Annotated in this window: 36 protein-coding genes and 2 pseudogenes; 31 read left to right on the top strand and 7 right to left on the bottom strand. The window is 44.0% G+C overall.

Annotation, left to right across the window (positions count from 1 at the left end):
• Window positions 1–424: pseudogene (locus tag NG833_RS01055) on the top strand (IS701 family transposase); the annotation flags it as partial.
• Between the two features lie 253 nt (window positions 425–677).
• Window positions 678–1,106: a hypothetical protein gene (locus NG833_RS01050; protein WP_254563479.1), complete on the top strand. Its 429-nt coding sequence runs from the start codon at window positions 678–680 to the stop codon at window positions 1,104–1,106.
• On the opposite strand, the gene NG833_RS01045 is transcribed toward NG833_RS01050, so the two are convergent.
• The 4 genes from NG833_RS01045 to NG833_RS01030 form a co-directional block, all read right to left on the bottom strand.
• Window positions 1,103–5,410 (bottom strand): response regulator, encoded by a 4,308-nt coding sequence (locus NG833_RS01045; RefSeq protein ID WP_254563478.1) that lies wholly within the window; start codon window positions 5,408–5,410, stop codon window positions 1,103–1,105. The genes NG833_RS01050 and NG833_RS01045 overlap by 4 nt on opposite strands.
• A 593-nt stretch (window positions 5,411–6,003) precedes the next feature.
• Window positions 6,004–7,515 carry an NAD(P)/FAD-dependent oxidoreductase gene (locus NG833_RS01040; RefSeq protein WP_254563477.1) on the bottom strand — a complete coding sequence of 504 codons (1,512 nt, stop codon included), beginning with the start codon at window positions 7,513–7,515 and terminating at the stop codon, window positions 6,004–6,006.
• A gap of 53 nt (window positions 7,516–7,568) precedes the next feature.
• Window positions 7,569–8,564, bottom strand: coding sequence for a pentapeptide repeat-containing protein (locus NG833_RS01035; RefSeq protein ID WP_254563476.1), 996 nt, complete (start codon window positions 8,562–8,564; stop codon window positions 7,569–7,571).
• Between the two features lie 83 nt (window positions 8,565–8,647).
• Window positions 8,648–10,135 carry a hypothetical protein gene (locus NG833_RS01030; RefSeq protein ID WP_254563475.1) on the bottom strand — a complete coding sequence of 496 codons (1,488 nt, stop codon included), beginning with the start codon at window positions 10,133–10,135 and terminating at the stop codon, window positions 8,648–8,650.
• An 823-nt stretch (window positions 10,136–10,958) separates the two neighbouring features.
• On the opposite strand from NG833_RS01030, the gene NG833_RS01025 reads away from it, so the two are divergent.
• The 3 genes from NG833_RS01025 (at window position 10,959) to NG833_RS01015 (ending at window position 12,280) form a co-directional block, all read left to right on the top strand.
• Entirely contained in the window at window positions 10,959–11,363 is a 405-nt protein-coding gene (locus NG833_RS01025) for a hypothetical protein (protein WP_254563474.1), read from the top strand.
• 52 nt (window positions 11,364–11,415) lie between these two features.
• Entirely contained in the window at window positions 11,416–11,823 is a 408-nt protein-coding gene (locus NG833_RS01020) for a hypothetical protein (protein WP_254563473.1), read from the top strand.
• A 112-nt stretch (window positions 11,824–11,935) separates the two neighbouring features.
• On the top strand, window positions 11,936–12,280 hold the full coding sequence (locus tag NG833_RS01015; protein ID WP_254563472.1) for a hypothetical protein: 345 nt from the start codon (window positions 11,936–11,938) through the stop codon (window positions 12,278–12,280).
• Between the two features lie 423 nt (window positions 12,281–12,703).
• Here the strand turns inward: NG833_RS01015 and NG833_RS01010 are convergent.
• Window positions 12,704–14,156 (bottom strand): annotated as a pseudogene (locus NG833_RS01010) (IS5 family transposase); the annotation flags it as partial.
• A 349-nt stretch (window positions 14,157–14,505) separates the two neighbouring features.
• Between NG833_RS01010 and NG833_RS01005 the strand changes: the two are divergent.
• The 24 genes from NG833_RS01005 to NG833_RS00890 all read left to right on the top strand — a co-directional run bounded on the left by NG833_RS01005 (window position 14,506) and on the right by NG833_RS00890 (window position 42,299).
• Window positions 14,506–15,390 carry a ParB/RepB/Spo0J family partition protein gene (locus NG833_RS01005; protein ID WP_254563471.1) on the top strand — a complete coding sequence of 295 codons (885 nt, stop codon included), beginning with the start codon at window positions 14,506–14,508 and terminating at the stop codon, window positions 15,388–15,390.
• Between the two features lie 568 nt (window positions 15,391–15,958).
• Complete coding sequence (locus tag NG833_RS01000; protein WP_254563470.1) at window positions 15,959–17,599, top strand: hypothetical protein; 1,641 nt, start codon at window positions 15,959–15,961, stop codon at window positions 17,597–17,599.
• Window positions 17,600–17,623: 24 nt separating this feature from the next.
• Window positions 17,624–18,043 carry a hypothetical protein gene (locus tag NG833_RS00995; protein ID WP_254563469.1) on the top strand — a complete coding sequence of 140 codons (420 nt, stop codon included), beginning with the start codon at window positions 17,624–17,626 and terminating at the stop codon, window positions 18,041–18,043.
• 17 nt (window positions 18,044–18,060) lie between these two features.
• Window positions 18,061–18,723 carry a hypothetical protein gene (locus tag NG833_RS00990; RefSeq protein WP_254563468.1) on the top strand — a complete coding sequence of 221 codons (663 nt, stop codon included), beginning with the start codon at window positions 18,061–18,063 and terminating at the stop codon, window positions 18,721–18,723.
• 120 nt (window positions 18,724–18,843) lie between these two features.
• The gene (locus NG833_RS00985) at window positions 18,844–21,111 is read left to right on the top strand and encodes a polysaccharide biosynthesis tyrosine autokinase (RefSeq protein ID WP_254563467.1); all 2,268 of its coding nucleotides are present in this window, start codon (window positions 18,844–18,846) and stop codon (window positions 21,109–21,111) included.
• A gap of 145 nt (window positions 21,112–21,256) precedes the next feature.
• Complete coding sequence (locus NG833_RS00980; protein WP_254563466.1) at window positions 21,257–22,291, top strand: GDP-mannose 4,6-dehydratase; 1,035 nt, start codon at window positions 21,257–21,259, stop codon at window positions 22,289–22,291.
• Window positions 22,292–22,437: 146 nt separating this feature from the next.
• Window positions 22,438–23,718 carry a flippase gene (locus tag NG833_RS00975; protein WP_254563465.1) on the top strand — a complete coding sequence of 427 codons (1,281 nt, stop codon included), beginning with the start codon at window positions 22,438–22,440 and terminating at the stop codon, window positions 23,716–23,718.
• 5 nt (window positions 23,719–23,723) lie between these two features.
• The gene (locus tag NG833_RS00970) at window positions 23,724–24,362 is read left to right on the top strand and encodes a class I SAM-dependent methyltransferase (RefSeq protein WP_254563464.1); all 639 of its coding nucleotides are present in this window, start codon (window positions 23,724–23,726) and stop codon (window positions 24,360–24,362) included.
• A gap of 2 nt (window positions 24,363–24,364) precedes the next feature.
• Window positions 24,365–25,066 carry a class I SAM-dependent methyltransferase gene (locus tag NG833_RS00965; protein WP_254563463.1) on the top strand — a complete coding sequence of 234 codons (702 nt, stop codon included), beginning with the start codon at window positions 24,365–24,367 and terminating at the stop codon, window positions 25,064–25,066.
• A complete protein-coding gene (locus NG833_RS00960; RefSeq protein WP_254563462.1) occupies window positions 25,063–26,295 on the top strand; it encodes a glycosyltransferase in 1,233 nt (410 codons plus the stop codon). Before NG833_RS00965 ends, NG833_RS00960 begins: the two co-directional genes overlap by 4 nt.
• Window positions 26,292–27,071, top strand: a complete 780-nt coding sequence (locus NG833_RS00955) for a class I SAM-dependent methyltransferase (protein ID WP_254563461.1) — start codon at window positions 26,292–26,294, stop codon at window positions 27,069–27,071. The genes NG833_RS00960 and NG833_RS00955 overlap by 4 nt, the downstream gene beginning before the upstream one ends.
• A 30-nt stretch (window positions 27,072–27,101) precedes the next feature.
• Entirely contained in the window at window positions 27,102–28,247 is a 1,146-nt protein-coding gene (locus tag NG833_RS00950; RefSeq protein ID WP_254563460.1) for a glycosyltransferase family 1 protein, read from the top strand.
• Window positions 28,248–28,280: 33 nt separating this feature from the next.
• On the top strand, window positions 28,281–29,699 hold the full coding sequence (locus NG833_RS30795) for a glycosyltransferase (protein ID WP_254563459.1): 1,419 nt from the start codon (window positions 28,281–28,283) through the stop codon (window positions 29,697–29,699).
• 6 nt (window positions 29,700–29,705) lie between these two features.
• Entirely contained in the window at window positions 29,706–30,371 is a 666-nt protein-coding gene (locus tag NG833_RS00940) for a class I SAM-dependent methyltransferase (RefSeq protein ID WP_254563458.1), read from the top strand.
• Window positions 30,372–30,378: 7 nt separating this feature from the next.
• Complete coding sequence (locus tag NG833_RS00935) at window positions 30,379–31,128, top strand: DUF2334 domain-containing protein (RefSeq protein ID WP_254563457.1); 750 nt, start codon at window positions 30,379–30,381, stop codon at window positions 31,126–31,128.
• Window positions 31,129–31,137: 9 nt separating this feature from the next.
• Window positions 31,138–32,466, top strand: coding sequence for a hypothetical protein (locus NG833_RS00930; RefSeq protein WP_254563456.1), 1,329 nt, complete (start codon window positions 31,138–31,140; stop codon window positions 32,464–32,466).
• A gap of 40 nt (window positions 32,467–32,506) precedes the next feature.
• The gene (locus NG833_RS30790) at window positions 32,507–33,640 is read left to right on the top strand and encodes a glycosyltransferase family 4 protein (RefSeq protein WP_254563455.1); all 1,134 of its coding nucleotides are present in this window, start codon (window positions 32,507–32,509) and stop codon (window positions 33,638–33,640) included.
• 87 nt (window positions 33,641–33,727) lie between these two features.
• The gene (locus NG833_RS00920; protein WP_254563454.1) at window positions 33,728–34,951 is read left to right on the top strand and encodes a glycosyltransferase family 4 protein; all 1,224 of its coding nucleotides are present in this window, start codon (window positions 33,728–33,730) and stop codon (window positions 34,949–34,951) included.
• Window positions 34,952–35,274: 323 nt separating this feature from the next.
• Window positions 35,275–36,378, top strand: a complete 1,104-nt coding sequence (locus NG833_RS00915) for an MraY family glycosyltransferase (RefSeq protein ID WP_254563453.1) — start codon at window positions 35,275–35,277, stop codon at window positions 36,376–36,378.
• A gap of 50 nt (window positions 36,379–36,428) precedes the next feature.
• Window positions 36,429–37,712 carry a nucleotide sugar dehydrogenase gene (locus NG833_RS00910; protein ID WP_254563452.1) on the top strand — a complete coding sequence of 428 codons (1,284 nt, stop codon included), beginning with the start codon at window positions 36,429–36,431 and terminating at the stop codon, window positions 37,710–37,712.
• A gap of 6 nt (window positions 37,713–37,718) precedes the next feature.
• The gene (locus NG833_RS00905) at window positions 37,719–38,780 is read left to right on the top strand and encodes an NAD-dependent epimerase (RefSeq protein WP_254563451.1); all 1,062 of its coding nucleotides are present in this window, start codon (window positions 37,719–37,721) and stop codon (window positions 38,778–38,780) included.
• A 376-nt stretch (window positions 38,781–39,156) separates the two neighbouring features.
• The gene (locus NG833_RS00900) at window positions 39,157–39,831 is read left to right on the top strand and encodes a glutathione S-transferase N-terminal domain-containing protein (RefSeq protein ID WP_254563450.1); all 675 of its coding nucleotides are present in this window, start codon (window positions 39,157–39,159) and stop codon (window positions 39,829–39,831) included.
• A 204-nt stretch (window positions 39,832–40,035) separates the two neighbouring features.
• On the top strand, window positions 40,036–40,887 hold the full coding sequence (locus tag NG833_RS00895; protein WP_254563449.1) for a metallophosphoesterase: 852 nt from the start codon (window positions 40,036–40,038) through the stop codon (window positions 40,885–40,887).
• A 98-nt stretch (window positions 40,888–40,985) separates the two neighbouring features.
• Window positions 40,986–42,299, top strand: coding sequence for a serpin family protein (locus NG833_RS00890; RefSeq protein ID WP_254563448.1), 1,314 nt, complete (start codon window positions 40,986–40,988; stop codon window positions 42,297–42,299).
• Window positions 42,300–42,538: 239 nt separating this feature from the next.
• Here the strand turns inward: NG833_RS00890 and NG833_RS00885 are convergent, their stop codons facing one another.
• Both NG833_RS00885 and NG833_RS00880 read right to left on the bottom strand, forming a co-directional pair.
• Window positions 42,539–43,159, bottom strand: coding sequence for a hypothetical protein (locus NG833_RS00885; RefSeq protein ID WP_254563447.1), 621 nt, complete (start codon window positions 43,157–43,159; stop codon window positions 42,539–42,541).
• Window positions 43,160–43,276: 117 nt separating this feature from the next.
• Window positions 43,277–43,990, bottom strand: coding sequence for a response regulator transcription factor (locus NG833_RS00880; protein WP_254563446.1), 714 nt, complete (start codon window positions 43,988–43,990; stop codon window positions 43,277–43,279).
• A 165-nt stretch (window positions 43,991–44,155) separates the two neighbouring features.
• Here NG833_RS00880 and hisG point away from each other — a divergent pair, with 165 nt between their 5' ends.
• Together hisG and NG833_RS00870 are read left to right on the top strand one after the other, a co-directional pair.
• Entirely contained in the window at window positions 44,156–44,800 is a 645-nt protein-coding gene (gene hisG, locus NG833_RS00875) for an ATP phosphoribosyltransferase (RefSeq protein WP_254563445.1), read from the top strand.
• A gap of 82 nt (window positions 44,801–44,882) precedes the next feature.
• Window positions 44,883–46,757, top strand: coding sequence for an ABC transporter ATP-binding protein (locus NG833_RS00870; protein ID WP_254563444.1), 1,875 nt, complete (start codon window positions 44,883–44,885; stop codon window positions 46,755–46,757).
• Window positions 46,758–46,932 lie beyond the last annotated feature (175 nt).

Below are 46,932 nucleotides of genomic sequence, written 5' to 3'. Positions count from 1 at the left end.
TGAATATGGATTTAGGCAATGTAAGTCTGAGTTGGGATGGGCCGATTGGAGGCTGACTCATTACTCGGATATCGAAAAATGGTGGTCACTTGTCTGTAGTGCTTATTTGCTTGTTACTTTGACCACTGCTCCTTTTAAGTATTCAGCAATAAGTTCGCCGACTCCAACCTCAGAAATTTTTAGGTCTTCGGTCACTCAACATCCTCATTGGAATCATCAAACGAATTGGAAGAGCGCGTTAAATAATCTTCAATTACTCCTCCTACCGATGCTCGGTTTTAATTCTATTCTCTATTGGTTACAAGTGTTTCCTATTCCTCAGTTATCTTTGGATTTAAATCGATTAATTTCTTTTATAAATCGGGCCTGCTTCGCTCTCTTCCCTCTTTCGGATGACGTGGATTTCTTATTTTCCTCTGCCTAGAGTGACAGAAGAGGGTTAGAAGGTAAGCACAACAACCTTGGATTAAGTCATCAAAACCCAAGCTGAATGAATCAGCGACAGTGAAATAGATCGGGAATCCGTACAACAGCCGATCCGACCCTGGGAAATCTTGAAAATGGGGATTGTCTGAAGCTGAGTTTCCTGTGGCGATCGGAACGGATGAAAATGCCGAGCGTCTGTAATTAATAGAGATTAGCAAAAAAGCTTTTTAAACCCAAAGGGGAAATAATCTATGCAACTACCCACTCGCCCCCTGATTGCTCCTTTATTCGCGGTCCTTTTAGCCGCGATCGCCCCCCAGCGACTTCATGCAGAAGTGGTCCAACTGCAACCCCAGCTCAGTAACGATCCCATCCAACTCCAAGGGACATCCGGTGGAGTGCAAAAAAGTGACTGTGGCAGCATTTCTGAGCAACCGAGTCAAACCCTGGAAGTTTCACAGCAGTTTCCCTATCTCCGGTTAAGAGTCGAGAGTGCTGGAGAACCCACGTTATTAATTGAAGGTCCCACCGGGCGGTTTTGTGTGCTTGCGGATAGTACCGCAGGAGAACAGCCGGAAATGTCCGGTTTATGGACCGTTGGGACTTATCAGATTTATATTGGAGACCTGGCGGGAGAACAGCATAGCTATACCCTCTCAATCTCCGAAAAACCCAACTAGCTGGATTCCCCCAGTTCGCGGTTGAGTGCGGATTTAACCCGTTCGTACTCCATCATGAGTTGGGAGAAAATATCCGTGACTTCTGGGGGAGGGGGGGTATTCGCGCGGTGATGCGATCGCCCGATGGATTCGAGTTGCTGACTCAGATCCGCCAGACTTAGCGCACCGACTGCCGCACTCGTTGATTTCAGCGAGTGCGCTGCTTCTTGCAGTTCAAAACTATCATCCTGGGCGATCGCCACCGTCAGCAGGTCAATCAGCTTGGGAGACTCCTCTAAATAAATCTCGATTACCTCTTCAAGGGCCTCAATATCCCGTAATGACGCTAACGTTGCCGGATTCAGAACCGGGTCAGCGATCGCCGTTTCCGGGGAATCCGGGGGGTCTTCAGAATCAGACCCCGATAATTCAGACCCGTGAGCCTCCCAATTCCCTGGAGATAAAGTCGGAGTGCGATGGGGAGAATGGTCCGCATCCACCAGACACAGGGCCAAAGCTTCCACCAATTCCGGCATTCGGATCGGCTTACTGATATAGTCATCCATCCCCGCTTCCAGACAGAGTTCGCGATCGCCCTGCATCGCATTCGCCGTCATCGCAATAATTCGCGGGCGGTGGGGGAGTCTGCCGTCAAGCGCATCCTGACAAATTTGGCGAGTCGCAGCCAACCCATCCATTTCCGGCATATGCACATCCATCAAGACCACATCGTAATGTTGGCGGTCCAACGCTTGCAACACTTCAATCCCATTGCCTGCCACATCAGCACGATACCCCAACCGATGCAAAATTTGCAGCGCCACCTTTTGATTGACTAAATGATCCTCCGCCAACAAAATGCGTAACGGTTTGTGTTGAGCCATCTGGGGGTCAATGGCGACGGCGTTCAAATGAACCGGACGAGACAGAATCGGCACCCCCCCAAAAATTCCCGCCAACACATTGTACAGATACGATTGTTTAATCGGCTTATTCAGAAACGCAGCAAAGGGGACCTTATCAGGCAGATCGACTTCCTGTTTACCAATCGAAGTCAGCATCACCAGGGGGAATTCGCGATTTTTGACAATTCCTCGGATGTATGAAGCTAGAGTAATGCCATCCATTTGAGGCATCTGCATATCCAGAATGGCAATGTCAAACGTTTCCGAATTTTGCAGCCAATCCAGGGCTTCCCGGGCGGAACTCGCGGCCTTGGGCTTCATGCCCCAAAACAAAGCTTGACGGGTTAAAATCTGGCGGTTTGTGGCATTATCATCCACAATCAGCACCCGCTTACCCGCCAAAGAAGGTTGAGTGCCATTCAGGTCCACGGGCAATGGATTGACCGCTGGGGTTGCCATCACCGTGAAATAGAACGTAGATCCCGTGGGTGGGGTATCGGCCTGATCCGATTTGGAATCCGTCAAGGTAAAGATACTTTGCTCCGGGTCTGGTATTGGGGAGGAGGGTTCCCGCACAGAGGAGGCGATCGGCCATTGAAATGCCGGGTCTGGGTCGCCTCCGACTCCCTCGCCACTGACCACCCACATCCGACCCCCCATCAATTCGCTCAAACGCTTGCTGATGGCTAAACCCAAGCCCGTGCCACCATATTCGCGAGTCGTGGAGGAATCCACCTGGGAAAAGGACTTAAATAGCCGATTCATCCGTTCCGGGGGAATGCCGATGCCGGTATCGGACACAGTAAATTGGATTTGACAGGGGGGGTTGGCGGTGTTGAGATCTGGGTTGAGCTCCTTGGAGTGATGACCGTTTGCCGTCTCCTGATCCTTGAGGAGTAAACTGTCAGTTCCGATTCCTCCGGCCTGTTGCGGAGGAATGGCCGAGGCACTCACCGAGACCACTACTTCCCCTTTTTCAGTGAATTTCACCGCATTACTGAGCAAATTTACCAAGATTTGACGGACACGGGTGACATCGCCGATAATCATTTCCGGAGTCGAGGGTTCGATCAGATAGGCCAACTCGACGCCTTTTTCCGCTGCTCTGGAGGCGAGTAAATCTAGGGAATCTTCAATACAAGCGCGTAGGTTAAAGGGTTGCTGTTCCAGGTCGAGTTTCCCGGACTCGATTTTGGAGAAGTCGAGGATATCGTTAATAATGGTGAGCAGGGCATCCCCACTGGCGCGGACAGTTTCGACAAAATCACGCTGTTCGGGGTTGAGGTTTGTATCCAGGAGTAATCCGGTCATGCCAATCACGGCATTCATGGGGGTGCGGATTTCGTGGCTCATGGTGGCGAGAAATTCGCTTTTGGCACGAGTGGCAGCGAGGGCCTCATCTCGGGCGCGGGCTAAATCGGCTGCGGCAGCACGACGCTCGATTTCACTGCCAATCCACTGCGCCATCAGTTTGAGCAGTTCTTTATCGACGGCTTTAAACGGGCGTCCTAGGGGGGTGCTACTGGAAAAGCTGAGAGTGCCATAGATTTTGCCCCCAACAATCACCCGAGTTCCGATATAGGCTTCTTGAGGAAAGGGGGTTTGGGTGGGATTGTTGTGCCAGCGCGTGACACTGACCGATTCAAAATAGAGGGGTTCTTTGAGGCGGAGGGTTTCGCGACAGTAGGTTTGACTCAAGGAGAAGCGATCGCCGGGTTTGAGAGTTTTGTCCGGGGATTGAACCGCCATGATTTCATAGCGATCGCCTTTAATCCGGGATAAAATCGCCACAGGCAACCCAAACCGCCGTTTTCCCATGATCAGCAACCGTTGCAACCGTTGCTCAAAGCTGAGTTTACGGGAAGAAGTAATTTTATAAAGCGCTCTAATCGAGGCTTCACTTTCCCGCAGTTCCTCATCGGTTTGATGGCGTTCGGTGATATCCCGGGAAATGGCGACTAATTCTTCGATTTCATCAGTTTGGGGATTGCGAACCGTGCGACTGGTACTTTCAAACCAGAGGTAATGACCATATTTATGGCGGATCCGGTAGCTAACGGTGTAACTGACTTGACCCTTGACCATTGCTAAGTAGGATTTGGTCAGGATTTGGGCATCCTCGGGATGGAAAAATTCATAGAGGTTACAGCCAATCAGTTCATCGGGTTCATATCCCAATAACGAATGACAAGCCGGGGAAACGTAAATAAACTTGCCTTTTGGGGTATGGCGGGAAATCATATCCGTGGAGTTTTCCGCCATCAAGCGATAGCGTTCTTCACTTTCTTGGAGTTTATACTGGGACTCTTGCAGAGCTTTGAGCATCCCGTTGATGGTCATTCCTAAACTGGAGAGTTCATCATGACCCGCAATTTTGACGCGCATGGACAGGTCCCCTTTGTCCCCGATGCGTTCGACTTTTCGGCTGAGGATTGTCAGTCGCGAGAGGACTAATTTTTCAAATAACAGCAGGGTTAGACCACTAAACCCGAGACTCACCCCTAACAGAGACCCGATAAAATAGCGGACGCTGGTTTTACCTTTGGCGTAAATCTCGCGATTGTGGTTGACTTGGAGTAGCAAGGGGGTATTGCTGGCGATCGCCGGGATGGCGGTATAGGCGGCCATTTTCGTCTCGCTGAGGGCCTTGACCACAATGGGCGATCGCCGCCGATGTTGCCCCAGATTCATCGAGGTCAAGGGTTGTGAGGGATTTGGGGATGGGTCAGACCCCTCTAACTCGGTTCTCACCGCGTCCAGTTCCGGTGGCAAAGCGCTCATCGGATACACCAAAAGGGATAATTGGGTCAGGTCCGCGAGGCGATCGATTTCCTGCTGATTCAGAAAGCGTCCCACCCATAAAGTCCCCCGGTACGGACCCTCTCCTTGACTGGTGAGAATGGATTGGGCGGCAATCAGGGCCGGTCCCTGGGGGAGGAGGACAATGCCACTGAGGGGGTAGTTGTGGTGTCCGGTTTCGGTGAATTTTTGCTCAACTTGTTGTTGATAAGCCGAGGCTAAATCTTGAATGATCCCCGGCATGGGGATTTCCGCCTTTTGTTGGAAATCAAAGGCTTTGCTAAAAACAGGTCGTCTTTGTTCGTCCAGAATCAGCAACAAATTCAGCTTTAATTGAACAAAGGTTTCATTGCCAAAATTGGAGTTAACATAGTTGGGATCTCCCGGGGTAATAAAGCTGTAAGTGTCATCCCATTCCGCATGATAGCGAGCGATGGATTCCAGTTCGTTAAGGGTCTGCTGGAGGGACTGCAAGCCTCGGACTGCATCTTGGTGGACGACTTTCTGTTCTAAGTCTTTGAAGTCTCCCAGTAAAATACTCGATGCTGTAGCGTACAGCACGACATTTAGACCTAACAAGGTCGTGCCGACTATAATCAGTATTTTCTTTCGCAATTTCATAGAATGCTCACACCCTCATCTTCGTTACTCAACCGATCCACCAAAACGGGAGTTCCGGCGAAGAAATCGTTTATGTTGGCATAAACTACTTGCACAAAAACAAGAGTGGCGCGATCGCTCCATAATTCTATAGATCGGTGATCTGTTCGCTATATGGCCTACTGTATCGCCTAGGAAAGGAAGTGGCGGCATCCGCTACCCCCTAGGACGTCGGTCTCTGATTTGCTCAACTGGACCAGAAACCAAGTTTCTTGTCCAAATTTGCGGCTAATGAGTAGAGATGTTGTCAAAGAAAACGGTTTCTCTTTCCTCTACTATACTGACGCCCTAGGCCCGGTGTGAGCCCTAAACTACAGCCTCATCCTTCATGGATCGATCGGCGATCGCGTATCTTGCCCAGGGGGTCGCCCCTGGGTTGAGGTCCTGTTGATCCGGGGTACCTTTGTCAGCTCGATCATCCCGTTGCCGGACTGGGGGAGCCTCAGACCTATAATGCCCAATCCATCTCCGGAATCAGCATCATCTGATTATCGCTTATGGGTCCAGGTAAGTAAAGAATCCAAACCCTGTAAAACCCTAGGTAGGTCCCGCAGTCAAGTCCGGTGAGTTTTCAGTAATTGTGCAGTTTGCTCGGGTTCCACGAGGGTGTTGGCACAGAGGATTCCCGATGCTGCTACCGCAGGAACCCCAATGCCGGGAAGGGTGCTATCCCCCACTCGGTATAATCCGGCAATGGGGGTATGAATACTGGGAAATGTTCCTTTTCCAGCGGCGATCGCTGGACCATAGGTGCCTCGATCGCGCCGCAGGAATTTGGCATGGGTGAGGGGAGTGCCAATCAATTCCAAGACGATGCGATCGCGTAGATCGGGAATAATCCGTTCTAAGGCTCGAAATAACGATTGGGCTCGCAGTCGCTTCCGGGCTTTATAACTGGCATCGGACTGCCAAGACTGGTAGGGTTCCATCGTATAAGCATGAATCCCATGATGTCCCGGTGGGGCCAGTTTGGGGTCCCAGACCGAGGGAATGGAAATCATACAGGTATTCCCCGGTTCGGTGAGGTCGCGATCGCCATCATGAACCACCACATGATGTCCCGTCAGTCCGGTTAATCCTTCGGCTTTAATCCCCAGGTGCAAGTGCATAAAGCTATCTAAAACCGGAGTTTCTAGGGCTTGACGGCGATAGGTCTCCGGGAGGTCCTCCGGTGCGAGCAGATGGGTATAGGTATCCCAAATTGTGGCATTAGAAATGACAATCGGGGCCTGGAGGAGGGTGCCATTTCGCAACCGCACCCCGGTGACTCGCCCTGCTTCGACTAAAATACGCTCCACATGAGCATTCAGGCGCAGTTCCCCTCCCCATCGGGTTAATCCCCGCACTAGGGCCTCAATCATGGCGGTACTCCCGCCAATGGGATAGTCGATGGCGCTGCGACTGCGTTCCCCGAACATAAAGGCCACTTCTGGGGCGATCGTGCCGTGCGCTTTGAATCCGGAGAGTAAGAAGCATTCGAGGTCGATTAAACGCCGCACGAAGGGGTCTTTCACATCGCGATCCACGAGTTGACCCACGGACCCTTGAATCTCCCGAAGATGGGGCAGTAATTGGAGCAAGGCGGGCCAGTATGACAGGAGGACGGGGAGTAGCTGGCGATCGCTGCGTAAGATTAAAGTTGGAATGCCTTTGAGGGCGTCATACAAGGACAACATCCGCCGTTCAAACCGCTGGAGTTCTTGGGCTCCCGTGGGGGTAATGGCGGCAATTTCCGCCCGATAGCGATCGCAACTGCCGTAAATGGGCAGGGTAATCTCCCCGAAGTGATAATGTCCCAAGGGGTCATAAGCGATGGTTTGCACCGCTTCTCCCAAGAGTTCCAGGACTTGGCGCAGGGGGTTGAGGCTTTGGGAATCTCCCAATCCACAGTAAAAGGAGGGTCCGGAGTCGAAGTGAAATCCCTGGCGAGAAAACCCATGCGCTGCACCTCCGGCGATCGCATGACTCTCACAAACGAGTACGCGCTTGCCATACCGAGCGAGTAAGGCTGCTGTGACTAATCCGCCAATTCCACTGCCGATGGCGATCGCATCATACTGGGTCATCTGCCTGTTCTCCCTGATTTATTCCCTCGTGGTTTGATTAATGGGCGATCGGTTTAATTCTGCACATCCCCATTCGGCATCGTCGTCTGGCTAAATATCGCCCCAGCCGTATTAGCGCCGCTCATTTCTGCTCGGATTAAGCTCGCTTTAGTCAAATTGGACCGCATTAAATTCGTTCGGGCCAAATATGCCTCACATAGATTCGCCTCGTTCAAGAGCGCATGAGACAGATTCGCTCGACTTAAATCCGTCCGGGACAGATTCGCCCGGGTTAAATTCGCCCCGGATAGGTTGACTTTCCCCAGTTTGGCATCGGTGATGATGGCCATATCCAGTTTAGCTCCCTCCAAATTCGCCTCGCCCAACTGAGATCGTTCCAGCTTGACATTTGTCATACAAGCCCCGCTCAAATCCACATAGGACAGATTGGCATCGCTCAAAAACCCTCCGTTGACAATCGCTGAGGCCATTTTTGCCCGTTCCAAATTCGCCCCGCGCAAGTTCGTTTCGGTCAGATTTGCCCCACTTAAATCCGCCTTCGTCAAGTCCGCACCGCTAAGGTTGACTCCGCGCAAATCGGCTCCGCGTAAATCCGCACCCCGCAAGTTCGCCGCACTGTAGATCCGCCGTTCCTCCCGGAAATTGGCCCCGCGCAAACAGGCTCCGCGTAAACAAACCCCGCTCAAGGTGGTTCCGCGCAAATCTGCATCGCTGAGGTTCGCATCCAGGAGATTGGCTAAATTGAGGTTCGCTTTGCGAAGATCGGCACCTTGGAGGGTCGCCCCATGTAGGTCCGCATCGCTGAGATTTGCACCGGAGAGATTGGCTTGATTGAGGTTGGCACCACTGAGTTTGGTACTGACTAAGTAGGCGGCACTCAAGTTGACTCGGCTCAAGTAGGCAAAAATCAGGTCCGCTCCGTGGAGGTCCGCTCCCCGTAATTTCGCTCCAATCAAATCCGCCCCTCGAAGGTTTGCTCCCCAGAGACTGGCTCCGTTAAAATTAGTTTCTCCGGCTGTATAGCGTCGCAATAATTCTTCGACATTCATCAACATTATCCCTCTTTCCCCGCTTTATTACCCTGACATTAATTATTGGATTTAGGGTTGCCCTTGTTGTTTTCGGTTGGTCTTTAAGACGCCGAGTTATCTTCTCGTTCAATGGGTTGGTTTCTTTCCGCTTCTTCTAAGTTTATCAGAAGTTCTAGGAATTGAGAAGTAGCCTGTTTGACTTGGGTAATTAAATCTCCCATCGTTTCATATTTGACTGAAATTCCGTCTTCAATGTCCAGGGGTTCGAGTTCTTCGCTAATTTCCCGTTCGAGATGATTTAAGCGATTTTCAATAAATTGAACAATTTCTTCCACACTTTGGGTTACTTTAAGATTTAGTTTTTTCTCCAGTTCTTGTTTTTGTTGAACTGGATCGATTTTTTTGAGGGCGCTTAACGAAAATTTGCGCTCGCTGCCGTTCAAATTCCCGGAATTCGACGAGATGGCTGGTAACACTTCGCTCAATATATCGCTACTGTCCAGACTGTCCTCCATAATCTCACTGTAATCGTTATCGTCATCATCATCCGGGATGAAGTCTTGATTGGCACTGCTATCTTCTTCGGTTGCCGATATCCGGGGTGCAGCATTCCAGCGATCGCTCCCCGGAGCGATCGAGTCCGGGAGAGGGGGGAGTTGTCCGAGGTGGGAATATAACGGCGTCATGTACTGCACAATCACGCCAGCAGATTGATAGTTCTCATCCGCTTCTGGGAGGTTTTTGGCGGTTTCATATAAGTGAGATTCGAGAGCGTCAACACTGGGACAGAGTTCATAAATTTGCTGGAGCAGTTCGTCAAGCTGGATTTTTTTTAAGTTGAGCCAGTCTTCATCCCGATTAAATTCAAAGAGGCGATCGAGTGCCGAAAATATCAGGATTTTTGCCCGTAATGGACTCGTGTGCTGAACGACTTTGAGCCGCAAATCAAAGATTTTTTCTCGCGAGATGAAAGTTGGGGGTTCAGGCGGATTCGGAAGGTCAAAGTCAGTCTCGTTGGTAAAATCAGATACAATGACCAGGGTGTTTGCTAGATCCGGTGGGGGTGGAAAATCCGATAGTCCGGACTGGGTTGAACCATCTTCATAAAATTTACCCAAACTGGAAATTAAAAGTTTAGCAACCAAGGCATATTGTTGCGGTTTATTAATATTGCTGACGATTCCATCTAAAGAAAATTTAAGATTGTCTAAAGTCCCGGTTACTTCGCAGACTTCAATAATGAGGTCCCGTAAATTCAAAGCCGCCAGTAAGTCCGCATTATTTTCCCATCTTCCCTGACATAGACAAAGCATTAATTTTTTAATGCGCGTTAGATTGGCTTCCTGCTCTAAGTTGCGAATGGTTTCATCGAGCAACTGTAAATTTTTCATATTGGCCTCCAAATGTGTATTGCCAATTAAGGACTGAGGTTGACTGGGAAAAGAAGCTACAGGCAAAGGGTTACAGTTACTTATTAAACCATGAGATGGAGGGGGACTAAAGATTTTTTCAATTTTCTCAAGGGAACTGTCCCTGTCCTGGGCGATCGCTTCTTCTCCACCCCAGTAGAAGGGGTCTGGGGTGTCCATGAGCATGAGGGGAGAACACCCGGTTTCTCAGGGATAAATTGGGGTAAAAGTCCCCACTATCGCTCCTACAACCGCCTTTTTGAACCGGAATACTTTTGAGGATGCCGATGGGTTAGGTCAATGAGGGGTTTTACCCCTACGGATCCTCAAAAAAGAGGAGGGTTCTCTCTGGCGATTGATCGGTCTTACAATGCGATCGCAATGGCACCGCAGTAGTCAGACAATTCCACTCGCTCCATAGATTCATTAATCGGAGTGGCGGAGATCTAACATCTGAACCCAATCTATCGACGCGCAGCTATTTTGACAGGTATTGGTGTGATTCCAGCAATATTGCCTCTTCCACCGAACCCTAGAACTCTCTTCTCCCTTATCACAAAGTTTTATAAAATATACAGGACCCGAGGACATAAGTTTATGAATAAATGGCTAAAACAGTGAGGGATAACCACGACTGCAACATCTCTAAATTTATCTTGCAATACTTATACAAATACCCCTATTAAAATTTTTATCAACCTTTGTAGGGGTTATCTGTTTTTTAAATTATTAGGTAACCTCTTCCTATCAACCGGATTAAAAATTAAATTTATTGTAAGGTCTGGTTGACTGGACAGTGAAAAGTTCTGTATAACCCCAAGTTGGTCGCTCATTGGGCCTCAGAAAAAATGGACCGGCATAAAGCCAGTCCATAAGTCATACTGGTAAGTATTCAAAGCTTAACCAGTGTTATCATTATGCCCCCCTTTGAGCGAATTTACCTTCCCTCCAAAGTCTACGGCCTGCATTCAGCCGTGAGGCGGCGTTTGAATGGTTAGCGATCGTGGTCTGGGGGATTTTGTTATGCAACCGGACCCCTGCCATCACCAGTTATCTGAATGCAGTGGGACTGAGTGATTACTACTATGGGCACGCTCTGCATTGGTTTCACGCCACAAGTTGGAGTGCCAAAACATTATCGCTCCGATGGCATCAATGGTTGATTTCTCATGAAAATGTCAAACGGTTGAAGGGTCAACCTATTTATGTTGGGGATGGCATTAAAGTGGCGTTCATAAGGCCGAAAATGCCCCTCGTTAAAAAATTACACCAAGAATCAGGTAATGTGAGCAAACCGGAATGGATTCGGGGTCATTATTTTGGAGCTTTTAGTCTTTTATTACAATCTGGGGATTCTTTAGTTGCTGTCCCGGTTACGTTCGTTCCTTCAAGATGGACTTCAACCTGATGTAAATTCACCGACCTTAGTTGATAAAATGTCTGGCTTATGTAGGGCTTACATGAAAGCTGGAAGTTACGCCATCTTAGATGCCTATTTTGCTTCAAAAAAATTAATTAAGCAGTTTCGGGCCGCTTCAATTCATTTAATTACCCGGGTCAAGATTAATACAGTTGCCAAGCATCCGTTACCACCGTCCCCCGTGAAAAAAGGTCCCGGCAGACCTCGCACTTGGGGACAATCACTGGAATTACGCACATTATTTAATGACCCAAATTCTTTAAGCACTGAATCGTTATCGCTTTATGGAAAGAAACAGAAAGTCAGTTATCGTACAATAGATTTACATCTTCGTCTGTCCCGAAAATTTAGCGCGTTTTGTTTTGGTATTGTGGCCAGGAGGAAAACCCAGCATTCTGCTTTCAACAGACCTGGATTTATCGGGAGGAGAAATCATAACGGCTTATAGTTGGCGGTTTAAAATTGAAGTCAATTTTAAGACCTTAATCGAACTTTTATCTGGCTTCAATTATCGGTTTTGGATGAAAAATATGGCTCCATCTTTCCGAGAATCTAAAAATATGAATATCCAAGAATACCCTGATAAAGACCGGGTGAATATCCAAGATAAAATAGAAGCATTTGAAAGGTTTGTTAATCTAAATGCTTTAGTTTTAGGGATTTTACAAATTCTGAGTTTATCCATGCCATCGACGATTTGGCAAGGTTTTTCGGGTTGGTTCAGAACCGTACCTAGCAGTGGTTACCCGAGTGAGCAAATTGTTCGGCTTACTCTACAACAATCTGCCCCTTCTATTTTAGCTGAAAGTCCACCCAGCTTACTTTTGACAAAATTCCTTCAGGCCAAAGAGTTATTCATGCATAACAACATACACAGACGCATTGGACCGTTAAAAGCCCCTTGATAATGATCTCATAGAACTTTTCACTGTCCAGTCTGGTTGATTAAAGTCACAGATTTTAAAACTCAATCTATACCTTTCATGTAAATTTATTTTTTATCCAAAAAATAATAGAAAAAACCTACAAAAAAATTTCTTCCCCAAAATTTATTAAACAGCTTCTCACTTATGGATAAAATCTCTCAATCATTAGTAACCTAGCGAAGCTCCATATGAAGAAGTAGGCCCGCGAAGTCTAAAGCGAAGCGATGCCGCCAGTTTGAGTTGACACATGACACACAGATGAGGGGCGCAACTGGGCTCCAGTGACAAACGGCAAGCAAGACGCGCTATATAGGGTTTGCTGAAAAAGTTATAAAAAGCAGGGGGGGTAAATGAACAAGAGGCCCCTCTGACTCCACCAATAAACATGGCTTTACTTCGATTCTTCAATTCATAGCTAAAATTAATGCTTCGGCATAAAATTACAAGAGTTTGGAAAAATTGACACAAAAAAAGACAGTAAAACTGCCTGAGCAGTTTTACCAGGTTGAGCACTAAAAACGTAAGATTAATAGAGGTTTCCGAAGTCTTAGATAGTTTAGACATGACTAGATTCAGACTGAATCTTCTTTTACCCTGTCCAAATTTCCCTTCAATTTCATTGCGAATGCCCTCGTCTTCTTGTGCTTGCTTTTTATCTTGAAGGCTAACTTGGGTTCGCGGTCTCCCTAATGGCGGACCGCGCTCGTCTAATTCCTCTTTCTTTACACCAAGCTCTATTGACTCGGGTGCGATAAATTTTATCGGCGTGAACCGATTCCGGGTAAAATCCCGTCAATTCTTTATACGCCTCTACTTGACTAATAAAATCTTCACTTTCATTATAGTTTTCCTTTTCTTATTTTTCAAGCAATACATACCCTTCTACACAACTAACTGATAACTTCGCTCCGAATTCCGTAGGACTTCCTGCTTTACCTCGGACGATTGGACGGACATGAGGTTGTGTTAAACTGACAATCCGATTGTCGATTCTTTTTTGATTATTTGACCACATCAAATCCTGTTGACGATAAATTTCTGCGGAGACTAATAAATTCTTGTATTGCCTTCTGCTTAATAGTTCTAGGCTGGCTATTTTTTCAATTAGCTTGTCAATATGTCCCAAATTACGTTTGATATATTGCAGTTGTTTTTTAACGACTTCTTTCCTTTTTTTTTCAGAAGACTTCCTTTTTTTTGCAAAATTCAAATAATCTTTTCTAGCCTTTTTTCTGTAAGTTCTTGGTTTTTTGTCTAAATTATCCTTCAGGGACTTATATAATAGATCTATGATCAGTTCGGTGGTTTTTCTCGCGCTTATTTAACAGATCCACATCCGTGGGGTATTTGATATCGGCAGGGGCAACCGTTGCATCCATTAATAGCCAGCCTCTATTTCCTGGCGGTTTTTCGGCTTCTTCTAACTTTTTTGTGCTGGGGTCCTCCCAATTGAATTCTAGACTTTTTTGGACAATTCGGCGATTAATTTTTTGAAGCAGATCCGAACTAATTCTCTGCCTAAAATGAACCATCATTGACGGGTCAAAGGGTGCTTCATTTTGATAGCTATTTCGTCCAACAAAATACTGCAAATAAGGATTCTTTTGGATTTGTTCAACTGCTGTACTGATACCCAATTTTTCTTTGATAATTAAAGCAACCAGTGCCATCCTAAAAGATTTGGCTGGTGCCCCCAATACTTGCAGAAAAATTCTGGGCATATTCTGACTCAAATTCAGACTCCCGGAATTAGCAACGACCGAACTATCCAACGATTGTCTTCACACAGCTGGCCCTCAAAGGGAAGTTCAAAGGATCCTTCTGGCCCCAGGGCTTTTTGTGATTTTCGATACATTTTCCCTTCACCGATGCACAACAATTTCCAATTTTACCCCTTTTTCCTGTCTTTTGTGTCCGGGCAATACTTGTACAAGCCTTGTAACATCAGCGTTTCGCTTTTTTTCAGCAAGCCCTATATAGTTGTTTTTCTAAAACTGTCCGGACTATGGGAGATCTAGTCTGAAAAGATGTTGTATTTATCTACGTGACCGGGCGACCCTCACCCTAACCCTCACCCAGTGAGAGTGAGGGTCGCCAAGCCACTCTAGCTGACTCTTACAGCGACTGGCAGGATGTACCTTGAATCATCATTCATATAGACTCAACCGTTGTTAAACAATTTCCAATCAATTTGTAACAATCAAATGGAACAACAAAATATTCCATATCTTTCTCCTCAAAATTGCTCTGCTTCTGAAAAACTTAAAATTAGCCAACTTTCCCGTTCGCAGTTCCAACCCCGAAGCTATTTCGATGAAACTGCAATGGCGGAACTGACCAAGAGTGTCAAACAACATGGAGTGCTCCATCCGATTATCGTGCGGCCTATCGGAGAAAGCCGTTATGAATTAGTAGCGGGGGAACGCCGATATAAAGCAGCCAAAGCAGCCGGACTCAGTGAAGTGCCCGTTGTGATCCAAACACTCAGCGACTTAGAAGTTGTCCAGTACGCCTTAATGGAAAACTTGCAACGGGAAGATTTGAACCCGATGGAAGAAACAGAGGGGATTTTGCAACTACTGGAACTTAAGCTAGAAACGGACAGACAATCAGTAATATCTTTACTGAATCAAATGGCTAAAGCGAAAAGAGGACTGGCGGACAGCGCTGTCCGCCAGGAAGATCAGCAAGTGATTGAAGCCGTTTTTCAAAGTATTGGCAGACTCTCTACTGAAGCCTTTAGAACTCATCGGCTTCCTCTGCTTAAACTGTCTCCGGAAATTCTTGAAGCTTTACGACAGGGACGCATTGAATACACAAAAGCCAAGGAAATTGCTAAGTTGGAGTCTGAGGAGGAACGGGTGGCACTCCTAGAAGCAACGATCGCCCAGTCCCTCTCCCTGCGACAAGTGCAAAAAATAGTTAAAAAAAAGAAAACCCCTAAAGAAAAAGACCAGTTACAAACGGAAATCAACAAGATTTCTAAACGCTTCAGCCGCTTTAAGGCTTGGAACAATCCCGATAAACGCGCTGAAATAGAAGAGTTATTCAAAAAACTGACTCTTTTGTTATCTGAGGAATATCAATAATAATCTTGAGGGTATTTTCGTAAATTTTCAGAGAAACGGGACAGGAAATTTAATTTTCTGTCGCGTTTCTATTAGACGGAAGCTGTCTCTTGTTGTAGCATCTTGGCCAAGATAATGTGCGTCTTGCTGGGCTTTAAAATATTTACTTGTTTAGAATAATTATGGAACAATAACCAATATAGGCCATAGATTTATTTTGCAGCCAAAGTATATGTAGTTAATTTTTAGGGGTTTATATTTGACGAGAGAATAAGCCCTGCGGATTTTTCAATGCACAATCAATTTTCTTTCCAGAAGATTTAAATGAATAAAATTTCAAAAAAGTAAAAAAAATAATTATTTTTAATTGACTTGGAACATTTCCGGAGTTAGGGACTCTACCCTGTATGAGTCAATAATTAAACTCGGAACAAAGAGCAGCATTGAAGACGAGTCTGGGTTGTCGTCTTTTATTTATCGGGTATTTCATGCGTCTATATAGTTATCTCCACTTAACAGAACCATTGATATTATGAGACTTGTACTAGCAACGGCTTCATTATTTACAGTTGGGTTTTTGGCAACTTCAATGTCTAATACTGAAAGTGCTGATCGCGCTAATGCGAACCTCGCTCTGAGTTTGAAACCGGATGAAATACCCAGGACACAAGAGGCTGAAGATGCAAATTTTGTAGAAACACCAACCACTGAAATTACCCCTTCCGCTCCAGAAAATTTCTCGGAGATTGACTCATATCCGATCGCATCCACGGCGATCGCAAGAGTTGAACCATCTGAGGGCCAACCCCTGCCTCCAGAAGCGGAAACTGTTCGGGAACTGCGTTTAGAAGGCCCGAAACGGTCTCCCTTGTTCATTCCTGAGTTTAGCGCCGCTTCTCCTTGGGCAAATCTTGCAGATCGCGATGAAATAGCGTCTCAGCCTTTGCGCGAGCAAGGTTCCGTCCCTAGGTATTCACCGCCACCCAGAGCATCAGTGGCAATACAGGAGCGAAGAGTTTCTCCCAGACCTGCACCTGTCACCCCTGTGGTTACAGAAATTAGGGAACAGCCCAGAGTTAAAGTAGAAAATGTGAGTCGCGACCAACCTATAAGTTGGGTGTCAGTCCAAGAACATCCAGACAATTCCTTCTCTGAAATCCTCGCAGTTCCCTCCACCCCGAAATGGATTCAACCCCGGATTGAGATTCCACCGGTTGTTCAATCGGACCGGGATCAGGAGTTAGCACTTCCGCAAATTCCGCCCTCTCCCGTAAACGCTGTGGCGATCGCGACCGAATCGATTCCGATTCAGGTTCCCCAGGTGGTTCAAGAGAGCGATTCTGCAAGACTAGGAAGTGCGAGAGATTTATTACCCATCGACTCAGGGGAAGCGAATAATCCTGCACCGGCGATCGCACTCGTCCAATCCCCAAGTAATTCCCCCCCCGGGCGATCGGCCAACCCAACCCCTTTCTATCGACCCGATCCCCGAGGAATTCAAGTAATCCAAGAGCAGGTACAGCAACTTCAAGAAAGCGCTGAAATTCAACCTAGTATCCAAGCCTCACCCGCTCTGAGTATCTTCAATCCCACCGGATATGGCGCAGATCGCAACACCGGGTATATTTCCGCGACCTATCAATCTCGCACCCGCTTTGTTGACAATAGTGATGGAGCTGTCGCCATTGGCTTTGGGTTTGGCGATGCTCGGGATCTCCTTGGGGTAGAACTCAGCTATACCGTAGCCAGTGTCTTTGGGAACAATCGCGATATCGGTACCGGCGGCTTTAATGTCAAAGTCCATCGTCAATTTGCCAATGATTGGGCGATCGCTGCCGGATGGAATGGGTTTCTATTCCTGGGAGAAGATGATGGATTTGAAAACTCACTTTATGGGACAGTTACAAAAATAATTCATACCCAACAATCCCTCTCTTCGCCGTTAAGTCGGATTGCCATTACCGCTGGGGTGGGAAATGGACAATTCCAAAGCGAAGATGCCCTCGAAGACGATCGCAATGGCATTAATGTATTTGGAAGTATGGCCGTCCGAGTCATAGAACCCGTCAGTGTGATTGCCGAATGGACTGGACAAGATTTAGCTGTCGGTGCTTCCATTGCCCCTTTTAAAAATATTCCCTTTGTGATTACCCCAGCGGTGCGAGATTTAGCTGGGGCTGGGGATGGACCCCGATTTGTTTTAGGGGCAGGTTTAGGCTGGAGATTTTAGGCAGTGAAATAAGGAGCAGTGGTTATGGTTAACATCAAAATCAAAGGGGCGATCGTCGCATCTACCGTAGGAACTGTATTTTGGATTGTCAGCGCTCTGGCAAATCCCCCACAGCAGTCAGATAGCACCGGAACGAATAGTTGGAACAATACCGCCCCTATCTTTGACATTGAAAGCCAACTCGACCCCCAAACTTTAATTCAAGCACAAGAGCTATATCAAGCTTTACAAGAAGCTTATTCTGCTTGTGTGGCTTCAGTAGAAAGAGCAGAAAATCTTCCCCGACGCTTTAGCAGAATATCCCGAGAAAATTCAGGGATTTGTATCAGTGCCGAATGTACTCAATACAACCGATTACTGGAAGAAACGAAAACATTCTTAAGTCTTCTTGACATTCCTGAAGAAGAACGACTTAAGGCACTTCAGAATTTAAGAACTTGGTAGTAAAAAGGAACTGTGCTATGCTAGGTGAAATCGGGTTCAGAACCAGCCTGTTCTTAGGGGCAGTTGCTTCTTTGTCCGCCCTTGTTTTACTCAATCCCATATCAGTCAAAGCAACGGGTGAAAATCTATTTGATAATCGGAGCATCCTGTTTGACGCAGAGACCATTGTCGAGTTTGAATTTATCGAATCCAACGGCGCTTATCAATCAACCTTTGGCGTCGTGAATTTACAAACCGGAGAGAAAACCCCTCTCCTGGTCGAAGTCAAACCTGCCGATAGGGTACAAAGTGTTGAAGCGGAATCTACATACCAGGATAACGCTCGCCAAGGGATCAGCAATGATTTTAGAGGAACTCCAGGCAACACCGTTCCTCAACCCTTAGTAGCCTTTCAATTCCAGGCCAACACCCCTTATATGTTTTACCTAGAATCTACTTTAAATGGTCGTCCTGCGGGAATTCTCTATTCGATGAATAGTCAAAATCCCGGGGAAAATAAGCAGCTCAGATTTGAAGGAGACTTTTCTACTCTGGGAACCGGAGGAGTGGCCTTATACTGGGATGACACAGGTTCGTTATTAGTTGATCCAGAATTAGAGGACCAGGATTTTGATGATTTTATTATTCAAGTGGGCGGGAATTTGGACTGTCCCTTTGATAACGAAGAAAGCTACCAGTAAAATACCACCCATCTCTAACCCAGAGGTTAGGGATTTGGGGGATTTCCAATGATGGATCGCTGATAAAAATCAAAAAATCTTCCGTTGCTCACTCTTTTAGTTATTCCTGACGTTGAAATCATGGATATCGATGGTAACTCTCCACCTTTCTTTCCGCAGTTGAATGGGCCATCTCCTTCCGGTCAAACTCCTTTACCTCCACCGATATTACCGCCGCTCAATGATGATGCTGATGCCCTAAATCTTCGACATCTGATCTCCGTTGCCCGTCGCCGGATTTTTGTGTTTGCCGGAGTCAGCATTGCTGTAGCTTGTGGCGTTTTGGTGAAGGTCTTGACCCAAACTCCGATTTATGAAGGAAATTTTAGATTGTTAGTTGAACCGATTAAAGGGCAGGACAACCTTGAACAACTTAATCAAGCTCTAACTCGAAATAGTGGACAAGGAGAAAGCTTAGATTATGAAACTCAAATTGAAGTGCTTTTAAGTGGTCCAGTTATCCAGCCTGTTTTCAACAATATTCAACAAAATTATCCGGAAGTTGAGTTTAGCGAATTTCTCGCTAATTTAAGCATCCAAAGACGGAAGTTAACAAAAATATTAGATATTCGCTATCAAGACACGGATCCCGAAAAAATTAAACTGATCTTAAAAGAGTTGGCAACGGGCTACATTCATTATTCTGAAATGGAGCAGCAAACAACCTTACGTCAAGGCTTGGAGTTTGTAGAAACCCAGTTGCCTCGGCTGCAACAGAGAGTCGATACCCTTCAAGAATACTTAGAAGAATTTCGCCAGCATTATAACCTAATCGACCCGGAACAAAGCGGACAGATTTTATCTCAGCAGATTGGAAGTTTGGTTCAAGAAAGACAAGAGACTGAATCTCAGCTCGTGCAAGCGCAAGCCCTCTACGGAAAATTAAGAGGGCAGTTAGGGTTGGAATTAGAACAAGCGATGTTAGCCACCTCACTCAGTGATTCACCGCGCTATCAAGATTTGTTGAATCGGTTTCATGAAATCGAAGCAAAACTGGCGCAAGAGTCTACTCGGTTTACGGTGCAAAGTCCCGCCATGCAAGCTTTGATTGATGAACGGAATAGTTTATTACCTTTATTGCAGGAGGAGGCTCTAGTAGTTCTTGGACCCAACGTTTCTCAAATTCGGGGAGATATTCGCGGCTTATCCACTCCTAACTCACTGCGGAGCGATTTGACTGGAAAGCTGATAGAAACGGTCAATTTGATGGAAATGACTCGGGCGAGACAATGGGCGATCGCTCAAGCCGAAACGATTGTGCAACAGCAAATGCAAGAACAAGCGACGTTAATGCGTCAATACACAGACTTACAGCGAGAACTGGAATTAGGAACGGAAAGTTTAAATCGATTTTTAGCAGTCCGAGAAAATCTTCAAATTGAATCGGCCCAAAAAGCCATGCCCTGGCAACTGATTTCTCAACCTGAAGTGGGCACTATTCCCATTTCTCCCAACTTGTCTCGGAGTTTAATCCTGGGTGTAATTGTCGGATTAATGGCAGGAATAGCTGCTGCTTTATTGGCAGAAAAACTGGATACAAAATTTCATTCTGTTGAAGACATCAAAGATTATATAGGCTTCCCCATACTAGGAACCATTCCGTTTGAAAAAGACCTCAAAGAAGACCTCAGTGTATCCGATGGAGAAAACCCAATTCAATCATCCGGAGGCTATCTATTTTCTCGGTTTTTTGAAGCCTTCCGTTCTCTCCATGCCGACCTCTATTTTATGAGTCCGGATCGACCCCTCAAGTCCATCGTTATTAGCTCTGCCTTACCTGCGGAAGGAAAGACTACAATCTCAATGAAACTGGCTGAAGCTGCATCAGCAATGGGAAATCGGGTGTTATTAGTGGATGCAGATTTGCGCCGTCCTCAAATTGATCGCCGTATGGATATACCCAACGTCTGGGGGTTAAGCAATTTGATTTCCACCGATTCACTCAATGCTCAGGACAGCATTCAGCAGTCGGCACTTAATCAGAACTTATATGTTTTAACGGCAGGACAAATTCCACCAGATCCAGCGCGCCTACTTTCGTCTCAACGCATGAAACAATTAATTGAGGAGTTTAAAACGAATTTTGATTTAGTGATTTTTGATACGCCTCCATTAGGGGCAATCTCCGATGCGAAGTTTTTAGCGCCTCATACCGATGGGTTAGTCATGGTTATCGGCATCGGTCAAAGCGATCGGGCTATTTTACGAGACGTTTTTGATGGATTAAAAATGTCTCGCACCCCAGTCCTGGGCCTAGTCGCCAATGGCGTTAAACAATATCTGCCGACTTCCTATAACTACTATGAAAGCTACTATGCACCTGATGAAAACCGAGTCCATTCACAATAAATATTGGGTCTTACATTTCAATGCCCATACTTGGACGGGAAAGAACATTTTTTGAAAATTCCCTGATTCGCATCTTGGTTTGTGTATAATCCACAAAAATACTCCACTTTTCCTTAAAAATAAACACAAAATCGAGTAACTTGAAATGCCAAACCAACATTTTGGACGAGGACAACATCCCACCTATTTGATTACGGGAGGCGCAGGATTTATTGGTTCTCACCTAGCAGAGGCATTATTAGCTAAAGGTTCTCCCGTGCGAGTTATCGATAATTTATCAACGGGAAGTATCGAGAATATTCGCCACCTATTAGATCGCCCAGACTTTCACTTTGCCTACGCTGACATCACCAATGATATGGTGTTGGATCGACTGGCATCAGAAGCGGATATCATCATTCATTTAGCCGCAGCCGTGGGCGTCAAACTGGTGGTAGAAAATCCCGTACAGACCATTCAGACGAATATCATGGGCACCGAGAAAGTCCTAGAAACGGCAAATCGGTATCGGGCCAAAGTCGTCATTGCTTCCACCTCAGAAGTCTATGGGAAAGGACATAGTATTCCATTCCGAGAAGATGATGATGTGGTACTCGGATCAACCAGTCGCAATCGATGGGGGTATGCGGCCTCGAAAATGGTGGATGAATTTTTAGCGTTAGCCTATTATCACGAGAAAGGATTGCCCGTGGCGATCGCTCGTCTGTTCAATACCGTCGGACCTCGACAAACTGGACGCTATGGTATGGTGATTCCCCGCTTGATCCAACAGGCACTACAGGGAGAACCTCTCACTGTATATGGAGACGGCCAGCAATCCCGCTGCTTCCTCCATGTGGAAGATGCAGTCAGAGCCCTGATTGGCCTCGCTGAGTCTTCCGAAGCCGTTGGGGAAGTTTTTAATGTAGGGTCACAACAGGAGATTACGATTTTAGATTTAGCCCAGCGGATTATTGATCGGGTGGGAACTACAGGAAATAACAGACTGTCTGAAATTCAAATGATTCCTTATGGCCAAGCCTACGCACCTGGATTTGAAGATATGCAGCGGCGTTTTCCGGACTTATCCAAGATTGCCGAGTATATAGGCTGGCAACCCACGCGATCGCTGGATGAAATTTTGGAGGATGCGATCGAGAGTTTTACCACTACTAATACTCAGGATGCAATCGTGGCATGAAGCTATTAATAATCAACGGCATTTTCCCCCAGATATGGGGGCCAGCAACCTAGACTTTCTTTGTCTATTTTTGACAGAGAACCAATTTCAATCAATCCCTGGATCATCTTTAGATGCGACATAAGCTACCTCACTTAACTGAAAAATTGACTCCTAATCTCCTAAAGATTCTTAGCAACACGAGTTGGCTGTTTGCAGATCGCCTTCTGAGGTTATTTTTAGGGATGACCGTTGGGGTGTGGGTTGCTCGTTATCTAGGTCCAGAGAAGTTTGGAGTTTACAATTATGCTCTAGCTTTTGTGGCACTATTTAGTCCCTTAGCACAGCTAGGGCTAGATAAAATTGTCGTCCGCGACATTGTGAGAGATCCCTCTTGTGCCGATGAAACTTTAGGCACTGCCTTTATCTTAAAGCTTATGGGCGGTTTTGTGACCCTGTTGCTAACAGTTGGACTCATTTCTTGGCTGCGTCCTGACGATAAATTTACCTGCTTTTTAGTGGCGATCCTTGCAGGGGGGACAATTGTCCAGCCGTTTCAGACCATTGATTTTTGGTTTGAGTCACAAGTTAAATCCAAATATACAGTTTATGCGAAAAGTAGCACTTATATCGTTACAAATTGTCTAAAAATATTGTTGATTTACTTTAAAGCATCTTTAATCGCATTTGCTTTTACTAATTTACTCGATGTAACGCTTAGTGCTTTGGGATCGGGAATTGCTTACTACTCACAAGGTCATAATTTTAAAAATTGGCACATTAGTTTGAAGCGATGCATAAAATTATTCCAGGATAGTTGGCCTCTAGTTATCTCCGGTGTGATGATTATGATTTATATGCGAATCGATCAAATTATGTTGGGACAAATAGCAGGGAATGAAGAGGTGGGAATTTATTCCGTTGCGGTCCGACTCGCAGAACTCTGGTACTTGATACCTACAGCGATTGTATCCTCTACCTTTCCCAGTATTGTTGAAGCAAAGAAGATTAGCGAAGAGGTCTTTTACAAAAGACTACAAAAACTTTATAATCTGATGGCTTTTAGTGCTTATGCGATCGCTATAATCGTCACTTTCTCATCAAGCTGGATTATTACAGCTCTTTTTGGAGAGGTTTACCATCGTTCTATTCCCATATTATTAGTTTTAATTTGGTCGTTGTTATTTACAAACTTAGGGATAGCTAGGAGTTCTTTTTTAACCACGATGGATTTAACAAAACTTCATTTAATGACTGTGTTTTGGGGAATGCTCATCAATGTGACTCTCAACGCATATTTAATTCCCCTGTACGGAGGAATGGGAGCGGCGATCGCCTCTAGTATTGCTTATTGCTTTGCGACTTACGGTGCCTGTTTTTTATGTAAACCTCTCTTGAAAACGGGGTATATGTTATCAAAAGCGATTATTTATCCTCAAATATGGTAAGGACAATGAAAGCAAAATTGAAGTCTACTCTGAAGAAACTAGGAATTTATGCGTCATACGATTTGATGAAAAGTGGCGCTTTAAATGAATTAGGATGGTTTAGGTCTTATCGAGAAGAAAAACCTGTTGACAAAGATGGTAATCCAACTCCTTGGATGACTTATCCTGCTATTGCGTTTTTAGAAAAAAGAATAAAACCAGAAATGACAGTTTTTGAATATGGCAGTGGAAACTCTACGTTGTGGTGGGCTGAAAGAGTTAAATTTGTGATTTCCTGTGAACACAATCGCCAATGGTATGAACAAGTTAAAAAAGATATCCCTGAGAATGTCGAACTACATTATGTTGAACTCAAAAAAGGAGGTGAATATTGTGAAAAAATAATCAAATACTCGGGAAAATTGGATCTGGTTGTTATCGATGGAAGAGACCGAGTTAATTGTGCCAGAAATTCATTAAAAGCTTTAAAAAATGAAGGAGTTATTATCTGGGATAACAGTGATAGAGACCAATACAACGAAGGATACTCTTTGTTATTACGAAATGGCTACAAAAGACTAGATTTTACTGGAATGGGGCCAATAAACGTTCAGTCTTGGTGTACTTCTTTGTTTTACCGCAAATTAAATTGTCTCGGGCTATAATTATGAATATTTTCTATTTATTTATTACCGAAAATAATCAGGAACAAAAGCAGTTAGGGAAGTTTATTGATGAGTTGAATATTTCAAAAAAATGTCAAATATTAGATTTAGGTTGTGGATATGGCAATAATATTCAATATTTGCAAAATAAAAATAATAATAAAATTACAGGAATCGATATAAATGCTTTAATCATAGATCAGAATCGAAAAGAAGGATTAGACTGTTTGACAGTAGAAGAATTTGAAAAACAGAAAGAAAAATATATAGAAAAATATGATGTATTGTTAATGTGCCATGTAATTGAACACTTACCCTCCAATGAACTACTAGATTTTATGAATTATTATTTAGACTGTCTCAAAAAAGGAGGCCATTTAATTATCGCCACACCTTTATATTACTCGGGCTTCTATGATGACTTTGATCATGTAAAGCCTTATCACCCAACTGGGATCGACTTAGTTTTTGGCAGGCGATCGGCACAAGTTCAATATGTAGCACGGCATCAACTTGAACTTGTAGATATTTGGTTTAGAAAATCTCAACACAAGTTACAATTCTTTCCGGGGCTATATTTAAAAAATAAACCCAAGTGGCCGCATTTAATAAATTTAACATTAGCAATTTTATTTAAAGCCAGCTTTGGAGTCATAGGCAGAAAAACTGGCTGGATGGGACTGTATAGGAAGGTATCTGAATGAAAATATTTAAAATCACCACGGCTTATCCACTGTACTTAAACAAATTTTATGCGAAGCATCCTGAATTAACTATAAAATCTTATGCGGAACAAAAAGCATCTCTTGATTATGATGCTTTTAGTTGGCCTGACTTCTGGTCAAATGCGCTCACTCCTCTCGGATACGAAATGATGGAAGTGACTGCTAATATTCAGTCAATGCAAACAGCTTGGGCAAAAGAAAATGGCGTGAAGTTTAAGAAACATAACTGGATCCAAAATATCGCTTTTGAGCAAGTCAAAAAGTTTCAGCCTACTGTACTATTTGTGCAAGATTACGTCACTTTTAGTTCCCAATGGTTAAGGGAATTAAAACAGTCATGTTCTTCAATAAAGCTTATTTTGTGCTGGGTTGGGAGTGCTATTCCCAAAACTGATTTATTTAAGAATGTTGATTTACTTTTATCTTGTGCCCCAGAGTCTATTGAATATTTCAGAAGAGTCGGCTTTCGGGCAGAACACCTGAATCATGCCTTCGATTTCAGAATTAATTCTCGCTTAGAATCAAAATGTGAAAAATTCGACTTTTCTTTTATTGGTCAAATTATCCCCCAAGATCAATTTCACTTGAAGCGACAGGAATTACTCGAAGAGATTTTAGAACTAACTCCCGTGGATATTTTTTCACCAAGTGCGGATTTGAATTGGCGTGATCGCTTGAATTATGGGCTAAAACAAGGAATTGTCATTGCGACTAAAGGGCTGAAGAATATGAGAATATCAGATTCAACTTTATCTCGCATCCCAGTCATTAGTAAAGCGGCTAAGTGGAACGAAGTACCAAGCTATTCAGCGATCAACAATCCAATCAAATTCTATCTTAAGCCATCAGTTTTTGGGTTGGAAATGTACCAAACATTATTAGAATCTAAAGCAACCTTGAATATCCATGCTGACTCATCGCCGATTTATGCTTCTAATATGCGCCTATTTGAGGCAACTGGTGTCGGAACCTGCTTAGTTACGGACTGGAAAAAGAATATCAGTGAATTGTTTGAGCCAGACAAAGAGGTAGTTATCTACAAGTCTGCTGAAGAATGTATCGACAAGGTGAAGTGGCTGCTGGATCGTCCCCAGGAAAGAAAGGCGATCGCTAAAGCTGGACAAGATCGAACATTAAAAGATCATACGTTTGCTCAACGTGCTGTACAGTTCGACGAAATTATCAAAAAGGAGCTAGAAGTTAGATGACTGTAAAATGTCCAGTCTGTGAAAATAAGCGAAGTGTTTGTTTCTCCGCAACTATATTGCAGAAGTATCAAGTAGATTACTTTTACTGCGATCGCTGCGGGCTACTTCAAACAGAAACCCCCTATTGGCTAGAAGAATCTTACCAAAACGCGATCGCGGATGCTGACACGGGGTTAGTTTCCCGAAACATAAGCATCTCTAAAGTTCTTTCTCGGATTCTTTTCTTCCTATTTGACAGACAAGGAAAGTATCTAGACATAGCAGGAGGCTATGGAATGTTAACTCGCCTAATGCGGGATATTGGCTTCGATTTTTATTGGTCTGACTTATACTGTGAAAATTTGTTAGCAAGAGGTTTTGAATCCTCTATTGCGAGTAAGCCTTTCACAGCAATTACAGCTTTTGAAGTCTTAGAACATATCTTGGATCCTTTTGAATTTATAAAAACTTCACTCACAGAAGCGGAATCTTCAACCATTATTTTCTCAACTCAAATCTTCAATGAAAAACCCCCATTTCCTGATAATTGGGACTACTACTCGCTAAATACAGGTCAGCACATTTCCTTCTATCAGCAAAAAACTCTCCAATTTTTAGCGCAAAATCTATCGTTAAACTTTTACTCTCATGGAAATATCCATATGTTTAGCGCTCGCTCTATCAGCAACTCTGTATTTATTTTTCTCGTTAGTCAAATTTCATATTTTTTATTTGAATATGTCCAAATTAATTTAACATCTAAAACTTTGTTAGACTATAAAAAGCTAATAAACTAATTACAATAATTCTCAAGTGAAGGAATTTCAATGGTCAGCGTAGTTTACGATTATCAGGCATTTTCCTTGCAGGAACGTGGGGGTATCTCTCGGTATTTTTATGAATTGGCCACTCGGGTTGCTAACTATGATGAATGTCAGGTAAAAATTTTATCATTTGCTTATGTTAACAAATATTTAAGTAATTCTCCAAAGAACTTGGTTGTGGGTTTACCAATTCCCACAATTCCTATATCATCAAGAGCCATTAGCAAGCTGAACTTTGAATTGTCTAAAGGGTTAAGTCAATTTAATGGTAAAATCTCTCAATTATGGATGGAGAGACTGTCTCCCTCTCCGGATATTGTTCATGAAACTTACTATTCTTCCCATCGATTGGCTCCTAAACAGTCAAAAACTGTAATTACAGTATATGACATGATTGCCGAAAAATTTTGTGAGTTCCCCTGTCAGCAAAAATCCGGTGATATTTTGTCATTAAAAGCGACATCTATTCAAAGAGCAGATCGAGTTATATGTATATCAAATAACACTAAAAATGACTTGCTGGAATTAGTTAATGTGGATCCGGCAAAAGTTTCAGTAGTTCATTTGGGTTCTACTTTAAAAAAAATAGAAGATGATTATAATAAATTTTGGTCTGAATTGAACCCATACATACTTTATGTAGGTTCCCGAAACAGCTATAAAAACTTTCAGCGTTTACTGGAAGCATACGCCAGATCAAATTTGCCAAAAGATTTTCAATTAGTCTGCTTCGGGGGAGATCCTTTTGCTCGTAGAGAGCTTGAAATAATTAAGGAATTGCACTTAGGGGAAGGTAAGGTGATCTACATTTCAGGGGATGATAAAAAATTAGCGAGTTTTTATAGTCATGCTTCAGCTTTTGTCTATCCTTCGCTGTATGAAGGATTTGGAATTCCTTTGTTAGAAGCCATGTCATGTGATTGCCCGGTAGTTTGCAGTAACACCAGTTCAATGCCTGAAGTAGCTGGCAAGGCTGCAGAATTTTTCGATCCTTACGATCCGGAAAGTATTGCTTATGCTTTGAAAAAAGTCTTATATTCAACTGAGAAAACTGAAAAATTAATCCAGTTAGGACAGGAGAGAGTTAAACATTATTCATGGGATACTTGTGCAGAACAAACACGCTCTATTTATTTATCCTTGGTCTAATTTTTGAAAAACGATACCAGGAGACGGCTGTCAGTGTTAGGAATCATTCAAAACCTATTAACTAAATCTGCCTTCAATCAACCCGAGCCAATTTCAGGACTGGAAGATTATATATCATTCCTGAATAATCTAGGATTACCTACCCACTTGGTAGCAATCCTAGAGTCAGAGCGGCACTCTAGTCTACCAATGGGAGGTTGGGAAGGCATCGCCTCATTAACCTGTCGGGGTGAGAATCAGCATCTCTATGATATTGATGTTCGGTATGCGTGGGGCTCGGAGATATTTAAGCAGAATCTTTTTGATTTCGGCTGGAGCGAAGCCACTCTGCTATATAAAAAACCTAAACACGAACCTCTTCGCCACAAATTCATTATTTATCTGTGCGAAGCTTCTACCGGACTCCAGATAAGTCAGAAGTCCGACTCAGTTCCAGAAGGATTTGTGATCGGACAGTATTGGCAAACAATTCATCACTTTTATTTACTTGTACCTCTAGATCATCCTTTTGTATTGCCCCCAATGAGCAGTAATTCTACTCATTTTGGTGATTATGGGACCACCCGATCCTTAACCACGGAAAAACCCCCTTTGATTAATCAAGTGGATAATGGGATATCGTCTTTACTTTTCTTACTGCCTCATCCATTACGCCAAGAAGAAGGAGGCTTACGCACGAAGGGACTCTTTAAAAAAATCGATAAAAATGAAATGATTATTTCTGTAATTACTGTAGTCTTTAATGGAGAGAAATATTTAGAACAAACAATTCAATCCGTTATCAATCAATCTGCCAACATAGAATATTTGATTATTGATGGAGGCTCTACAGATAACACTTTGGACATCATCAAAAAATATGAAAATCAAATTGATTACTGGGTGAGCGAACCAGATGGTGGAATTTATGATGCCATGAATAAAGGTACAATTGCTGCATTAGGAACCCATACACTTCATATTAATGCGGATGATTTAATTTTTAATCCTGATTCTTTACCGAATCAATTGAAAAACAAAAATCAAGCAAGAGGTATTTTTACCTTGCTAGAGCATGGATTTGTTTCTACTCGATTGCCGAGAAAAATTAATCCTATATATTATATCAATTTAGTTGAAATACCTTTGAGTCATCAAGGTTTTGTAGGAATAAAAAATAAAAAATCAATCTTTGACTCTAATTATCAATTTATCGCAGATCGAATCGTTATGTGTTCTAAAATAGCCGAAGAAAACATAGATAATTTTGAAGATATTATTGCGATGCGTCGGGCGGGTGGAGTGATTTCAGAAGTTCATTCAGGAGTAATAAAAGAAATCAAAAGTGCGTTAGAATCCTGCGGTGATTTTCAGGTTCATTTTAGATTACTGAAATTAGATAGTTACTGTCGGCTAAGAAAAATAGCTAAATTAATGGGATTTGTTAATTTCAAGAGAAAATATTGGAGCTAATATTCTATGATTAACCAGATACACGCTCTACTTCATCGACCGGAGAAAGGTTGGGATCCTATTCCCGATCAATATGCAGAAAAATATGCTCAATATGCTTGGGACCGATTTGATCCCACTTTGATTGAGAAGTTAGAAAAAAGGATAGGAAGTTTTGAGGGGAAACGGGTTTTAGATTTAGGTGGTGGTCCAGGTCAATACAGTGTAGCTTTTGCCCAACGGGGAGCAAAAGTAACATGGCATGATATTAGCCATAATTATAAAAATATTGCGAGTAAATATGCAGAAAATATCAGGGTTAAAATTGATTTTTCTATTGGGTATTTAGAAGATATTCAAGATTTTAATTATCAAACATTTGACTTTGTATTTAACTCTGTGTGTTGGTGTTACTGCATGAGCGACAGTCAGTTTTCAAAAATTATTTTTAATTTGTTAAAACCTGGGGGTTCTTGCTACATATTTACTCAATCTCAACCAGAGCCTAATGCTAGGTTGGTCACGCGGATTCAATATATATTAAATAATTACCTATGGTGGAAAATAGGTCATCCTTGGCCACCACATGACCGGGTAACAAACTTGTTTAATTCTTACCCGATAGAACGTCTAATCGTTGATTATCATTACCCTGGAAAAATTGCTGAAATTTTCTTTACAAAAGTTAAATAAATCAAATATGAAGCCACAATATTTAATCAGATTTGATGACATCACTCCGACTATGAACTGGTTAGTCTGGTCGGAAGTCGAAAAAATTTTGATTGATCTGAATGTCAAGCCTATTCTGGCGGTTATTCCGGACAATCAGGATAAAGATTTACAAATTTTTCAACCTGCCCCTCAGTTTTGGGATAAAGTTCGGCAGTGGCAACGTCTAGGCTGGACTATTGGCTTACATGGATATCAGCACCGCTGTATTACTAGAGAAGCCGGGTTAGTTGGGTTAAACCTCAAAAGTGAGTTTGTTGGTTTACCGCTTCAAACCCAAGAAGATAAACTTCGCAAGGCTATAGAAGTTTTTCAAAATGAGGATGTTAATCCCGAAGTTTGGATTGCTCCTTTCCATTCATTTGATTCTTTGACTCTTATAGGGCTAAAAAAAATAGGAATTAATTGTATTAGCGATGGATTATTTTTATTGCCTTATAAAGATTCTCAAGATATGATTTGGATTCCACAGCAGTTATGGAAATTTCGTCCCCTACCCTTTGGAATCTGGACTATTTGCTTTCACTGTAACCATTGGACTGAATCTGACCTTAAAAAATTTCGGACTGATGTCTATAGTTATCAAAAATTTATTGCTTCTTTTCATGATGTTATTCCCAAACGAAAATGTGGTTATTATAATCATATTTTAAATCAAGCTTCAGGAAACATTTTTAATTTAATTCTTGGGAAAAAGAAAAAACTTAAAATTAAATGAATTAAAAACATGAGAAAAAACAGATGGTCATTCAAGTTTTCAAAAATTTTATTAATAGTATTAATTTTAGCTTTGGCTACAGTTGCAGGCATTCAATTGGGTGAATTTTTACTATCGATACCCAAGTTTGGGCATTACATTCTGTCTCGGCTTCCCACTACAGATTTAGTAACAGATTATACTATAGGATTAATTTGGGCAATCTCTTTAACTGTGAGCATTTTTTTGTGGCCTATCAGTAATTCTGATAAAAGAATTTTATTGTGGCTATGGTTTGCAAGAACAGCAGTTACTTTGGGTTTTATGCTAATTTACGAATATTTCTATGATCTTGATGCCTACAATTATTTTTTAGCATCTACTCGATCTGATTTTCCCTGGGAAAGAGTAGGACTAGGATATGGGACTCCGAATTTAGCCGCTTTGGCTTGGTTACACAATCAAGTTTTACCCACTTCATATCATGCTTTAAAAGTGTCTTTTTCTATGATAGGTTTATTGGGAATTTATCTGGTTTATAAATCCATAGTAATTTTGTTGAATTATCAAAATCAAAAAATACTTTATTGCTTAGGGCTTTTTCCATCTATTTTATTTTGGTCATCAATTGTTGGAAAAGATCCGATAGTGTTTTTTGGAATATGTATGTATTTTTATGGAATTATTAAATGGCAAAATAAATCTAATTTATTTGGTATGTTTTTAGCAATTGCAGGAGTTTTTATTTCTATCAATATTCGAATATGGCTAGGACCAATTTTAGTATTCCCTTTGGTAGTTTTTGCTGCCATCTCGATCAGGGGGATATTACCTAAATTAATAACAGTTGGTTTAGCAATTGCCATATTTATGGTTACTGTAAATCAGTTTAGTTCACATTTTGCAATAGAAAGCGCAGAAGAGGTGGTTAGCACGGTCGATAGACTAGCGCAAGCACAATCGATAGGAGGTTCTAGTCAGGATTTGGGAGGATTTTTCAGTTTCAGTGACATGATAGCGTTCTGGCCTCTAGCAGTCTTTACAACTTTGTTCCGTCCTCTTCCTGGGGAAGTGCTAAATCCTTTCGGTTTATTAGCTGGTGTTGAGAATCTTATCCTGATTATTTTCTTTTTTTCAACCCTCAAACAAACTCGGTGGGAAACCTGGAAAAATCCTGTAGTGATTTGGATGAGTTTACTAATCTTAACATGGGCAAGTATATACGGGTTTTATTCGTCAGCTAATTTGGGAGCAGCAGTTCGATTTAAATTACAAATTTTACCAATTTTTCTTGGGTTTTTATTTTACTTGAACTCTCAAATAATTCAAACAAAGATGAATAAAAACCAAAAAAATTAATAAAATATATACTTAAAATAATAGTTACATTATTACTCCAGTGAATACAAAAAAAATTATCCATATTCAGAAAGTCGCGGGCATTGCCGGTTCAGAAAACTACCTGCTAACCTTACTCCCACAGCTAAAAAAGTATGGTTACGATACAACCATGCTCGTTTTGGCGGACTCCGAAGACGGTCCAGAATCTTTCATCGAACAAATGCAGGCGGTTGGAATTCCGACTTATCGAATCTCGATGGGTGCAGATATAGACCCACTCCTAGTTTTCCAGATCACAGACTATCTCATACCAAACTATTTTGACTTAATCCACACCCATTTATTCCATGCTGATATCTATGGCAGTTTAGCCGCACGATTGGCAGGTATTCCAGCAATTATTTCCACGAAACATGGTTTCAATCCTTGGCGTTCTAAAAAAAAATACGGTTTTTTAGATCGCCTAGCAGCTTCACAGCAGCAGCAAATTATCACCGTATCAAAAGCGATCGGTGAATGGTTGGTGAAGACCGAAAAACTTCCGTTGGCAAAGATGCGGGTCATCCCCAATGCAATTGAGATAGAAGACATACAACCTATCACTAAACACCCCAAAGAATTAGTTAACTTTTCCAAACCTATCATCGGGACAGTTAGCCGTCTGCTGCATCAAAAAGGCGTCCATGTTCTACTTGATGCTTTTGCAAAATGTCTAGAACAGCACCCACAAGCCTCTTTAGTAATTGTTGGTGACGGCCTTTATCGCCATCAATTAGAAGAACAAGCCAGGACTTTGGGAATTGTCGAAAATACTCATTTCCTGGGCTATCTCCAACAACCCAGGTTAAGTGCTGTTGTTTCAGAGTTTGATATCTTTGCTTTTCCTACTTTTGGCGAAGGATTTGGACTGGTTTTGCTAGAGGCAATGGCTGTTAGTAAACCCGTAGTTGCTTCCAATGTCATGGCAATTCCTGAAATCGTGATTGATGGACAAACGGGTTTACTGGTGCCTCCGGACAACTCGGATGCTTTAGCGCAAGGATTGCTGAAACTGATAGACAACCCAAGTTTATGCCAGCAATTTGGTTTCGCTGGGCGTCAAAGATTGGAACAAGAGTTTACTGTAGATCGCATGGTACAAAAAACGATCGCAGTTTACGATGAAGTATTAGGGATTTCCCGAGTAACATGAAAAATATCGGTTGGGAACGAATCCAGTTTTATTCTCTATTGCTATCAGTCTTGATTTTAATCTACCTTTAATCAATTTAAACTTACTATGCTTTTTTCCTCCCCTCCCCCCCCCATCCGCGTGATGCGAATTATCGCTCGTATGAATGTGGGTGGTCCTGCCACTCATGTTACTTTACTTAATGAAGGATTAACTCATCTCGGGTATGAGTGTTTGTTAGTGACTGGGATGGAAACCAGTCGTGAAGGGACGCTCAAAGATGAATTTGCGGCACGTCAGTTGGCGATGGAAATTATTCCAGACTTGGGGCGTGAAATTAATTTTCGTCAGGATATTGCGACTCTGCTCAAACTGTATCAATTAATGCGGGAGTGGAAGCCGGATATTGTTCATACCCATACGGCAAAAGCGGGTTTGGTGGGACGATTGGCGGCGCGGTGGGCGGGGGTGCCCTGGGTGGTGCATACGTTTCATGGTCATGTGTTTCATGGGTATTTTGGGGCGGCGAAAACTCGGTTTTTTATTGAATTAGAGAAATTTTGTGCGAAGCTGAGTAGCCGGATTATTACGATTAGCGATCGCCTGAAATCGGAAATTGTCAGCTATGGTATCACCGATGCTTCCCACATTGAAGTGATTCCTTTGGGTCTGGAACTCCATCGGCTCAAGGACGTCTCAACCACAAATCAGTTTCGTGCAGAATTCGATTTACCGGCGGATGTCGGTTTAGTGGGTGCGGTAGGGCGTTTGGTGCCGATTAAAAATTTGCATCTATTTCTGGAGGCGGCTGCGATCGCTTATCACCAAAATCCCCATCTGCGTTTTGCGATCGTTGGCGATGGCGAACTGCGTGGGGAACTTGAAACTTACGCCGAACAGTTGCACATTGAAAAAGCGGTCATCTTCACCGGATGGCGTCGGGATTTGGCGCAAGTGTATGCGGATTTGGATGCTGTGGTGATTTCCTCGGATAATGAAGGGACTCCGGCTTCTTTGATTGAGGCAATGGCTGCCGGTTGTCCGGTGATTTCTACCCGGGTTGGGGGGGTTGCGGATTTAATCCAGGAAGGTTACACTGGGCGTCTAGTTCCCCCCCGGGACGCGAACGCTTTAGCTGAAGCTATTCTCACTTTATTTCAGGAATCTACGACTACGGCTCAATTCGCACAACAAGCGCAAACCCTGACGTTACAAAACTATACGTCAGAACGGTTAGTTGCTGATATGGACAAGTTTTACAAAACTTTAACCCTTGTTGCTAAGACTCGTCCCTTTTCTCTAGGGATTGTATCACCGGAGAAACGTAGTTAGACTAAAGACTGACGCAACGCAACTAAAAAACAGGTTTTTATACTCTTCTTCTGACTAAAAATCAGAATTTTTAGTTCAGCAGCCGGGTTTTTAGATGGAATCTTGTTTAGGACAAACCCAATCCGATGCAAGTTTGTGGTGGGTTGGTTGAGTCCCTAGGCCATTTGAGGTGCATTTGACAGCAGGGTGACTGGAAGAACACTGTGTTAGCTGATCGCCAGAGGATACAATCCGCAAAATGGCGGCTGAGTTAACCATTGAGGTGATTTGTGGTGTTTTTTCACTCTGTACTGAACCCAAATGTACCAGATTAGGGCAATTTCATGACTACACATTGGTTACTTGCTGAGGCTGTCATTTTGTCGATGTCTCTGGCGGGTGGAGGGACTTATCTAGCCCGCTATGCCGCTTGCCGTTTTCGGTGGCTGGATAAACCGGGACAGCACAAGGCACATAGTCGTCCGATTCCCCTGTTAGGCGGAATTGCGATGTATGTAGGTTTTATTGTGACTTTACTGATTGTTGATTCACCGTGGTTATTCTCCCAAGGGGTGACTCTGGCGATCGCCGCGACGTTGCTGGCGGGGATGGGATTGTATGACGACCTGCGCGGACTCAATCCCCTACCTAAACTGGTCGGCCAACTGTTGGCGGGCATTGCTTTGGTCTCTAGTGGGATTTTTATACATTTAACGGGAATTCAGGGGTTGGATATTGCCCTGACTTTATTTTGGGTGGTCGGAATCTGCAATGCTCTGAATCTGCTAGATAATATGGATGGTCTGTCTGCGGGGGTGAGTGCGATCGCCTGTGTTGGTTTCGGGGCGATCGCCTGGGTCCAAGGACAAATTCCCTTGGTTCTCGTTTGTGGGACGATCTTCGGGATTACCTTGGGATTCCTGCGGTTTAACTGGCATCCGGCCACAATTTTTATGGGAGATGCGGGCAGTCTGTTTATTGGATTTTTGTTAGCGGCCCTGGGATTGATGGTCATTTCCCCCAATGCAGAATTTTCCGGAACTTGGCTAGTTCCCATCGTTATTTTAGCAGTTCCAATTTTTGATACAACCCTGGTTACCTTCTCACGTCTGCGTCGCCAACTGAAACTCACTGATGGAGGACGGGATCACAGCTCCCATCGGTTGGTACGGATGGGGTTAACGGTTCCCCAAGGGGTGGGACGAATTTATAAAGCAGCGGGCGTTTGCAATGCGGTAGGAGTGGCGATCGCGCTTAACCCATCTTGGGCGATCGCCGCACCGAGTGTGATGATTCTCGGTTTATTGGCGATCGCGGCCTTCTTTTGGTTTGAGCAAGTGGACCTTTCCGATACCGGACAACCCACCCCGGATTCTCACCCTTCCCGGTTCGTTTCAGACTCCGAATCGTTAGCTTCTCCGCCAGTTTATAAACAGCCCCAACTTTAATCCTTGATGCCACGTTTCTATTCAATTTTTCAATTAAACCACACCCCATTATGTCGGAAAAAATTGCAATTATTGGACTGGGTTATGTCGGGCTACCCTTAGCCATTGCCTTAGCTAAAAAGTTTCCAGATACCGTTGGATTTGATATCAAACCGGAGAAAATTCACGCCCTCACCCAGGGAATCGACGCGACGGGAGAAGTCTGTTTAAATCACTTAAAATCAACTTCTCTTCAATTCACCAATGATCCCAATCATTTAAAATCATCCAACTTTTTCATTGTTGCTGTTCCCACCCCGATTGACTCCAATCATTATCCCGATTTAACCCCTTTAATCCGAGCATCAGAACTGGTGGGGCGAGTCTTGCAACCCGGTTCGGTCGTTGTGTATGAATCTACAGTTTATCCCGGGGTGACTGAGGAAACTTGCGGAACCATTTTAGCCCGAGAATCTGGATTGCGTCCAGGTATTGATTTCAAATTAGGCTATTCTCCCGAACGCATCAATCCTGGAGATCCAGAACATAGGCTGGAAACAATTATTAAAGTGGTTTCTGGGGAAGATGCGGAGACATTAGAGCGGGTGGCACAGGTTTATGAATCGATTATTGATGCGGGAGTTTATCGCGCTCCTTCGATTAAAGTGGCAGAATCTGCCAAAGTGATTGAAAATATTCAGCGGGATTTGAATATTGCCTTAATGAATGAACTGGCTTTAATTTTTGACCGCTTGAATATCTCGACTCATGAAGTATTGGCTGCTGCTGGGACTAAGTGGAACTTTTTACCCTTCAAACCGGGATTGGTAGGCGGTCATTGCATTGGTGTTGACCCGTATTATCTAACTGCAAAAGCTCAACAAGTCGGCTATCGTCCAGAGGTCATTCTCGCGGGTCGGCGCATCAATGACAATATGGGGCGTTATCTGGGTCAGCGGTTAATTAAACTGTTGACTAATCATGAAAATATTCCCATCAAGCAGGTTCGTGTGGGTATTTTAGGAATGACATTTAAAGAGAATGTTCCCGATACTCGCAATACTCGGGTTCCCGATATTGTGGTTGAACTCGAACAGTTTGGAATCAGACCTTTAGTCCATGATCCCATTGCCAATCCGGAGGAAGTTCACCAAGTTTATGGCATTTCTATGAGTCCTTGGTCTGATTTTTTTGCCTTGGATGCACTGATTCTAGCGGTACCCCATCGTCAATATTTAGAATGCTCACCGGATGAGTTAATCCAATGTCTGAATCCCGAGGGCATTTTTATGGATATTAAATCAGTGTTGGGTCCGAGTCTTTTTCCTTCAAAAATAGTTTACTGGAGTTTATAACGGGTTATGAAACCGATTTTAGTGACTGGGGCGGCTGGTTTTATTGGCTTTCATTTGTGTCAGCGGTTGCTGGGACGGGGGGAAGCGATTCTGGGTATCGATAATCTGAATGATTATTATGATGTTAATTTAAAGCGATCGCGACTGGCGTTGTTGCAAGCGCATCCCCAATTTGAGTTTTGCCAATTAGATTTGAGCGATCGCCAAGGAATAGAAAAACTGTTCGCTGACTATCAACCGGACCGGGTAATTAATTTAGCGGCCCAAGCGGGGGTGCGTTATTCGTTAACCCATCCTCATGCTTATGTGGAGAGTAACTTAATCGGGTTCACGAATATTTTAGAAGGGTGTCGGCACAACAATGTCAACCATTTGGTGTTTGCATCTTCCAGTTCAGTTTATGGCGCAAATACCAAAATGCCCTTTTCTGTTCGGGATAATGTAGATGCGCCGATTAGTTTATATGCGGCGACTAAAAAAGCCAATGAATTGATGGCGCATACCTACAGCTATTTATATGGATTGCCAACCACGGGTCTGCGATTTTTCACGGTTTATGGTCCTTGGGGCCGTCCCGATATGGCGTTGTTTCTGTTTACCGAAGCGATATTAGCCGGAAAACCGATTCCTGTTTTTAACTATGGTAAAATGAAAAGAGATTTTACCTATATTGACGATATTATCACCGGGGTAGTCCGGGTTCTCGATCGCATCCCTCAGAACCATCCAGAAGCAACGGAAACGCTTTCTCGTAGCCCCGGTCTTGCTGTTCCTTATAAAGTTTACAATATTGGCAACAATCAGCCGGTTGAATTGTTGCGATTTATTGAAATTTTGGAAGACTGTCTGGGCAAAAAAGCAGAAAAGGAATTCCTTCCCATGCAACCCGGGGATGTACCTGCGACTTATGCCGATATTGAGGAATTAGAGCAAGATGTAGGATTTCGCCCCAGTATTCCCCTGGAGGTGGGAATTCCCCGATTTGTTTCTTGGTATCAGTCCTATTATCGGCCTTTTTCTGGTAATGGACAGCCAGGTCTTGCTGAGTGTTTACCTACGCTAGACTGAGCGGAATATGTTTAAAAAAATTAAGGGAGGAAGTCTCTCAATCAAGTTGGTTTGACTAGGATCTGAACACTGTTAATTATCGCAATATTGATCAGCTTCATTCAAACTCAGTTGTTGTTTATAATATCCTAACGGGTTTGAGATATTGGGTTATCAGGTTAGTTTAAATTGTTTGCCCTTTAGGGAATGTGGACGACCACATTCCCTATTTTTATATGACGACTCCTAGATGCTGAATCCGCCCGACTCTGGTCAGGCCCCTGCTTCAACTCCTGGATAGGCCCCAGATATCCCGGGATATCATTTCTAGTCCCTGAATCCGGTCTGATCTATCCGGGCCTGTTTGTCAAGTACAATTGATACCAAATTAGCTCCAATGACTCTGTTTAAATTAGGGGTAATCTTGTATAATAATCGCCCAATTCTAGGAGACTTTCAAACGATGATCGACCTCTATACCTTTCCAACTCCCAATGGACGCAAGGTTTCTATTCTGTTAGAAGAGTTAGGTATTTCTTACAATGTCCATAAAATTGATATTACCCAAGGGCAGCAATTTTCCCAAGATTTTGTGGAGATTAATCCTAATAGCAAAATTCCGGCAATTATCGACCATGATACAGAAATAACAGTGTTTGAATCGGGGGCTATTTTGATGTATCTGGCGGAAAAAACGGGGAAATTATTGCCAAGGGAGACAAAATCTCGCTATCAAGTGATGGAATGGTTGATGTTTCAGATGGCCAGTGTTGGTCCGATGTTTGGGCAGTTTAATCATTTTAATCGGTTTGCGCCGGAAAAAGTTCCTTATGCGATCGCCCGTTATGAGCAAGAAACTTTACGATTGTATGGGGTATTAGATAGACAATTGGCCGATCGCCCCTATATTGCGCTTGAGGATTACTCTATTGCAGATATTGCGCTTTTTCCTTGGGTGGCGAGTTACGAGTTTATGGGGTTGACTTTGGAACAACATCCCCATCTGAAGCGCTGGGTAGAATTACTACAGGAACGTCCGGCAGTACAACGGGGGATGGCAGTCCCTGCATAAATTACTCTTTTTTAAGAGAAAATAGCGCCGGAGAAAAGGAAGCGGGTTAATTTTATAGGGGATGGGAGGGAGGACTTCAGTTGTGACACCGAAGCGGGGATAACGACTGAAGTCGTTACTACAAACTACAAAGAATATCTTTGAGGGTTGATTTGAGAAAGTTTGTTATGCTGGGATTATCTGTCCACGAGGATAATTACAGGTATGCACGGGTTTTTGACCGGATCGTTAAAAATTGAACGGTTAAACGTGGCGATCGCCGATTTACCCACGGATCTGATTGGGACAAAATTAGTCCAGTTATCCGATTTTCATTATGAAAAGGAGGGATTGTCAGATAAACTCTTGGCGGAGGCGATCGCAGTGTCCAATCAAGCTGACCCCGATTTGGTCCTGCTGACTGGTGACTATGTAACCCAGAATCCTGACTGCATTTATGCTTTGGCATTGCAACTCAAGCATCTCCAAAGTCGCCGGGGTATCTATGGTATTTTAGGCAACCATGATATTAAGGTGCCTCATTCTAAGTCAACCATTATTGCAGCCTTCGAGAAGATTGGAATTCCTATTCTCTGGAACGAAGTAGTCTATCCTTTGGGGTCAGGTTTAGCCGTCGTGGGGATGGCAGAGGTGCAGTCGGGTCAATTTAATGCTCAGGCAGTTTTTCCCGGCATTGAGGCATCAATTCCGCGAATTGTTCTCTCCCATAATCCCGATACGGCAACTTATTTGCAAACACTTCGGGTTGATTTACAGCTATCCGGTCATACTCATGGGGGACAAATTATTTTACCCCAAATTGGACCCCTTCCAGCTTATTTCAAATGCTTTCGTGAAAAAGTTCCTAAATGGTTGAGGCAATGGATTCCTTATTTATCCAAAAACAGTTATAAAATTGTGGAGCGATGGGAGTGGTCTCAAGGGTTGCATCAGGTGGGAAACAATCAACTTTATGTGAGTCGGGGATTGGGAACTTATTTCCCGGGACGGCTATTTTGTCCCCCAGAAGTGACGATTATTACGTTGCAGGAACATCAGGATAAACAGAGGGGATAAAGCGGTTTTACACCCCCATAATATCCCAGAATTAAAATTGCTCAGGGTGCTGTCTACAAGGTTCTGCCTTGAAGATAAATAGAATGTAATGGACTGGTATGAAAAAAGATTTTATGAATGCGGTAAGACCGATCGCTTTACTAGGTGCAGTGGCGATCGCAACCCTGGGTTGGATGGCAACATTGGAGGGTTCCGAACCCCCTTATGCCCTGATTCCTGCTATCAAAATGAGCGATCATCGACCCATCGGGCCATTATGGATAACTTTGAATAAAACCCTAGAAAATTCGGTGACGACTAAACCCATTATTGCGGCCAATACTCGCTTTGGTATTAAATTATTTTCTCGAATTTATCAACAAGAAAAGGCCAATAATATTTTTATTTCTCCCTTGAGTTTAACTCTGGCTTTGCAAATGCTTAATGGTGGGGCAACGGGCGCAACTCACGAGGCGATCGCCTCGGTTTTGGAAACTCCAGGGATGGAACAAGAGCAAATTGATTCTATCATATCCGCACTCCATACTCACCTGCAAGAAATGGATTCAGAAGTAGAAATAGCTATTGCCAATTCTTTCTGGATAAAACAAGGTGGCTCTTTTAATTCTAATTTTATTCAAAGGAACGAAACCCATTATCAAGCCCAAACTCGGGAAATTGATTTTAGTAGCCCCGCTACTGCTGCACCCGTCATTAATGGCTGGGTAGCGGAAGAAACTCGTCAGAGAATAGACCATATTTTAGAGCCTAATGATTTGGATAGCGGCACGATTTCTCTGTTGGTGAATGCTATTTACTTTAAATCGGCCTGGTTGAGTCCATTTTCTGAATCGGACACTCGTGAGCATCCATTTGCCTTAGCCAATGGACAGAGTAAACCGCATCCCCTGATGTTTCAAACCCAAGAGTTTGCTTACTATGAAAATGCCTTGTTTCAGGCGATTGCTTTGCCTTATGGCAATACCGCTGAAGTAAATTTATATATTTTCCTGCCTAATCCTGAAGTGGGTTTAGATTTATTTTTAGAGCAATTGAATTCTGAAAACTGGAATTTATGGCTTAAAGAATATTGGGAAAACAAACCAGTCAGATTGGGACTGCCACGGTTTAAGATAGAATATGATATTGAATTAAAAAGTATTCTAACCGCGATGAATATGGGGATAGCTTTTAGCTCTCAGGCAGATTTTAGCTCAATTACTCCTGAACCTTTTTGGATTAGTAAAATTAAGCATAAAACATTTTTGGAGGTGAATGAAGAAGGGACGGAAGCATCAGCAGTAACCGGAATACTGGGTACTCGCAGTGGGCCAGTGGAAATGATTATCGATCGCCCTTTCTTTTTCGCAATTCGGGATGATACTACTGGCACTTTGCTGTTTATGGGGACCTTGGTTAATCCGATGCTGTGAATTTTTAAAGTTTAGAGGGAGCAATTTTCAAGGGTTCTGCTCATCAACTTCAGGAGTGGGAGCATTTTACTCCCTGTATAGGAATGAAGATGCTCCCACGGACGAAAACCCGGACTGAAGTTGTGATTATGAACACCGGAGAACGACAGCAAGTCGTTACTACAAACTTGGAGAACGACTGAAGTTGTTACTACAAACTTGGAGAACGACTGAAGTTGTTACTACAAACTTGGAGAACATTAACGAGAGTTGGTTAGGGGTTGGATGTAGTTGGTATTGGCGCGAATGAAACAATTGTTTGTTTGTTCGGGTCCGTTGCTACTTTCTACAAAGATCCAGGGTTGATTGTTGGCATCAAAGGTTAAGACAAACCCACCGGGAGAAAGTGCTGCTTGGAAGGTGGAATCGGGGGGTAATGTTCCTGTTACGGGCCAACTGCCGATATTTAAGGCCCCGGAAGAGGGAGTCCAGACTTGCTCAATGGTTCGATCGCCCATGCGACAGTTCAACCCATTGGGGTCTGGGTCTACGACTCGCCAATAGATATGATTAGATTTACCTGTATAATCCCCTTGGGCATTGGTTTGAGGTAACACCGAGGAGGCGACTGGAGGCATTTCATCCGGTGTATCGCTGCCGCGATCGTCCTGAATCGGGGGTGAAGTCGGATTGACTACCGGAGATTGGGGGGATTGGGTAGATGGGGGAGATTGGGGAGATTGGGAGGATTGGGGGGATGTCGTGCAACTTACGGTAGTCAGGGTGACGATCGCCAATAAAAGCGGTAACCCTAGGGGCTTAAATCTACCCCGATTTTGGCCCAATTGAGTCAGAGTTTTCCGCAAATAATCCAAATACATAACTTTCCGCTTCTCAATGCTAAATCAGTGAATAGTTCAATTTTCTGTTCGTCAGACTTAATTCGGGATATCCTGATTCCGGACTCTAATTTCTTGCCGGAATCATCCGCCTAAAATCTACTCGGGGCCTGATGATGAGGACGGTTCACCCCCGGACCCAAATCGATACCCTTTGCCATAAACGGTATGAATTAATGGCACCTCCCCGGGGGCTTCAATTTTGCGTCGGAGTAGGCGAATTTGGGCGGCGAGGACGTTGCTGCTGGGTTTTTCCCCGGTGGGCCACAAATGTTGATAAATTTCGCTATGGGTGAGTAATTGTCCGCTGTGGCGCATAAAATATTCCAGGAGGGTGCTTTCTTTTTCCGAGAGTTCGATGGTGCGCCCCCCTCGGTACGCTAACTGGTTGTCAAGGTCGAGTTCCAGGTCATCCCGGTGGAGATGAGTCTCAGGATTGGAGGTTTTCTGGGTGGTCGATCGCCGCAATTGTGCTCGGACTCGCGCTAATAATTCTAGCAATTCAAAGGGTTTTACTAAATAATCATCGGCCCCCGCATCCAGTCCTTGAACGCGATCGTCTAAGGTATCTTTCGCCGTCAAAAATAGAACCGGCGTGACATCCCCTTGACGCCGGATTTCCTGACAAATAGCTAATCCGGATTGATGGGGTAACATCCAATCTAAAATCAGCAAGTCATATCCCCCTTGTCTGGCTAATTCGGCCCCGGTTGCGCCATCGGAGGCGACTTCTACTTGATATCCTTCCCGAGTCAGAACCCGAGTTAAGGGTTCCGTGAGTTGAACTTCATCATCCACTAAAAGAATTCGCATTGGTATGATTTGTGATGGTTGAAGGTTTGAAACGGAGTTTTTTCACAACATTGATGCCCCGTTGGCCCCGAATTAGGGCCAGAACCCGGGTTTCTTGTCCCCTGGATCTAAAATCTTGTCCCCATTCCCCAGTAAAATTTAAAACCGATATTCTCATTTTGTCTTATGCTGACCGTCGCTTTACCGAAAGGATCGTTGTTAACCGATAGCATCCGACTGTTGCAGTCGGTGGGATTGGATTTTAGTGCATTTCTGGATTCGTCCAATCGACAGTTGCAAATTTTAGACCCCACGGGAACTGCCAGGGCGCTGTTGGTCCGGACCCATGATGTGCCGGTTTATGTGGAGTACGGTCAAGCGCAGTTGGGGGTTGCCGGTTATGATGTATTGCGGGAAAAACAGCCGCGAGTGGCCCATGTCCTGGATTTGGGATTTGGTCACTGTCGGTTATCCGTGGCGGTGAAGGAGTCGAGTCCCTACCGGCGATCGCTGGATTTACCCGCCCACGGACGAGTTGCCAGTAAGTTTGTCCATTGTGCCCGGGAATACTTTCAACGGTTGGATTTGCCGGTGGAAATCGTTCCCCTGTCGGGTTCGGTGGAACTGGGACCGATTACGGGAATGTCGGAGGCGATCGTGGATTTGGTCTCCACTGGACGGACTCTCAAGGAAAATGGCCTGATTGAAATGGAAGTGTTATTTCAAAGTTCGGCGAGATTGATTGCCCACCCGATTAGCTATCGTCTGAATACCGATGGCATCTGCGATCGCATTGCCGCCATCCGCGAAATGACAACAACCGCCGTATAATCCCGGGGGTCCCCAAGACCGATCGCCTCGGGGGTTGCGCTACAGTGGGATGACATCTGTTTTCCATTGTCAAGGTTTATTGATGACTCGCTTATCACCGCCCCCAACGTCCAAAGAAGGCCGATCGCGCCGTCGCGAAAATGATTGGCGTTTATTTCTGCGTTTGGTTCCTTATGCCCGTCGCAGTAGTCGTCTGTTGGGGATTTCCCTGATCTTATTAGTCCCCTTAGCCTTGGCAGGGGCGGTCCAACCGATTATTATCGGACAGGCGATTTCCCTGATCCGGGGCGAACCCACGAATCTCCCGTTTTTGTCAACCCTGGCCCTCCGACAAGGTTTAAATCTTCTCTCTGGGTTACTCTTGTTCACGATTACGGTCAGATTTGCCTTACAAGCGATTCAGTCCTATTTCGTTCAGGAAGTCGGGCAGAAAATCACTGCCGATATTCGCAATGATTTGTTTGAGCACGTCACCGCTTTGGCTGTTCGGTTTTTCGATCGCACTCCTGTCGGACGCTTGATTACCCGCCTGACTAGCGATGTGGAAGCCCTCGGGGAGGTGTTTTCTACCGGCGCAATTGGAGTAGTCACGGACTTATTTTCGATTGCGATCGTCTTAATCATCATGTTCTATCGGCAATGGCAACTGGCACTCCTGCTGTTGATGATGCTGATTCCCATCGCTTCCTTAATTATTTATTTCCAACAGCAATATCGCCAAGAAAACTATAAAGCCAGAGAAGAACTCTCCTCCCTCAACTCTAAGTTACAAGAAAATATTGTCGGCGTTGGCGTGGTCCAAATCTTTCGCCGGGAAGCCTTTAATGCGGAAATTTTCCGGGTGAATAACCAGCGTTATATTAAAGCCGTTGACAAAACCATTTTTTATGACTCTGCCGTTTCTGCCACCTTGGAATGGATTGCCTTTGTGGCGATCGCCGGAGTCTTGTGGTTAGGCGGCAAACTCGTCCTCGGTGAGACCATGAATGTCGGGAAATTAGCGGAATTTATCCTATTTTCCCAACGCTTATTTGACCCCCTGCGCCAATTTGCCGATAAATTCACCGCCATTCAAGCGGGATTTACCGCCATTGAACGGATTAGCGATATCTTCAACGAAACCATCGAAATTCGCGACCCCGATGTCAAAGAACGGGCAGTGGGTGCCCCGTGGCAAGGTGCCACCCCAGGGAAAAGTTCTCAGGTTCTCAATGACTCGAACCCTCATGCCGGAGAAATTCGCTTCCAGAACGTTTCCTTTGCCTATAAAAATGATGAATATGTTCTCAAGAACCTCGACTTTACCATCAAACCGGGTGAAAAAGTCGCCCTAGTCGGGCCCACCGGGGCGGGAAAAAGTTCGATTGTCCGGTTGTTGTGTCGTCTCTACGAAGCGAGTCAAGGTCAAATTCTCGTCGATGGCGTCAATGTTAGAGATATGCGCCAAGCGGAATTACGCCAGCATATCGGTGTCATTTTGCAGGATGGATTTTTGTTTGCGGGAGATGTTAAAAGTAATATTAGCCTGGGAGAAACCTATACCCTAGCTGAGATTCAATCCGCCGCAGAACGAACCAATGTCGCCAGTTTTATTGAGGATTTACCCCAAGGATACAATACCCAATTGCGGGAACGGGGAACTAATTTATCCGGGGGACAAAAGCAACTGTTAGCTTTTGCCAGGGCGGCGATTCGCAATCCTAAAATTTTAGTGCTAGATGAAGCAACCGCTAGTTTAGATGTAGGAACGGAGGCGTTAATTCAAGATGCCTTAGACCATTTATTACAGGACCGCACAGCGATTATTATCGCCCACCGTCTCTCGACGATTAAAAATGTCGATCGCATTCTCGTCCTCAAGCAAGGTCAACTGGTGGAACAAGGCAGTCACGAGGAATTGTTACAACAAGGTGGACTCTATGCCGGGTTATATCAGTTACAGATGTTAGGAAAGTAAGCATATCTTTCTGAGTTCGTAGTAACGCCTTCAGGCGTTCTCTTCTCATGTTCGTAGTAACGACTTCAGTCGTTCTCTTCTCATGTTCGTAGTAACGACTTCAGTCGTTCTCTTCTCATGTTCGTAGTAACGACTTCAGTCGTTCTCTTCTCATGTTCGTAGTAACGACTTCAGT

This window comes from Oscillatoria sp. HE19RPO (genome assembly GCF_024220515.1).
In the GTDB taxonomy this organism is placed as follows: domain Bacteria; phylum Cyanobacteriota; class Cyanobacteriia; order Cyanobacteriales; family Laspinemataceae; genus Laspinema.
This window is presented reverse-complemented; position numbering and strand designations above follow the sequence as displayed.

Excerpts from the sequence above, each read along its gene's own strand:
- NG833_RS01050 (WP_254563479.1), top strand. The coding sequence starts at position 678 with ATGCAACTACCCACTCGCCCCCTGATTGCTCCTTTATTCGCGGTCCTT.
- NG833_RS01045 (WP_254563478.1), bottom strand. The coding sequence starts at position 5,410 with ATGAAATTGCGAAAGAAAATACTGATTATAGTCGGCACGACCTTGTTA.
- NG833_RS01040 (WP_254563477.1), bottom strand. The coding sequence starts at position 7,515 with ATGACCCAGTATGATGCGATCGCCATCGGCAGTGGAATTGGCGGATTA.
- NG833_RS01035 (WP_254563476.1), bottom strand. The coding sequence starts at position 8,564 with ATGAATGTCGAAGAATTATTGCGACGCTATACAGCCGGAGAAACTAAT.
- NG833_RS01030 (WP_254563475.1), bottom strand. The coding sequence starts at position 10,135 with ATGGACACCCCAGACCCCTTCTACTGGGGTGGAGAAGAAGCGATCGCC.
- NG833_RS01020 (WP_254563473.1), top strand. The coding sequence starts at position 11,416 with ATGAAAGCTGGAAGTTACGCCATCTTAGATGCCTATTTTGCTTCAAAA.
- NG833_RS01015 (WP_254563472.1), top strand. The coding sequence starts at position 11,936 with ATGAATATCCAAGAATACCCTGATAAAGACCGGGTGAATATCCAAGAT.
- NG833_RS01005 (WP_254563471.1), top strand. The coding sequence starts at position 14,506 with ATGGAACAACAAAATATTCCATATCTTTCTCCTCAAAATTGCTCTGCT.
- NG833_RS01000 (WP_254563470.1), top strand. The coding sequence starts at position 15,959 with ATGTCTAATACTGAAAGTGCTGATCGCGCTAATGCGAACCTCGCTCTG.
- NG833_RS00995 (WP_254563469.1), top strand. The coding sequence starts at position 17,624 with ATGGTTAACATCAAAATCAAAGGGGCGATCGTCGCATCTACCGTAGGA.
- NG833_RS00990 (WP_254563468.1), top strand. The coding sequence starts at position 18,061 with ATGCTAGGTGAAATCGGGTTCAGAACCAGCCTGTTCTTAGGGGCAGTT.
- NG833_RS00985 (WP_254563467.1), top strand. The coding sequence starts at position 18,844 with ATGGATATCGATGGTAACTCTCCACCTTTCTTTCCGCAGTTGAATGGG.
- NG833_RS00980 (WP_254563466.1), top strand. The coding sequence starts at position 21,257 with ATGCCAAACCAACATTTTGGACGAGGACAACATCCCACCTATTTGATT.
- NG833_RS00970 (WP_254563464.1), top strand. The coding sequence starts at position 23,724 with ATGAAAGCAAAATTGAAGTCTACTCTGAAGAAACTAGGAATTTATGCG.
- NG833_RS00965 (WP_254563463.1), top strand. The coding sequence starts at position 24,365 with ATGAATATTTTCTATTTATTTATTACCGAAAATAATCAGGAACAAAAG.
- NG833_RS00960 (WP_254563462.1), top strand. The coding sequence starts at position 25,063 with ATGAAAATATTTAAAATCACCACGGCTTATCCACTGTACTTAAACAAA.
- NG833_RS00955 (WP_254563461.1), top strand. The coding sequence starts at position 26,292 with ATGACTGTAAAATGTCCAGTCTGTGAAAATAAGCGAAGTGTTTGTTTC.
- NG833_RS00950 (WP_254563460.1), top strand. The coding sequence starts at position 27,102 with ATGGTCAGCGTAGTTTACGATTATCAGGCATTTTCCTTGCAGGAACGT.
- NG833_RS00940 (WP_254563458.1), top strand. The coding sequence starts at position 29,706 with ATGATTAACCAGATACACGCTCTACTTCATCGACCGGAGAAAGGTTGG.
- NG833_RS00935 (WP_254563457.1), top strand. The coding sequence starts at position 30,379 with ATGAAGCCACAATATTTAATCAGATTTGATGACATCACTCCGACTATG.
- NG833_RS00930 (WP_254563456.1), top strand. The coding sequence starts at position 31,138 with ATGAGAAAAAACAGATGGTCATTCAAGTTTTCAAAAATTTTATTAATA.
- NG833_RS00920 (WP_254563454.1), top strand. The coding sequence starts at position 33,728 with ATGCTTTTTTCCTCCCCTCCCCCCCCCATCCGCGTGATGCGAATTATC.
- NG833_RS00915 (WP_254563453.1), top strand. The coding sequence starts at position 35,275 with ATGACTACACATTGGTTACTTGCTGAGGCTGTCATTTTGTCGATGTCT.
- NG833_RS00910 (WP_254563452.1), top strand. The coding sequence starts at position 36,429 with ATGTCGGAAAAAATTGCAATTATTGGACTGGGTTATGTCGGGCTACCC.
- NG833_RS00905 (WP_254563451.1), top strand. The coding sequence starts at position 37,719 with ATGAAACCGATTTTAGTGACTGGGGCGGCTGGTTTTATTGGCTTTCAT.
- NG833_RS00900 (WP_254563450.1), top strand. The coding sequence starts at position 39,157 with ATGACTCTGTTTAAATTAGGGGTAATCTTGTATAATAATCGCCCAATT.
- NG833_RS00895 (WP_254563449.1), top strand. The coding sequence starts at position 40,036 with ATGCACGGGTTTTTGACCGGATCGTTAAAAATTGAACGGTTAAACGTG.
- NG833_RS00890 (WP_254563448.1), top strand. The coding sequence starts at position 40,986 with ATGAAAAAAGATTTTATGAATGCGGTAAGACCGATCGCTTTACTAGGT.
- NG833_RS00885 (WP_254563447.1), bottom strand. The coding sequence starts at position 43,159 with ATGTATTTGGATTATTTGCGGAAAACTCTGACTCAATTGGGCCAAAAT.
- NG833_RS00880 (WP_254563446.1), bottom strand. The coding sequence starts at position 43,990 with ATGCGAATTCTTTTAGTGGATGATGAAGTTCAACTCACGGAACCCTTA.
- hisG (WP_254563445.1), top strand. The coding sequence starts at position 44,156 with ATGCTGACCGTCGCTTTACCGAAAGGATCGTTGTTAACCGATAGCATC.
- NG833_RS00870 (WP_254563444.1), top strand. The coding sequence starts at position 44,883 with ATGACTCGCTTATCACCGCCCCCAACGTCCAAAGAAGGCCGATCGCGC.